Raw genomic sequence first — 57671 nt, forward strand, 5'->3', positions numbered from 1 at the left:
CGCCGTGCGGGTGGTGAGGGTGGCTCACGAACTTTTCCGCCGCGCCCGCACGGGCCCCGCGCCGAACCCCCCGTGACACGTCGCGCGCACATGCTTTGCTCCTGCAAAGGCGATCGAAAGCATCGCCCCCCCCCCCCCCCCCGGGAGAGACACGATGCCGATGTTCCGCAAGCTTGCCGCGCTCGGCCTGATCGCCGCGACGATGATCGGCGCCGCGCCGCCGGACGCAGCGCGACCGCCGATCACCGGCATCTCCCACCTCGCCGTCTATGCGACCGACATGGCGGCGACAGACCATTTCTACCGGGTGGTGCTAGGGGCGCGGAAGGGCGCGGACCCGGAAAACCCGGCAGGCGTGCGCTATTATTTCAGCCCGCGCCAGTTCGTCGAGGTCCTGCCTGCGCCCAAGGACCATGGGCCCAGCATGCTCGCCCATGTCGGCTACATCACCGCCGATGCGGGCAAGTTGCGCGCCTGGCTCGCCGCGCATGGTGTCGGCGATCTGACGACGGTGCAGCGCGGGCAGGGCGGCGACCAATGGTTCGGCGGGCGCGACCCCGAGGGCAACCAGATCCAGTTCGTCCAGCCGGGCAGCAGCGCCACCACGGCGGAGAAGGGCGCGATCAGCGGTCGGATCATCCATGTCGGCCATGCGGTGCACGACCGCGCGAAGCAGAACGATTTCTACCGCACGCTGCTGGGCTTCCGCCCCTATTGGTTCGGGGCCTTCCACCCCGACAAGGTCGACTGGGTTTCGCAGCAACTGCCGGACGGGCGCGACTGGCTGGAATATATGATGGTGGGCGAAGGCTCGGACGTGACGCTCGACAAGGTCGATGCGCGTCAGCTGGGCGTGCTCAACCACCTGTCGCTGGGCGTGGTCAACATGCAGGCGGCGGTGACCACGCTCTATCGCGAGAACCGGCTGAGCCCGCGGCACGACGGCCCGCAAATGGGCCTGGACGGCAAGTGGCAGGCCAATTTCTACGATCCCGACGGCACACGGGTGGAGCTGATGGAGTTCAAGCCCGCGACCAAGCCGTGCTGCTCGCCGTTCACGGCGGATAGTCCCGACCCCTGACCCTTCCTGTCCATCGCTGGGACGGCAACCCTGTTCAAATTGCAACGCTTGCGTTACAAAAACGGGGTAGATGGGGGTGGTGCAGCAACAGCGGAACTTGCGGGTCCGGGCGGAAGCGCCCGGCGTGCCCTATTTCACCCTCTCGAACGCGCCGCCCGAACTGCGCTTCGACGCCTATGCGGAGTCGGTCGATCCGATCTTCGATACGCGGCGCGAGGCGGTGGGGGGCGATTTCAGCGTGGGGCTCGACGGGTTCAACGCCGGCCCGGTGCTGATCGGCCGCTCGCGGATGTGGGGCGCCGGGTTCAACTATGACCGCGATATCCGCAAGGTCGCCCAGACCGGGGTCGAGGCGGTGCTGGTCCAGATCATCACCCGCGGCGGCGACGTGCGGCTGCACGACGGCGAGGCGACGGTGACCCGCCCCGGCGACATTTGCGTCGCCGACATGACGCGGCCTTTCGCCACCCGCACCGACGGCTGCGAGAATATCAGCATGGTGGTCCACCACGGGGCGCTGGGCCTCGACGAGCCTCGGCTCGATGGGCTGCACGGGCTGGTGCTGCGCCGCGAGACGTTGGCGGCGCAGCTGCTGGGCGAACATGCCCGGATGCTTGTCGAGCGGCTGCCCCAGGCAGGCGCGGACGATGCGATGGCGGTAGCGCGCGCGACGGGGCTGATGATGGGCGGGCTGATCGCCCCCGTCATCCAGGAGAGCGGTCCCCGCGCCTCGGTGGCGGTGGCGGCGCTGTTCCGGATCAAGCGGTTCATCCGCGCAAACCTTGCGCATCCGGAGCTGGGTCCGGACATGGTCGCCCGCGCGATGGGCATGTCGCGCGCCTCGCTCTACCGCGCTTTCGCGCCGCTGGGCAGTATCGGCGACTTCATCCGGCGCCAGCGGCTGGAGCGGGTGCTCAGCGACCTGGGCGACCCGGCGCAGCGCGGCAAGTCGATCGCCGAGATCGCCTATGGCTGGGGCTTCGCCGACTGGTCGACCTTCTCGCGCGCGTTCAAGGCGGCGTTTGGCATCACGCCGAGTGAGGCGCGAGCCGGTGTAGGTCTGGTGCTGCACCAGTCCGAGGGCGGCGCGGGCGACGTGCTGCTGCCGCACTGGATCCGCACCATGGAGACGCTGCGCCTCCCCGCCTGACACGCATCGGCTAGCCGTTGGTATAGGTTTTCGGGGCAGGCCTATGCGCTAGGGCGCTTCATCCCCTATGCGGCGCGGATTGCGAGTCCCCGAAGCTGGGATCGCTCTGCAACGCAACCAAATGGCCACTCGGCACTTTGGTGCGCCGCGACATAAAAGGATGAAAAATGAAGCGTGGGAGTTGGCGCGCGGGGCAGGGGGCTCTGCTCGCGATCATGGCGTTCGGAACGGCGATACCCGCCTTGGCGCAGCAGGTGGACGTGGGCGCGCCGCCGCCGCCCGCGGACGAGCTGAACAAGCCCAAGCCCGACGCGACGCAGGCGGATGCCGGCTCCGGGCCGCGCGCCGATACCCAGCGCCGCGCGCGCAGCCACATGCTCCACCCGCGCGATCCCTCGCCCTCGTCGCTGGCCGGTGACACGCAGAGCGCGCCGCCGCCCGGCCTGATCGGCGACTGGCAGGACATCCGCACCCGCATGGGCGAGCGCGGCATCGGCCTCTCCGCCCGCTATGCCTCGGAAACGGCGTACAATTTCAGCGGCGGCGATCGCAGCCTTGTGGCCGAGACCGGCCAGTTCGATTTCGGCGCGCTGCTCGATCTCGACAAGCTGGTCGGCTGGGGCGGGGCGGCGCTGCAGGGCACCGTCACCTGGCGCCGCGGCATCGATCTTACCACCACCGCGGGCCTCGGCGCGCTGCAGCAGGTGCAGGAAGTCTATGGCCGCGGCCAGACGGTGCGCGTGACGCAGCTGTGGCTCCAGCAGAAGCTGGGCGACAAGGTGGAAGTGAAGCTGGGCCGCACCAATCCGGGCGAGGATTTCGCGGTCTTTTCCTGCCATTTCCAGAATCTCAGCTTCTGCGGCGCGCAGCCGGGCAATCTCGTCGGTGACTATTGGTACAACTGGCCGGTCAGCCAATGGGGCGCCAACGTCCATGTCGACGTGGCGCCCGGCGTCTATGTCCAGGGCGGCGCCTATGAGGTGAACCCGCGCAACCTGGAGAGCACCTTCTTCATCGGCCATTTCAAGGGCGCGACCGGCGTGCTGCTCCCCGCCGAGATCGGCTGGACGCGGGGCGGCGACAAGGGCCATGTCGGCTCGTACAAGCTTGGCGGCTGGATCTCGACCGCCGATGGCGACGATCTGGTGCTCGACATCAACCGCCAGCCGCGCGCGGTGACAGGCCTCGCGCCGCTCCAGCATTCGAGCCGCTACGGCGTGTTCGCCAGCGTCCAGCAGCAGCTGACCGGCACCTCCAAGGACGGGCGGTCGCTGACCGGGTTCAGCATGTTCGCCAATGCGACCTTCGCCGATCGGGCGACGTCGCTAACCGACAACCAGGTCTCGGTCGGCCTGTTCTACAAGGGCCTCGCGCCGAGCCTGCCGGGCGACGTGATCGGCCTTGCGGTCGCGCGGACCAATGTGAACGGGCGGATCGACACCGCGGATCGGCTGGCGGGCAAGCCGGCGCGCGACGCTGAATATGCGGCCGAGCTCTACTACAGCGTGTCGCCGACGGAATGGCTGGTGGTGCAGCCCAACGTGCAGTGGATCCACCAGCCGGGCGGGGTGAAGAACGCCAAGGATGTCGGCGTGCTCGGGCTGAAGTTCGCGCTGACGTTGTGAGCTACCTTAGCCCCTCCCCTTCAGGGGAGGGGTTGGGGTGGGGGCTGAGCTGGAAGCGAATCCATTGCTCGCACATCATGCCCCACCCCCAACCCCTCCCCTAAAGGGGAGGGGCTTAGAGGAAAGATGTTACCCCTCAACAACGGCCGCGAGCTGATCGAACTGCTCGGCGATCCCGCCCTCCATGCCCTCGAAGGCCTCGTCGAGCGCTTCCTTCGAGCCATGCCGGTCGTGATAGGTCACCAGCGTCTTGCCGTCGCTTTCCTCGAAGGTGACGGTGGTCAGCGCGCCGTCGTCGCTTTCCTCGTTGGTCCAGACGATCTTGGCGTCGGGGATCACCTCGACATAGCGGCCGAAAAAGGCGTGCACCGGCCCTTCATCCTCGCCGAACTCGAGCCGGTAGCTGCCGCCGGTGCGTACGTCCATCTCGCAGGTCCGCAGGCGGACGGGTGCCGAGGCGGGCACCCACCAGCGGCGGAACAGCTCGGCGTCGCTCCACGCCTGGAAGACGAGCCGGGCCGGCGCATCAAAGGTCCGTCGGACGACCATGTCCACGTCGGAGGTACGCTCCACCCTGGTCCGCGACGATGCGGTGGCATGCATGCTCAGGCCCATCCGACTGCTCCTTGCGTTTGAGTGCCTCTACGATTCCGTCCAGTGCGTCGAACCGCGCGTCCCAAAGTTGCTGTACCCCGTCGATCCAGGCGGCCTCGGCGCGCAGGCCCTGGCCGCCCAGCCGGCAGGTCCGCACCCGCCCGACCTTCTCGGTGGTGACGAGGCCCGCCTGTTCCAGCACGCCGATATGCTTCTTCATGCCGGTGAGGGTCATGTCGAACGCATCGGCGAGCGCCGAGACCGAGCTTTCCTGCCGCCCGAGCCGCTCCAAGATGCCACGGCGGGTGGCATCGGAGAGCGCGGCGAACGACGCATCCAACGCGGCGCTGCTATACTGAACCATATGGTTCAGTATTATGCTGTGTCGTGGGGAAAGGCAAGGGGTCAAACAACACTTAAGCCCCTCCTCCTTGGAGGAGGGGTTGGGGTGGAGGGATGCCAGAACCTCTGTTGGTCTCGGTGAGACACAGCCCCACCCCAAACCCCTCCCCTGAAGGGGAGGGGCTGAAGTTGTGGTTACCCCAGCGTCCGCCGCAGGGCATCATGCCACCCCGCGAGCAGCGTGGTGCGGTGCCCGGCTTCCATCGCCGGCTCGAAACACGCCTGGCGCGACCAGATCGCCGAAAGCTCGTCCAGCCCCGACCACAGCCCCACCGCCAGTCCGGCATGGAAGGCCGCGCCACGCGCGGTGGTCTCCAAGTCATCCGGCCGCTCCACCGCGACGTCGAGAATGTCGGCAAGGAAGCGACACAGCCAGTCATTGGCCGCCATGCCGCCATCGACGCGCAGCATCGCCGGCCGCACCCCGCCGTCCTGCACCATCGCCGCGACGAGGTCGTAGGTCTGGTACGCCACCGCCTCCAGCGCGGCACGGGCGAGATGGGCCTGGGTGGCGCTGAGCGTCAGCCCGAAGATCGCCCCGCGCGCCTCGGGATCCCAGTGCGGCGCACCGAGGCCGACGAACGCCGGCACCATGTAGACGCCGTGGCTGTCGGAGACGCGCGTCGCCATGTCGTTGGTCTGGCGGGCATGGGTGATCACCCCGATGCCGTCGCGCAGCCATTTGACCGCCGCCCCCGCCACGAAGATCGAGCCTTCCAGCGCATAGGACGTCCGCCCGTCGATGCGATAGGCGGGGGTGGTGAGCATCCGGTGCTCGGAGGCGACGGCCTTGTCCCCGGTGTTGAGCAGCAGGAAGCAGCCAGTGCCATAGGTCGACTTGGCGGAGCCCGGCGCGAAGCAGCATTGCCCGAACAGCGCCGCCTGCTGGTCCCCCGCCATGCCCGCGATCGGGATCGGCAGGCCGAAGTATTCGGGGTCGGTCATCCCGTAGACATGGGCATTGTCGTGCACCGCCGGCAGCAGCGCCATCGGAATGCCGAACAGCCGGCACAGCTCGGCGTCCCACTCGCCGGTGTGGATATTGAACAGCGAGGTGCGCGACGCATTGGTCACGTCGGTCGCGTGCACCGCGCCCTTGGTGAGCCGCCAGAGCAGGAAGCTGTCGATCGTGCCGAAGGCGAGTTCGCCGCGCTCGGCCCGCGCGCGTGCGTCCGGCACATGGTCGAGGATCCAGCCGAGCTTGGTCGCCGAGAAATAGGGATCGACCAGCAGCCCGGTACGTGCCCGCACCTCGGCCTCGACGCCCTCGGCCTTGAGCTCGGCGCAGCGATCGGCGGTGCGGCGGTCCTGCCAAACGATCGCACGGTGGATCGGTTCGCCGGTGGCGCGGTCCCAGACGAGCGTCGTCTCGCGCTGGTTGGTGATGCCGATCGCGGCAATGCTCGCCACGCCGACGCCGCTCTTCAGCAGTGCCTCGCGCGCGGTGGTCAGCGCGTCGCGCCAGATCGTCTCGGGATCGTGCTCGACCCAGCCCTGGTCGGGATAATGCTGTTCGAACTCGGTCTGCGCGGTGGCGACGCGGCGGCCGGCCGAATCGAAGATCACGCTGCGCGTGGAGGTCGTGCCCTGATCGATCGCGAGAATGTGATTCCGGTCCACCAAAGCCCCTCCCATGTTCGTTCGGACGCTCGTAGATTTTCGTTCGTGCGTCAACGCTTTCGTTTATGTTCGCTTGGTGCTATAAACGAAAAATAGCGAACATGAGGCGAAGCATGGCGGCCGCACATTCCGACGAGCGTTTCGATCTGCTGGTGGTGGGCGGCGGCATCAACGGCGCCGGCATCGCCCGCGACGCGGCGGGGCGGGGCCTTTCGGTCCTGCTGGTCGAGAAGGAAGACCTTGCCAGCCACACCTCCTCGGCTTCGACCAAGCTGATCCATGGCGGCCTGCGCTATCTCGAATATGGCGAGTTCCGGCTGGTGCGCGAGGCGCTGATCGAGCGCGAGCGGCTCTGGGGCATGGCGCCGCACATCATCTGGCCGCTGCGCTTCGTGCTGCCGCAGACCCAGTCGCCGCGCCCGGCCTGGATGGTGCGGCTGGGGCTGTTCCTCTACGACCATCTCGGCGGCCGCAAGAAGCTGCCGGGCACCGACACGATCAGCCTTGCCCGCACGCCGTTCGGGCGGGGCCTGAAGACCGCCAAGGGCAAGGCCTTCGTCTATTCGGACTGCTGGGTGGAAGACAGCCGACTGGTGGTGCTCAACGCGATGGATGCGGCGGAAAAGGGGGCGGACATCCGCACCCGCACCGCGCTGCGCGGGGCGCGTCGCGAGGGGCGCGAATGGATCGCGACGATCGCCGAAGACGCGGGCGAGCGCACGGTCCGCGCCAAGGCACTGGTCAACGCCGCGGGCCCCTGGGTGGCGGACGTGCTGGGGCGCGTGCCCGACGTGGTCGCCGATCGCGGGCTGCGGCTGGTCAAGGGCAGCCATCTCGTCGTGCCCCGGCTCTATCCCGGCGACCACGCCTTCATGCTGCAGAACCCGGATCGGCGGATCGTGTTCACCGTGCCCTATGAGGGCAAGTACACGCTGATCGGCACCACCGATGAAGTCTGGGAAGGCGCGCCGGGCAAGGCGCAGATCAGCGCCGAGGAAACCCGCTACCTCCTCGATACCGCCGCGCGCTATTTCGCCGATCCCCCGTCCGAGAAGGACGTGGTGTGGAGCTATGCCGGCATCCGCCCGCTCTATGACGACAAGGCGGGCAATGCCTCGGCGGTGACGCGCGACTATGTGCTCGATCTCGACGGCGACGAGGATCGCGCGCCGATGCTGAGCATCTTCGGCGGCAAGATCACGACGTATCGCAAGCTCGCCGAGCACGCGATGGCGGAGCTGGCGCGCTTCTTCCTCGCGGCGGGGCAAGCCTGGACCGCAGGCGCGGTACTGCCCGGCGGCGACCTGCCCGAGGGCGACTTCGATCGCTTCGTCGCCAATCTCCAGCATGCGCGCCCGGGCCTGCCAGCCGATCTGCTGCGGCGGCTTGCCCGCGCCTATGGCACGCGGGTCAACGCGCTGCTCGGCGACGCGATGACGATGTTCGACCTGGGCACCGATCTCGGCGGCGGGCTGACGTTCCGCGAGGTCGACTATCTGCGGGCCCAGGAATGGGCGGTGACCGCGGAGGACATCCTCTATCGCCGCAGCAAGCTGGGGCTGCACGTGCCGCCGGGCACCGCGGCGCGGCTCGCCGAATATCTTGGCGGCGAGCCCCGGCGGATGGCGCGATCGGCCTGATGGCCGAGGACCTGCCCGATCTGGTCGCGGGGCGCCATGCGCGGATCCTCGAACTCGCCCGCCGCACCGGCAGCGTTAGCGTCGAGGCGCTGGCGACGGCGCTGGAGGTTACGCCGCAGACGATCCGCCGCGACCTCAACCAGCTCGCCAGGCAGGCGATGCTGTCGCGCGTCCATGGCGGCGCGGTGGTGACCTCGGGGGTCGACAATCTCGATCGCGAGGCGCGGCGCCAGGTGGCCGCCGAGGCCAAGGCCGCGATCGGCGCGGCGGCGGCGGCGCTGGTCCCGGACGGCGCCAGCCTGTTCATCAATATCGGCACGACGACCGAGGCGATCGCCCGCGCGCTGGTCCAGCACCGCCATCTGCTGGTTGTGACCAACAATCTCAACGTCGCCGACATTCTCGGTGGCGTGCCGACGATAGAGGTCGTGGTGGTCGGCGGCCGCGTGCGCGCGAGCGACCGTGCAGTGGTCGGTGCGCTGGCGATGGATTTCCTGCGCGGCTTCAAGCTCGATTACGCGCTGATCGGCGCTTCGGCGATCGACGAGGAGGGCACGCTGCTCGACTTCGACATGGACGAGGTGCGCGTCTCGCAGACGATCATCGAGCAGGCGCGCACCGTGATCCTCGCGACCGACCAGACCAAGTTCGGCAGGCCCGCGCCGGTGCGGATCGCAGAGATCGGAATCGTTGATCATTTGGTCACCGATCGCCTCCTACATCCGGGGATCGCTGCCGCGTGCGCCGCGGGGCAAGTGAAGGTTACGCAGACGGACGCTTGATTGGTCAGGCCAATCCATGCAGGATTGCCGAAACCGAAGAACAGAATGGCCGGGGAGCCGTTCAGAGAGGGCAGTGAAAGGTTTATGCGGCGTATTGCCCATCTTCGCTGGTGGATCGTCGGGCTGATCTGTGCCGGCACCATTGCCAATTATCTCGCGCGCAACTCGCTGGGGGTGCTCGCGCCCGAGCTGAAGACCGTGCTGCACATGACGACGCAGCAGTACAGCTATGTCGTCGGCGGCTTCCAGCTCGCCTATACGGTGATGCAGCCGATCGCGGGCATGATCGTCGACCGCATCGGTCTGCGCGCGGGCTTCGCGCTGTTCGGCGCGGCCTGGTCCGTCGCCAACATGCTCCACGCGCTGGCAGCGGGGTGGCTGGGGCTGGTGTTCTTCCGCGGGCTGCTCGGCATGTTCGAATCCGCCGCCATCCCCTCGGGCATCAAGGCGATCGCCGAGTGGTTTCCGGCGCGCGAGCGATCGGTGGCGGTCGGCTGGTTCAACGCCGGTACCTCGCTGGGGGCGCTGCTGGCACCGCCGGTGGTGGCGATCGTGATGATCTATACCGACTGGCGGATGGCTTTCGTCGTCACCGGCGCGGTGGGGCTGCTCTGGTCGCTCGCCTGGTGGGTGTTCTACCGCAGCCCCGGCGACCATCCGAAGATCACGCATCACGAACGCATGCTGATCGCCGAGGGGCGGCCCAAGCCGCTCGACCGCCGCGCCTCGGCACGCGAGATCCTGGGCACAGCGCGCTTCTGGATCATCGCGGTGCCGCGCTTCCTCGCCGAGCCGGCCTGGCAGACCTTCAGCTTCTGGATCCCGCTCTATCTCGCCACCGAGCGCGGCATGGACCTCAAGCAGATCGCGCTGTTCGCCTGGCTGCCCTTCCTCGCCGCCGATCTGGGCGGGGTGCTGGGCGGTTATCTCTCACCCTTTCTGGTGCAGCGCTTCCGCCTGCCGCTGATCGCCTCGCGCGTCGCCGGCGTCGCGCTGGCGGCGGTGCTGATGATCGCGCCCGGCTGCATCGGGCTGGTGTCGAGCCCCTATTCCGCGATCGCGCTGTTCTGCATCGGCGGCTTCGCGCACCAGATGATCTCGGTGCTGATCAACACGCTGTCCGCCGACGTATTCACTGCCGAAGAGGTCGGCGCCGCCAACGGCTTTATCGGCCAGGCCGGCTGGGTCGGCGGGCTGCTCTTCTCGCTGCTGATCGGGCAGCTGGCCGATACGGTCGGCTATGCGCCGCTGTTCGGCATGCTCTCCATCTTCGACATCATCGGCGCTGTCGTGCTGATCGCCGGCCTGCGCCATCTTCGCCTTCCGGAGCCTGTGAAATGAGACGCGCCACGCTTTCCAATCCCCCGCGCTTCACCGTCGCCGAGGCGGGGCAGGGGCGGATTACATTGGAATCCGATACCGGCGCGGTCGCGCACCTGTTCGTGCTCGAGCAGGACATGGTGCGGCTGCTGCTGCTCGCCGGGGGCACCGTCACCAGCCCACCGAGCTGGGCGATCGCGCCGGGGCAGGAGGATATCGCCGAGCCGGGCCGCGACCGGATGGACGTCTCCGGCTTCACCTGCCCGGACTATCGGCTGTCCCACGATGCCGGGCAACTGGTGCTGGAGACCGATCGCATCCGCCTGACCGCGCGGCTCCACGGGCTGCATTGCCGCTGGGAGCAGCGCGACGGCGAGGACTGGGTGCCGATGGCCGAGGATCGGCCGACCCATGCCTATGATTTCGGCTGGTGGGACGGCAAGGCGCACCATTATGTCGCCCGTCGCCCGGGAGAGCGCTTCTACGGCCTGGGCGATCGCACCGGCGATGCCAACCGCGCCGGCCGCAGCTTCCGCCTCACCAATCTCGATCCGATGGGCTATGACGCGGAGACGAGCGACCCGCAGTACAAGTCGATCCCGTACGTGCTGGTCGCCGACGAGGCCGGGCGCTGCCACGGCGCCTTCTACGACACGGTGGCCGACGTGGCGTTCGATTTCGGGCGCGAGCTCGACAATTACCACGGCTTCTACCGGCACATGGTCGCCGATCACGGCGATGTCGATCTGTGGATGATCGCCGGCCCCGATCCGCTGGCGGTGACCAAGCGCTTCACCTGGCTGACCGGCCGCCCGGCGCTGATGCCGCGCTGGTCGCTCGGCTATTCGGGCTCGACCATGACCTATACCGACGCGCCCGACGCCGCGGCGCAGATGGGCGGGTTTCTGGAGAAGCTGGCCGAACACGATATCGGCTGCACCTCGTTCCACCTTTCCTCGGGCTACACCTCGATCGGCGACAAGCGCTACGTGTTCCACTGGAACCGCGACAAGTTTCCCGATCCCAAGGCGTTCGTGTCGAGCTACACGCAAGCCGGCGTCGAGCTGGTGCCGAACATCAAGCCCGCGCTGCTGCGCAGCCACCCGCGCTACGACGAGGTCGCCGCCGCCGGCTATTTCGTGAGCGACGCGGAGGGTCAGCCGGTCGAGGCGCAGTTCTGGGACGAGGTCGGCAGCTATATCGACTTCACCAACCCCGACGCCGCGGCCTGGTGGCGTGCGCAGGTCAAGTCGGCGCTGCTCGACAACGGCATCCGCTCGACCTGGAACGACAACAACGAATATGAAGTGTGGGACGCACGCGCCCGCTTCGCCGGCTTCGGCACCTCGGTGCCCGCCGCGGCGATGCGACCGGTGCAGCCGCTGCTGATGATGCGCGCCTCGCGCCGCGCGCAGATCGAGGCGCGGCCGGACGAACTGCCCTATGTCGTCACCCGCGCCGGCATGGCCGGGCTGCAGCGCTATGCCCAGACCTGGACCGGCGACAACCGCACCGAGTGGAAGACGCTGCGCTACAATGCGCGGATGGCGATCGGCCTGGCGCTGTCGGGCGTGTCCAACAGTGGCCATGACGTGGGCGGCTTTGCCGGGCCGGCGCCGGACGCCGAGCTGCTGGTCCGCTGGGTGCAGGCGGGCGTGCTGATGCCGCGCTTCAGCATCCACAGCTGGAACGACGATCGCACGGTCAACGAACCCTGGATGTACCCGGAGGCGCTGCCGGCGATCCAGGCGCTGATGCGGCTCCGCCAGCGGCTGGTGCCGTTCTTCCACGACCTGCTCCACCGCTATCACTCCGACTATATGCCGATGGTCCTGCCGACCTGGGCGGTGTTCCCCCAGGATCCGCAATGTTGGGCGGAAAGCGACGAGCATCTGCTCGGCACGGATGTGCTCGCCGCCCCGGTGGTGGAGCAGGGCGCGACAGAGCGGCGGCTGTATCTGCCGGCCGGTACCGACTGGACGCACGTCTGGACCGGCGAAACCTTTGCCGGCGGCGCCTGGGTGACCGTCGCCGCGCCGCTCGACGGGCCGCCGCCGCTGTTCGCGCGCGCCGGATCGGCGATGCTGGTCGATCTGGCGGAGGGCGGCTGGCGCCCGGGCGCACCGCGTCGTGGCTGGTGGCTGTTCCCGCCGAGCGAAGGCCGCTTCACCTGCGAAGCGATGGAAGATTCGGGCGGCACCGGCGATGCGGTCGTGCGGTGGCAGGTGGAGGGAGAGGCGCGGGACGATCGGGTCGTGGTCCGTGTTACGCCGGAAGGTATGCAATTGGATCGATCCGATATAACCTTGTTGCTACCAAGTAACGATCGGCGGACGCTAGTTGTTGAGGGTGGCAGCGCTGTCAGTGTGGCGTCGATGCAACAAAATGAGCAAGACGGGAACTAAAAAACGATTGCATACCGTGTTTCCCCGATATTTCTCGGAGTGTCGGGGAACCTATTGTCCGGCTGTCTAAAAAAGAACTGCGGGTATAACCCTGCCGGACAAGGGGAGTATTAATGAGAGGTTACCAGGTATCGGTCGCGCACGTCGCTATAGTTGCGGCTTGCATGGCGGGCAGCGCGCACGCGCAGACCCAGACCCAGACCCAGACCGTCGACACGTCGGCCGCGACCATCGTGGTTGCAGGTGCCGCTGCTGCGCAGACCGCCGGCAAGATGGCGCAGGACGACGGCGAGATCGTCGTCACGACCACCGCCCAGAAGCGCTTCGAGAACATCCAGAACGTGCCGCTCGCGGTGCAGGTGGTGACGCCCGCACAGCTCGAAGCCCAGGGCGTTCGCAACTTCCAGGATCTCGGCAAGGTCGCCCCGTCGCTGACCATCCGCCCGGCCGAACACCCGGTCAACGCCAACGTGTCGCTGCGCGGCGTCGGTACCTTCGCCTTCGGCATCGGCGTGGAATCGAGCGTTGCCGTGACCGTCGACGGCGCGGCGCTGGCTTTCCAGGCGCGCGCCTTCACCGACCTGCCCGATGTGGCGCAGATCGAAGTGCTGCGCGGGCCGCAGAGCACGCTGTACGGCAAGGCCGCCTCGGCCGGCCTGATCAAGATCATGACCACGCAGCCGACCAACGACTTCCACATCAAGGCGAATGCGACGGTTACCGACGACAATGAATATGGCGCCAATCTGAGCGTCAGCGGCCCGCTGAACGACAAGCTGGGCTATGTGTTCTCGGCGAGCTATTCGAACTGGGACGGCAACGTCCTCAACGTGTTCAACGGCAAGAAGGTCAACGGCCGCGAGACGCTGAACACCCGCGCCAAGCTGAAGTGGAAGGCCTCGCCGGACGTCGTGTTCACGCTGTCGGGCAATTATCTGAACGGCAACACCACGGTCGGCCGTCCCTTCATCCGCGTGGCGCCGAATGCACTGCTGCGCGGCACGCCGGGCCAGACCACCGCCGTCACCCTGCCCGGGGTCACGATCGGCGAAGGCAACCAGACTGTCAGCAACGATTACGACTCTCGCACCAAATATTGGGGCGCCGGCGGCCTGCTGCGTACCGACATCAACATCGGCAAGCTGCAGCTGCTGGGCCTGACCAACTATGATCGCTTCCGTCTGGACGATTATCTCGACCATGACGATACGTCTTCGAAGACGATCAAGAACCTTCAGATCGGTGCGTTCAAGTCGAAGATGTTCACCCAGGAAATTCGGCTGCTGTCGCCGGGTACCGATGCGTTCCGCTATGCGCTGGGCGTCTATTATGCCAACACCCAGTTCCAGCGCCCGTTCTTGCGCGGCCCCGCCTATTCGGCGGCCGACTGGTACGCGACGGCAGGCTCGCGGCAGATCGCCGGGTTCGGCCAGATCGACTGGGAGTTCATCAAGAACCTGACCGCGACGGTGGGCGGACGGGCGCAGAACGAGCGCGTGGAATATACTTTCCGCGACAACATCCCCAAGACCAGCTTCGCCGGTCATGCCAGCGACAACGCCACTACCTATCGCCTGGGCCTCAACTGGCAGGCGACGCCGGACGTCATGCTGTTTGGCAGCTACGCGACCGGCTACAAGGGGCAGACCTACGATCTGACCACCGGCTTCAACAAGACCCGCGCCGATGCCGGCCCGATCAAGCCGGAAACGTCGAAGGACAAGGAATTCGGTGTCCGTACCCAGTTCTTCGATCGGCACGTGACCTTCAACGTCACCTATTTCGATACGAACTACACCAACCTGCAGGCACAGACGATCGAGCCCCTGCCGGATGGCACCTCGAACTTCCGTCTCACCAATGTCGGCGGGATGAACACCAAGGGCCTGGAGTTCGAAGTAGCGGCGCGGCCGACGCGAGATCTCACCTTCACCGGTTCCGCAACCTATCTCGACGCCACCTACACCTCGTTCCCGGCCGCGCAATGCTACCCGACGCAGACGCTGGCACAAGGCTGCTTGCAGAACACGCCGACCGGGCCGAAATTCCAGAACCTGAACGGCACGCGCGCCGTGCAGTCGCCGGAATGGAAGACTTCCGCCGCGATCGATTTCGCGCCAGCGCTGACCGAAACGCTGAACGGCGTCGCCCAGCTCAGCTGGCAGTATCAGTCGAGCGTCTATTACGCAGCGCGCGATCCGCAGCAGTTCCAGCCGGCTTTCAGCCTCTTCAACCTGGGCGTGGGCGTGCGCGACCACAAGCGTCGTTGGGAAGCCACGATTTTCGTAAGCAACCTCTTCGACAAGCAATATTATCCGTCGCTGGTGAACTCGGCGGGCAACTGGGGAAGCCAACTCGCCACCCAGGTCATCCTGCCGCGTGACTTCCGACGCTACGCCGGTATCCGCCTTGGCGTGAACTACTGAGCAACTAAGTCCAAGAAAATACAGGGAAGGGCGGGGGTTATGCCTCCGTCCTTTTTTGTATTACAAAATGCAAACGTTTGCTGATGTGTGACTTCTACGTCACACCATGCTCGCGTTCTTGGCAAAGGTTGCCGATAATTCTCAAGCAAATTTGGGAATTCTCCCGCTGGTCCTACAATTGTCAGGACAGAGCGACCGGTGGCCAGAGAGTATACCGGCGTGGGGGAGAGGAGGGATGAGGTTCACCTTCCAAAGGGGCATGATTGATGAGGGGTTACCAGTTTCCGCTGTGCACGCTTGCGCTCGCCGCATCGTTTATCGGCAGCGCAGCACACGCGAAGTCGGCGGAAGAACGTCGTGATCCGGCCGCGGCGCCGGCGCCGCAACAGGCGAAGGCGCCGGCAAAGGACGACGGCGAGATCATCGTCACCACGACCGCGCAGAAGCGCTTCGAGAACATCCAGAACGTGCCGCTCGCGGTGCAGGTCGTCACGCCCGCCCAGCTCGAGGCGCAGGGCGTCCGCCACTTCCAGGATCTCGGCAAGGTCGCACCGTCACTGGTGATCCGCACCGCCGAAAACCCGGTCAATTCGAACGTGTCGCTGCGCGGCGTCGGCACCTATGCCTTCGGCATCGGCGTAGAGTCCTCGGTCGCGGTGACGGTGGACGGCGTGCCGCTCGCCTTCCAGGCGCGTGCCTTCACCGATCTGCCCGACGTGGCCCAGATCGAGGTGCTGCGCGGTCCGCAGAGCACGTTGTACGGCAAGGCCGCCTCGGCTGGTCTGATCAAGATCATGACCACCCAGCCGACCAACGACTTCCACGTCAAGGCCAATGCGACGGTCACCGACGATAACGAATATGGCGGCAATTTCAGCGTCACCGGCCCGATCAGCGACACGCTCGGCTATGTCTTCTCGGCCAGCTATTCCAACTGGGCCGGCAATGTGCGCAACGTGGTCGACGGCAAGGACGTCAACGGCCGCGAGACGCTGAGCACCCGCGGCAAGCTGAAGTGGAAGGCGAGCCCGGATGTCGTCTTCACCGCTTCCGCCAACTACCTCAACGGCAACACCACCGTCGGTCGCCCGTTCATCCGCATGGCGCCGGGTGCGGTACTGCGCGGTCAGGCCGGCCTCACCGCCGATGTCGTACTGCCGGGGATCACCATCAGCCCGCTGAACCAGAAGGTCGCGAACAACGATCGCGCCGGCACCAAATATTGGGGCTGGGGCAGCATGCTGCGCACCGACGTGAACGTCGGCAAGATGCAGGTGCTGGGCCTGACCTCCTACGACAAGTTCCGCATGGACGACTATATCGACCATGACGACACGGCTGCGCCGGGTGCCTTCGGCCGCAACATCCAGGTGGGTGCCTTCAAGTCGCGGCTGTTCACGCAGGAAATCCGCCTGCTATCGCCGGGCACCGATGCGTTCCGCTACGCGCTGGGCCTCTACTATGCCAATACCGGCTTCCAGCGCCCGTTCATGCGCGGTCCGGTGTTCTCGCAGCAGAACTGGTACGCGACCTCCGGCTCGCGCCAGGTTGCTGCGTTCGGCCAGATCGACTGGGAGTTCGTGAAGAACCTCACCGCGACCGTCGGCGGCCGCGCGCAGAACGAGCGGGTGAAATATACCTTCCGCGACAACAACGCGAAGGGCAGCTGGGCGGGCCACGCCAGCGACAACGCCACCACCTATCGTCTCGGCCTGCAATATCAGGCGACCCGCGACGTGATGCTCTTCGGCAGCTACGCCACCGGCTACAAGGGACAGACCTACGATCTGACCAGCAACTTCAACCAGGCGCGTGCCGATGCCGGCCCGATCCGGCCGGAGACGTCGAAGGACAAGGAATTCGGTGTCCGCACCCAGTTCTTCGGGCGCCGGATGACCTTCAACGTCACCTATTTCGACACCAACTACAAGGACCTGCAGGCGCAGTCGATCGAGACGGTCAACGGTAACAGCAACTATCGCCTGACCAATGTCGGCGGGATGAACACCAAGGGCCTGGAATTCGAGAGCGCGGCGCGCATCACCCATGATCTGACGATCAGCGGTGCGGCGACCTATCTCGACGCGACCTATACATCGTTCCCGGCCGCGCAATGCTATCCGCTGCAGACCCAGGCGCAGGGCTGCAATCCGGGCAAGCCGGCGTTCCAGAACCTCACCGGCACCCGTGCGATCCAGGCGCCGGAGTGGAAGAGCAACGCCAGCATCGAATATGCGCCTGCGCTTACCGAAAAGCTGACCGGCGTGTTCCAGGGCAGCTGGCAGTACCAGTCGAGCGTCTACTACGTCGCGCATGATCCGGAGACCTTCCAGCCGGCCTACAGCATCTTCAACGTTAGCGTCGGCGTACGCGACCACAAGCGCCGCTGGGAGGCGACGCTGTTCGTCAACAACCTGTTCGACAAGCAGTATTTCCAGTCGCTGGTGAACACCTCGTCGAACTTCAACGCGAGCGCCGCGCCGAACGCCCCGACCGTCATCGCCACACAGGCGCTGCTGGCCCGCGATTTCCGCCGCTATGCGGGCATTCGCTTCGGCCTGAACTACTGATCCCTCCGCTCAGCGGAGGATAGCCGGGGGAGGGGCGGAGGCGATGCTTCCGCCCCTTTTTCGTTGGTGAGGCGCAAATGCGCAACATTCGGAAACAGGACAGACCAAAAACATTTTCGGGTCATTTTGCGGCCTGACCAAAATACTTATCCTATAATTCTCACAAAATCAGCGTCGGCGCGCGCACCCGCGCAGCCGGCCGTTCCAGCTTGGGAGAGGCAAACGATAGCATCACGCAAGGGGTTCAAGTTTCATGAGGGGTTTCCCATTCTCGGCACGCGCCGCCGCGCTCGCCGCCACGTTCCTCGCCGGCAGCGCCTATGCCGCGACGCCCGAGGAAGCTGACAAGGGTGCGGGGGCACCCGCCCAGGCCGCGCCGGCCGCCGGGCAGGACGATGGCGAGATCATCGTCACCACCACCGCGCAGAAGCGGTTCGAGAACATCCAGAACGTCCCCCTCGCGGTGCAGGTGGTGACGCCCGCCGATCTCGAGGCGCAGGGCGTCCGCCACTTCCAGGATCTCGGCAAGGTCTCACCCTCGCTGGTGATCCGCCCTTCGGAAAACCCGGTCAACGCCAACGTCTCGCTGCGCGGCATCGGCACCTTTGCGTACGCGATCGGCGTCGAATCCTCGGTGGCGGTGACGGTCGACGGCGTGCCGCTCGCCTTCCAGGCGCGCGCCTTTTCGGACCTTCCCGACGTCGCCATGATCGAAGTGCTGCGCGGGCCGCAGAGCACGCTGTACGGCAAGGCCGCCTCGGCCGGCCTGATCAAGATCATGACCACCCAGCCGACCAAGGACTTCCACGTGAAGGCCAATGTGCTGGCGACCGACGACCGCGAATATAGCGGCAATTTCAGCGTCACCGGCCCGATCAACGACAATCTCGGCTATGTCGTCTCGGCCAGCTATTCGAACTGGGACGGCAACGTCCTCAACGTGTTCGACAACAAGCGCGTCAACGGCCGCGAGACGCTGAACACCCGCGCCAAGCTGAAGTGGAAGGCGACGCCGGACGCGACCTTCACGCTCTCCGGCAATTACGTGGACGGCAAGACCGACTTCGGTCGTCCGTTCATCCGCATGACCCCAGGCGTGACGCTGCTCAACCGGCCGGGCCTGACCACCGACGTGGTGCTGCCGGGGATCACGATCGATCCGCAGAACCAGAAGATCGCCAACAATGATCGCGCCGGCACCAAGTTCGCCGGCGGTGGCGGCATCCTGCGCAGCGACATCAACATCGGCAAGATGCAGGTGCTGGGGCTGACGTCGTACGACAAGTTCCACATGAACGACTATATCGACCAGGACGATACGGTCGCGCCGGGTGCGGTCGGTCGCAACATCCAGGACGGCCGCTTTCAGTCGCGCCTGTTCACCCAGGAAATCCGCCTGCTCTCGCCGGGCGAGGACGCGTTCCGCTATGCGCTGGGCGTCTACTTCGCCGACGCCGCGTTCGAGCGCCGCTTCTATCGCGGCCCGGCCACGTCGGTGCGCGACTGGTTCGCCACCTCGGGCTCGCGCCAGATCGCCGCGTTCGGCCAGATCGACTGGGAGTTCATCAAGCACCTGACCGCCACCGTCGGCGGTCGCGCGCAGAACGAGCGGGTGGAATATACCTTCAGCGACAAGCTGCTCGCCACCAACTATGGCGGCCATGCCAGCGACAACGCCACCACCTACCGACTGGGGCTGAACTGGCAGGCGACCCGCGATATCCTCGCGTTCGGCAGCTATGCCACGGGCTATAAGGGCCAGACCTACGACATCAGCAGCGGGTTCGACCGGAACCGCGCCGCTGCCGGCCCGATCCGTCCGGAAACCTCGAAGGACTGGGAGTTCGGCCTCCGCACCCAGTTCTTCGACCGGCACCTGACCTTCAACGTCACCTATTTCAACACCGTGTACACCGATCTGCAGGCGCAGACGATCGAGCCGCTGGCCGACGGCACGTCCAACTTCCGCCTCACCAATGTCGGCAAGATGAAGACCCAGGGCCTGGAGTTCGAGGCGGCGGCCCGCGTGATGCGCGACCTGACGATCAATGGCGGCCTGACCTATCTCGACGCCACCTACACCTCGTGGCCGGCGGCGCCCTGCTATACCCAGCAGACCGCGGCGACGGGCTGCCTGCTCCAGGGCACGGTGAAGTATCAGGTGCTCAGCGGCACCCGTGCGGTGCAGGCGCCGGAGTGGAAGGGCTCGATGTCCTTCGACTATACCCCGGCGATCACCGACAATCTGAACGGTGTGCTGGTCGGCAGCTGGCAGTATCAGACGAGCGTCTATTACGCGGCGCGTGATCCGGAGACCTTCCAGCCCGCGTTCAGCATCTTCAACCTGAGCGTCGGCGTGCGCGAGCATAGCCGCCGTTGGGAAGCGACGCTGTTCGTCAACAACCTGTTCGACAAGCAGTATTTCCCGGCGCTGGTCAACTCGGGCGGCAATTTCGGGCCTGCGGGTACGATCGCCACCCAGTCCGTCCTGCCGCGCGATTTCCGTCGCTATGCAGGCCTGCGCTTCGGTGTAAATTACTGATGCAGACACGGGAGGGCGGGGGCGATGCCTCCGCCCTCGCCATCAGGAGAGGAGACCGGATGATCGGCAGAATCGGGATCGCGGCCGCAGCATGCGCAGCCGCGATTTTTGCGTTCGAGGGGCAGGCGCAGCAGGCGCCGGCGCGACCCAGCGTCGACGCGCCGGAACTGGCGGCGCTCGGCAGCTACGGCATCGGCGTCGCTGATCTCGAGTTCGTGGAAGCGGGCCGGGCCGATCCGCTGCAGGGCACCGACAAGCCCGCGATCGTCGACCGGCACATCCCCATCAAGGTCTGGTATCCGGCTGCGGCGAAGGGCGCGGGCACCCGCTATCGCACCGCGCTGCCGGGGGAGAAGGGCAGCGACGTGCCCTTCGAGGTGCCGGGGCTCGCCACGCCCGGCGCGGCGGCGGCGAAGGGGCGCTTCCCGCTGGTGATCCTCGCGCATGGCTACAGCAACACCCCCGAGGTGCTGTCCTGGCTCGGCGAGAATTTGGCGAGCAAGGGCTATGTCGTGGTCGCGTCTGCGTTCCGCGATCCGCCGATCACCATCCGCACCCCGGCCGCCCGCGCAGGTCCGCTGACCAGCCGCCCGCTCGACATCGCCTTCGTCACCGCCGAGGCGCAGCGGCGGGCGCAGGCCGGGCAGGGGGCGTTCGCGGCCGCCGATGCCGCCCGCACCGCGCTGATCGGCTATTCGATGGGCGGCTATGGCGTGCTCACCGCCGCCGGGGCCCCGCTCGACCCAGCGGTAGCGTCGGCGACGCGCGGCGTGCTCGCGCCCTATGTGGCCGGGGCGGAGAAGGCGGGGAGCCTCAAGGTCGCCGACCTCAAGGCGGTGGTGGCGATTTCGCCTGCCAGCAACCTCTACGGCACCCCGCTCTGGGCGGCGCCCGGCGTCGCCGCGATTCGCGCGCCGACATTGTTCATCGTCGGCAGCCAGGACCATGTCGTCGGCTATGATCCGGGCGTGCGCACGCTGTTCGACCAGGAAGTCCATGCCCCGCGCTACCTGCTCACCTTCCGCGAAGCGGCGCACAGCATCGCGCTGATCGGCGCGCCGCCGGCGATGCGCGAGAGCTTTTGGGACCTGGACTGGTTCGAGGATGCGGTGTGGCGCAAGGACCGGCTGATGGCGGTGCAGGCGCACTTCATCACGGCGTTCCTTGATCGCTATGTGAACGGCGAGGAGGCCAAGGCCGCGTACATCGACGGCCTGGTGCCGAACTCGAACGACGGCAAATGGCAGGGCGCCCCCGGCGGCCGCTATGCCGGGTTCAGCCCCGGCGCGCCGGCCTCGACGATCTGGAAGGGCTTCCAGCCCAGCCGCGTCTCGGGGATGAACTTCGAGTTCAAGCCCGCCCAGCCCTGAGCCGGGTCAGCACTCGACGACGTTGACCGCCAGGCCGCCGAGGCTCGTCTCCTTGTACTTGGAGCGCATGTCGAGGCCGGTCTGGCGCATCGTCTCGATCACCGCATCGAGCGACACCTTGTGCGTGCCGTCGCCGTGGAGCGCGAGCATCGCGGCGTTGATCGCCTTCACCGCGCCCATGGTGTTGCGCTCGATGCAAGGGATCTGCACCAGCCCGCCGATCGGATCGCAGGTGAGGCCGAGATTATGCTCCATGCCGATCTCGGCGGCATTCTCGATCTGGGCGTTGCTGCCGCCCAGCGCCGCGGCGAGACCCGCCGCAGCCATCGAGCAGGCCACGCCGACTTCGCCCTGGCAGCCCATCTCGGCGGCCGAGATCGACGCCTGGCGCTTGTAGAGGATGCCGATCGCCGCTGCGGTGAGCAGCAGACGGCGGCTGCCCGCCTGTGTCGCGTTGCCGACGAAGTATTCGTAATAGCGCAGCACCGCGGGGATCACGCCTGCCGCGCCGTTGGTGGGTGCGGTGACGACACGGCCGCCCGCGGCATTCTCCTCGTTGACCGCCAGCGCCCAGAGGCTCACCCATTCGAGCACCGAGGCGGGCTCGACCCGGGGGCCGCGGGCCATCAGCTTCTGGTGCAGCTTGCGCGCGCGGCGGGGGACTTCCAGCCCGCCCGGCAGGATGCCGTCCTGCACCATCCCGCGATCCATGCACGCGTTCATCGCCGCGTGGATGCCGTCGACGAAGGCAAGCGTCGCAGCATCGTCGCGCCATCCGCGCTCGTTGGCGAGCATCAGCCCGGCGATGTCGAGCCCTAGCTCGTCGCAGCGCTCCAGCATCTCGCGGGCGCTGGCGAAGGGGTGGTTGGTGCCGGCGGACAGGCCTGCCGCCGCTTCCTCGCCCTCACGCCGGATCGCGCCGCCGCCGACCGAATAATAGGTGCGCTCCAGCACCGCACCGTCGATCAGCGTCGCGCGCAGCTTCATGCCGTTGGGGTGGCCGGGGAGGAACTGGCGCTTGCGGAACTTGAGGTCGGCCTCGGGATCGAAGCCGACCGAGGCGGTGCCGTTCAGCAGGAGGCGGCGCTCGGCGGCGATCTGCGCCAGCATCGGCTCTACCGCGTCCGGGTCGACGCCGTCGGGCCGCTCACCGGCCAGGCCCAACACCACCGCGCGATCGGTGGCATGGCCCCGCCCGGTCAGCGCCAGCGATCCGAACAGCTCGCAGCACAACCTGGTGACGGCGCGGCCATCGGCGACCGCCCACAGCGCGAAATCGCGCGCGGCGCGCATCGGCCCCACCGTGTGCGAACTCGACGGCCCGATGCCGATCGTGAAAACGTCCTGGATACTGATCGGCCCTGCATTCGGCCCGACGCCCTTGTTGGCACTCGCCACGGAACCCTGCTCCTAACTACGCGGTTGCGGGCCCCTTCTGTCCTTTGTGCCTGAGATCGCTATCCCGTCGGCGGGCGCTTTACCGGCGCCACTCTCCAGAATCTGGTCGTGCGGAAGGTCCTTTTGCCTGAGAGTTTCCGGGGCGGTTGCTCCTTCGGCGATCCGGTTGCCCGGATTCTCTCCCTTTCCGACAGCTTGTGTTTCGCCGTGCGCCTTCGCGCTGTCAAACGCTGATTGGGCGGAGAGACGCCAGCGCGGGGAGCAGTTCGGCGAAGGAATCGATCACGGCCTCGGCGCCCAATGTCCCCACGGCCACCTGCGAGAAGCCGAAGCTGCACGCGACGACCGGGATGCCGGCGCCGTGCGCGGCCTGCACGTCGAACATCGTGTCGCCGACGAACGCCGCCGGCCCGCCGCAGCGCCGGAGCATCTCCAGCACCGGCGCGGGGGAAGGCTTGGTCGTGTTCGGGCCCATGGTGTCGCCGCCGATCACGCAGGCGAAGCGCGGCAGCAGGCCGGTCGCCTCCAGCAGCGGTCGGGCGAGGCTTTCCAGCTTGTTGGTGACCACCGCAAGCGTGACGCCGCGGTCGGCCAGCGCGTCCAGCGCCTCGACAAGGCCGGGATAGGGGTGGGTGTCCTCGGCGATATGTGCCGCATAATGCGCGACGAACGGCGCATACATGCGCTCCACCGCCGCCTCGCCGCCGCCGCCGGTCGCCTCCACCGCCTCACGGATGAGGGTGCGTACCCCGCGCCCGACCATCCGCAACACCTGCTCCATCGGCAGCGACGGTCGCCCATCCGCGACCAGGACATGGTTCAGCGTGGCGGCGAGGTCGCCGCTGCTGTCGAGCAGCGTGCCGTCGAGATCGAAGCCGATTGTGGCGAAGGGGAAGGCGGACATGGCCGCGCGCATGGCACCATCGCTATGGAAAAGCCATCTGCACCGTGGCAGGGGTTGCACCCCATTTGACCGGAGACTGGCCACGTGACTGCACCCATCGCCGCGATCATCCTCGCCGCCGGCAAGGGCACGCGGATGAAATCCGATACCCACAAGGTGCTCCACCCGATCGCCGGGCGGCCGATGCTGCTCCACCTGATCGACAGCGTGAAGGCGCTGGGCGCCGCGCGCGAAGTGGTGGTGGTGGGGGCAGGCCGCGAGCAGGTCGAGGCCGCGGTCACGCCGCTGGGCGCGGAGACCGCGCACCAGGCCGAGCAGCTCGGCACCGGGCATGCGGTGCTCCAGGCGAAGGACGCGCTGGCGGGCTTCGCGGGCGACGTGCTGATCCTCTATGGCGACGTGCCGCTCGTCACCACCGCGACGATGCAGCGGATGGTCGCGCGGCTGCACGGCGCGGACGATCCGGCGGTGGTGGTGCTCGGCTTCCGTCCGAGCGATCCGGGTGCCTATGGCCGGCTGATCGTCGAGGGCGGCGATCGCCTGTCCAAGATCGTCGAGTACAAGGACGCGAGCCCGGAGGAACGGGCCGTTACCCTGTGCAATTCGGGGCTGATGGCGGTGCGCGGCGCCGATCTGTTCGCGCTGCTGGAGCGCGTGACCAACGAGAATGCCGCCGGCGAATATTACCTCACCGACATTGTCGGCCTCGCGAACGGCGACGGCCGGGTGGCGGCGGTGATCGAAACCGGCGCGACCGAAGTCGCCGGGGTCAACAGCCGCGGCGAACTCGCCGCGCTCGAGGCCGAATGGCAGCAGGCGCGGCGCACCCGCGCGATGGTCGAGGGCGTGACGCTGATCGCCCCGGAAACGGTGTGGTTCGCCCATGACACGCAGATCGGCCGTGATGTCACGATCGAGCCCAACGTGGTCTTCGGTCCGGGCGTTACCGTGGCGGACGGGGTGGTGCTGCGCGCGTTCAGCCATATCGAGGGCGCGACGATCGCCAGCGGCGCGAGCGTCGGCCCCTATGCCCGGCTGCGGCCCGGCGCGGTGCTGGAAGCGGACTCCCATGTCGGCAATTTCGTCGAGCTGAAGAACGCGGTGCTCGGCAAGGGCGCCAAGGCCAACCACCTGACCTATCTGGGCGATGCCAGCGTCGGCGCCGGGGCGAACATCGGCGCGGGCACGATCACCTGCAATTACAACGGTTTCCTCAAACAGAAGACGGTGATCGGCGAAGGCGCCTTCATCGGATCGAACAGCGCGCTGGTGGCGCCGGTGGCGATTGGCGACGGGGCGATCATCGGCGCGGGATCGGTCATCACCCGCAATGTCGAAGCCGACGCACTGGCCGTCACCCGGCCGGAAACATTGACGAAGCAGGGCTGGGCCACGACCTTCCGTGCGATAATGAAGGCACGAAAGGCCGCGAAATGACCGACCGCTACACCGACAAGCCGTTCCTCAAGCTGCTCGATGCCTATGTGCTCGATGCGATCGGCCATCTCGACGAGAAGAGCGATGCCCAGCTGACGGCCGCCGAGCCGGCACTGCGCGAGGCATTCGGCGGGGACAGCGACTGGCGGACGATTGTGGTCGAGCGGATGCAGTTCCCCGAGGGGATCGCCGGGGCGATCCGCGAGGTCTGGGAAAAGGGCGCGGTGCGCTTCCGCGAGGAACAGGGGCACGAGCCCGATCCGGCCGAGTTCACCCGGATCTTCAACGACACCAACTTCCCGCACTGACGCCGGGCGCCGCCCCTAATTGGAGGGGGCGGGGCGCAGCGTCGCAGAATCGAGATGCCAGCGCAGCTGCGACGCGGAGGCGCCGTCGACGCCGTTGACGCGGCGCACGACATAGCTGCCCGCGAAGCGTTGCGCGCCGCCATCGTCCAGCGTCGCTTCCACGGTCACCGGCACGGTCTGATAGACGGAGCCCGCCGCGCCCTCGCTGGGGCCGAGCGTGCCGATCGTCACCCTGGTCGCGCGGGTGTGCGCGAAGCCCTTCTCGAACGCCGCGAAGGTCTGGCCCGGCCGCCCGTCATCACCCCATTGCGTCCAGGCGGTGCCATAGTCGCGGGCGTCGATCGCCGCGTAGTAGCGGCGGACCACATCGGCGGCTGCCTGGCTGCTCCTCGGGTCGACGGTGCAGCCTTGTACCGGCTCGCCGTCGCCGTCGAACAGCGCGCAGCTGCGGGCGATCTCGTCCTCGATCATCGCGCAGCTATTGGCGGCATTGCAGGGCGGATGCGTCGCCGGGGACACCTTTATGCAGAGGTTCACCCGCTGCGCCGCCGCGGCCTTGCCGATCTCGTCCGCGCAACTGCGCCGGGTCAGCGCGGCCAGCGTGGCGGCGGCGCTGGGCGTGGCTGTGAGAGGGGCGACCTTGTCCGCGCGCGTCGACTGGTTGCCCGGCATCGCTGCGTTCGACACCGGGTCCGTGCGATCGGCACCACCGCAGGCGCCGAGGGTAAGCATCAGCGCCAGGAGTGGAAGCTTCGCACGGAACATGGATGACCCTCTTCTCGATGATGCACCCCTAAACGTCGCGCGCCGGATTTGGGCGCAGGCATCGTTCAGCTTGTCGCAACGATAGCGCGTCTAGGCGCGGCCGCCCACCCGCGCTAGGGCTGGGGCAGGAGGACGGATGCCATGTGCGGAATCGTTGGAATCGTGGGCAAGGAAGACGTCGCAGAGCGTCTGTTCGAAGGGCTCAAGCGCCTGGAATATCGCGGCTATGATTCGGCCGGCATCGCGACGGACGTAGACGGCACGATCGAGCGTCGCCGCGCTTCGGGCAAGCTGGTCAATCTCGGCAAGGAACTCGCCGCCAACCCGCTGCCCGGCACCACCGGCATCGCCCACACCCGCTGGGCGACGCATGGCGGCCCGACCACCAACAACGCGCATCCGCACGCCACCGGCGAAGTGGCGCTCGTCCACAACGGCATCATCGAGAATTTCAAGGCGCTGCGCGAGGAGCTGACCGCCCGCGGCCGCACCTTCACCAGCGAGACCGACACCGAGGTCGTCGCCCATCTGGTGAGCGAGAAGGTCGAGGCTGGCATGGCGCCTGCCGATGCGGTGCGCGACGTGCTGCCTCGCCTGCACGGCGCCTTCGCGCTTGCCATCCTGTTCCGCCAGCATCCCGATCTGCTGATCGGCGCGCGGCTCGGTTCGCCCTTGGTCGTCGGCTATGGAGAGGGCGAGACCTATCTGGGCTCGGACGCGCTGGCGCTGGCGCCGCTCACCCAGCGCATCGCCTATCTGGAGGAGGGCGACTGGGTCGTCATCACCAAGGACGGCGCGGATATCTTCGACAAGGACAACAATCCCGTTGAGCGGCCGATCACCATTTCCGGCGTCACCGGCGAGCTGATCTCCAAGGGCAACCATCGGCATTACATGCTCAAGGAGATCTACGAGCAGCCGATCGTCGTGGCGCAGACGCTGCGTTCCTACCTCCAGCGCATGGAGGAGAAGATCACGCTGCCGATCCCGGACTTCGATCTCTCGGCGATCAAGCGCGTCACCATCGTCGCCTGCGGTACCAGCTATTATGCGGGCATGGTCGCGAAATACTGGTTCGAGCAGTTCGCTCGCGTGCCGGTGGACATCGATGTCGCCTCCGAATTCCGCTACCGCGCGCCGGTGATGGAAGAAGGCGGGCTGATGATCGTGATCAGCCAGTCGGGCGAGACGGCGGACACGCTCGCCGCGCTCCGCCACGCGCGCAGCGAAGGGCAGACGATCGCCGCCGTGGTCAACGTGCCGACCAGCTCGATGGCGCGCGAGGCGGACCTGCTGCTGCCGACCCATGCCGGCCCGGAGATCGGCGTCGCCTCCACCAAGGCGTTCACCTGCCAGCTGGCGGTACTCGCGGCGCTGGCCGCCAATCTCGCCCGCGCCAAGGGCAAGCTCGACGAGGCGGAGGAACGCCGCATCGTCCGCCACCTGGCCGAGGCGCCGGCCTCGCTCAACGCCGCGCTCGCCTATGACGAGTCGATCCAGGCGATGGCGGGGGTGATCGCGGCGGCGCGCGACGTGCTGTATCTCGGCCGCGGCACCGATTATCCGCTGGCGCTGGAGGGCGCGCTGAAGCTGAAGGAAATCAGCTATATCCACGCCGAGGGCTATGCCGCGGGCGAGATGAAGCACGGGCCGATCGCGCTGATCGACGATGCCGTGCCGGTGATCGTGATCGCCCCCTCGGGTCCGCTGTTCGACAAGACCGTCAGCAACATGCAGGAAGTGCAGGCGCGCGGTGGCAAGGTGGTGCTGATCTCGGACTATGACGGGATCCAGGCGGCGGGCGACGGCTGCATCGCCACCATCACCATGCCCAAGGTCCACCCGCTGATCGCGCCGCTGGTCTATGCGGTGCCGGTGCAGCTGCTCGCCTATCACGTCGCCGTCGCCAAGGGCACCGATGTCGACCAGCCGCGCAACCTGGCAAAGTCCGTCACCGTTGAGTGACGTGCTGGCGTGGCCGGGGTTCACGTGTGGCGTTCAAAAAGATTAGCGTCGGAAGTTAATATTTCTGGGCTGTGACACCGGACGGCGGAGGGATCTGCAGCGACGGGCGCTTGGCTTGGGGAACGGGTTCAGCTGGCCGAGGTCAAGCCCAGACCTCGCCCGTGTCTTCTGGACCGCTATGATGGCGGACGCTGCTGCCGGCCTGGCGGCCTTCCGCGACGCCTTGATCGCGCTAGTGGCGGAGCATCGTGACAGGCGTTTCGTCCAGCTGGTGACAGACACGCTGACCTGGCGGCGGGACAATCGCGACCGACCTTGCGCCGCGAGTTGCGCGCTCGGTTATGGCAAGCTCTCGGCGCGGCCGAAACACCATGCCCAAGACCCGGAGGCGATCAAGGCTTTCAAAAAAAGGGGGCTTTGCCGCCGAGCTGGACCAAGTCAGGGGCTCCCTCCTGCGCGGCACACCGATAGAGATCTGGTTCCAGAGCCTGCCCCGGACTTGATCCGGCGACTAGGCCCGGATCGGGCAAAAGAACATCGGCGCCGCACGACCAGCGCACCAAATCCGCCTACCTCTTCGATGCGATCTGCCCGCAGGAGGGCAAGGCCGCCGCCTCGTTCTGCCGTTCTGCAATATCGACACCAACAACCTGCACCTGGCCGAAATCACCAGGCACATGGCCCAGGCGCCCACGCCGTGCTGCTCATGGATCAGGCTGGCTGGCACATGACCGCCCAACTCGCCGTGCCTGGCAACATCAGCATTGTCCCGCTCCCGGCCAAATGCCCTGAACTCAATCCGCAGGAGAATGTCTGGCAATTCCTGCGCGACAACTGGCTGGCGAGCCGCGTCTTCGCCGCCTGCGAGGAAATCGTCGGCCACTGCTGCGATGCCTGGAAAAAGCTCGTCGACCAGAGCGCGATCGCCATGGCAAACTCCTATCCGGTTGCCTTGTTGAATCAGGGCCAGCCGCTGCCCGCAAGCCCCCGTGAGTCTCGCTCTTCGAGCCTTGGTACAAGTATGTGCGATAAAGTGGCCGAATCTTGCTGCTTTGCATTTGGAGGTTATTGATTTACTATTCGGGCGAGGGGGAGGCGGGCGCATGCTCGAACACGCAGACGACCTCACGCGATCGTTGATTGCCCGCCTTGCCGATGGCACCGGCCTGCCGGTCGTTGCCCTTTCCGCGGGGCAGGGCGGCGACATCGACCGGATCGAGGTGCGTCTGGTTGCCGTGCGTCCTCGGGGCGCACCCCGCAGCTGGGATCGGGCAGATCACCTTCAGCTCGATTATCTGGTGACGGTGCGGCGCGGCGATGCGCTGGCCGAGCATCGCGCCGTTGCCGACCTTGCCTTCGCGCTGCTCGGCGATCCTGGCTTTGCCATTGTCGACGATGCCGATGTCCCCGGCTGCTGTGCCCGGCTGGGCATGGCGCTCGCGCCCGGCATGGTGGTGCGGGCGTCGCTGGTCCGCGTGCAGCCGGCGGAGGAAGCGCCGCTGGTCCGCTTCCCGCTGCGCGCGCGAATGGGCGCGATCGGCAGCGTACAGGGGCGCGTGCTGGGGCCGGCCGAAACGCCGATCGCCGGGGCGCTCGTCAATCTCGTAGGGTTCGATCCCGTCACCCGCACGGGTGCCGATGGCGGCTTCCGGCTGTCCGCGCCCGCCGATCCGGAGTCCGCGTTGCGGGTGCGCGTGCGGGCGCGCGGCATGGAAGCGGAGATGCCGGTCGCCCCCGGCGAACCGACGATCGTCACGTTGAGGATGGAGAACTGACATGGCGGCCTATCTCAGTCCCGGTGTCTATGTGGAGGAAGTCAGTTCGGGTCCACGCCCGATCGAGGCGGTGGGAACCTCGACGGCCGGGTTCGTCGGCCTGGCGCCCAGCGCCGGGGCGCGGCCGGGCGAAGCAGTGGCGATCAACAACTGGAGCGCGTTCGTCCGCGACTTCGTCGAACCCGGCAGCGCCGCGACGGACCTCGCCAACGCCGTATACGGCTTCTTCCTCAACGGCGGCACGCGCTGCTATGTAGTCAATATCGGGACGTCGGACGGCGCGATCGCGGGCGGCGGGCGCGGGCTCGACCTGCTGGAGGCGATCGACGAGATCGCGATCATCGCCGCGCCCGGCCGCACCGATCCGGCCGCCTACGCCGCGCTGCTCGACTCCGCGGAGCGGATGCGGGACCGGGTCGCGATCCTCGACGGGCCGGCCGCGGTCGACGATGTCGAAGCGCTGACCCGCGCCGCCAGCGTGAGCCCCGCCGAAGGCGAGGAGGGCGATGGCCGCAAGGCGAAGCAGAAGCCCGGCCTTCGCCCGCGTGATTCCGACGGCGGCTATGGCGCCTTCTATTACCCCTGGATCATCGTCCGCGACGCGCTGGACCCGGACAAGCAGGTGCAGATCGCGCCCTCCGGCCATCTCGCTGGAATCTATGCGCGCACCGATGCCGAGCGCGGCGTCCACAAGGCGCCGGCCAACCTGCCGATACGGGGTGCGCTGGGCGTCAGTCGCATCGTGTCGCGCGCGGAGCAGGACGTGCTCAACCCCGTGGGCGTGAACTGCATCCGCCAGTTCAGCCGCGAGGGTGTGCGCGTGTGGGGTGCCCGCACCCTCGCCCCCGCCGGCAGCGAATGGCGCTACCTGAACGTGCGGCGCCTGTTCAACATGATCGAGGAATCAATCGCGATCGCGACGCGATGGGTGGTGTTCGAACCGAACGACCGGCCCTTGTGGAAGTCCGTCAAGCGCGACGTCGATGCGTTCCTCACCCTTTTGTGGCGGCAGGGCGCGCTGGCCGGAGCGACTCCGCAGGAAGCCTTTTTCGTGCGCTGCGACGCAGAGACCAATCCGCCGGAGGTGGTGGATGCCGGGCAGGTGGTCGCGCTGATCGGGATCGCGCCGGTCAAGCCTGCCGAGTTCGTCATTTTCCGCATCGGCCAGAGCGCCACGGGGGCGAGCGTCGAACGCGCCTGACCCCGGCCTTGTTGAGGAGATGTTGCGATGCCCGATGCACCCACGGACAATGGCACCAAGCAATCGCGGGTGGGCGCCCCCACCGACCCATACCGCAACTATCATTTCCTGCTGACGATCCAGGACGTGTCCGAGGCGCGGTTCACCGAATGCCTCGGGCTGGGGATGCGCATCCAGCCGATCCGCTACCGCGAATCGGGCGCCGGGCAGATCGTCCGCGCGCTGCCGGGGCCGGTCGATTATGCGGAGGTCACGCTGCGCTATGGCCTCACCAACTCGACCGACCTGTGGAACTGGATGAACGCGGCGGCGACCGGGCGGCCGCTGCGGCGGCACGTCTCGATCGTGTTGCTCGAAAGCGATGGCGCGCGCGAGGCGATGCGCTGGAACCTCATCAACGCTTGGCCGTGCCAGTGGCGCGGCGCCGCGCTCGACGCGATGGGCCGCGACGTCGCGATCGAGGAATTGTCGCTGGCCTTCGATTCGCTGGATCGGGGCTGATCCGATGGATCGGCTGGGGCACGTGCTGGGCAGCGTGCTGGCGGCACTGGCCGCGCTGATGCGGTTCCTGGCCGACAGGCTGGATCGCGCCGGCGCGCGGCGTGCGCCGTCCGAGCGGACGATGCTGGCGCTGCGCCGCCGTTATCCTGATGCCCCGGATCACTGGCTGCAGACCCTTGCCGAGCGGGCGCCGCACCTCGCCGCGCCGGAAACGGCGTTCGAGGCGGACGCGGCCTATGGGCTGGAGGAGGGGCCGGTTGACGAGGCAGCACGGCGGCCCGCGCGCGGGCCTGTTGGGGAGCGCGCGGGCCGGTCGCGGTCGTCTCGGCCGGCGCCGCTGCGCTGGCTCTTCCCGCGCCGTAATCTGCCGTCGCGCACTTCGGCGCCCGAGCCGGGGCGGAAGCCGCGGTCCTCGCCCCGCTTCCCGGCGACGCATCGCCGCCCGCCGGCACCCGCAACCGCCTGGGGCGACGCGGCGCTTCAACCTTCGCGCGTACCGGAGCCGCGTCGCGAGGACGGCGCCCGGACGGTGCGTTCGCGACCGGCTGATCGCTGGCCCCTGCCGCCGGCGGCGCGCGTGGACGCCGCGCCGGACGGGCCTGATCCCTTCTCGCCTCCGCCCGTCGCACTGCCGGTCTGGCCGGAACTGCCGCACCGCCCGCGAGCGGACCCGCAGTTCCCGCGCGACGGGCACGCAAACGGCCATGCTGCGATGGCCTTCGACGTGCCGGGTCGCTCCAGCGTCGCGCCGCCGCGTCGCGCACGATCGATGGACGCGCGCTGGCCGTCGCTCCCCGATGCCGATCCCGAAGCTACGGCGCTGCCCTGGCGCCCGGCGAGCGATCTCGCCGCCGAACAGGGAAGCAACCGATGGAGCGCGTGACGTTCGTCATCGAGGCGAGCGGGGAGCGCTTCTCCGCGCTGCTCAACCCGGAGAGCCTGGAGATGCGGCGCACCGCAGGCTTGCGGCGGCGTGCCGGCGCGGGTGGGGTCGTGCTGGGTGGGGCCCGCACCGACGATCCGCTGATCGCCACTGGCGGCGGCGCCACCGAATATGACCTATACCTGCTGTTCGACGTCGACCTGGCGGAGGAGGCGCGCAGCGTGCGCACGGCCGACCAGGCGCCGTCACTGGGCAGCCGCGACGTGCGTGAACTCACCCGGCCGCTCTGGAACCTTAGCGAGAATGCCGGCGGCGACGACGGCACCAGTGCCCCGCCGACGGTGCGCTTCATCTGGGGCAAGGCGTGGAACGTGCCCGGCGTCGTCACCGCGGTGGCGGAGCGGCTGGAGCAGTTCGATGCGAATGGGGCGCCGCGGCGATCCTGGCTGAGCCTGCGCCTGCGCCGCGTCGAGGAGCGGGTGCCATCGCCGGCCGTGCCCCTGCCGACGAGCCCGCAGTTCGAGGTGGCGACGCCGCCGCGCGACGACCGCGCCATCGTGAACTATGATTCCATCGCGGTGGCGGCGGGCGAGGGCGGCATGCTGCTCAACCGGCTCTATCTGATCGCGGCCGAACGCTATGGAGACACCGCCTATGCCCGCGCGATCGCGCGGTTCAACGGTCTCGACGATCTGCTGCGCATCCCCGAAGGGGGCGCGCTCACCCTGCCGCCGGCGGCGGTACTGATGCAGTTTCTATGAGCGGGCCGGTGTTGCGCCGTCTTCCCGAACTCCGCCTGTCCGGCGCGCTGGTAACGGGGCCAATGGCGGCATCGGTCACGTCGCTTGTCGTGCGGCACGCGCTGGGCGCGCCCGCGGCGGCCGAAATCCTGTGGGCGGATCTGGCGCCGGCCCACCGCGCTGAGATCGCGATCGGCGCCCCCGTCGAAATTGGCGTGCGCGGCGAGGGCTGGCTGTTCGACGGGGAGATCACGGCCATCGAGCATCAGGTCGATGGCGCGGGCGGGCGTATCCTGCGCGTGCGCGCCTTCGACCGGTTGCACCGGCTGCGCAAGCGACAACGGCCCCGCGCGCTAAGCGAGGTGACGCTCGCGACCCTGCTGGCCGAGGCGATGGCGGAGGTCGGCGCCGCGTCCTTCGTTGCGCCCGACACGCCGCCGCGGTCGACGCTCATCCAGCACGACCAGAGCGATTTCGACCTGATCGCCGAATGCGCCGCCGCCCATGGCTATTACATCCGGCTGCAGGACGGTGTGCTCGATGCATGTAGCCTGGCCGGTGACGCGCGGCCGGCCCTGCCGCTGGGGGTTGGGGCGGAACTGCTCGCCGCCCGGGCCGCCACGAGCGTGGAAACGCTGCGCCGATCGAGCGAGGCGCAAGGCTGGAGCCCCGCCGATCTCGCGCCGATCGCGGCGACGGCCGGGCTCGCCCGGCAGGACGCGGTGGAATTGCGGGATATCGATGGCGGCGCCTTTTCCGACCTGGGTGCCCGTTTCCTCCTCAATCGCGTCGGCGCGGATCGGGACGAGGCGCTCGGCCTCGCCCAGGCGGACATGGACCGTGCGGTCGCGGCGCAGCTCGTGCTCGAGGCGACGGTGGCGGGTACGGCGGCGCTGCTGCCCGGCCGGGTGCTGGCGGTGCGCGGCATCGCGGACGAGGTCGACGGAGCATTCGTCGCGACCGTGACCGAGCATCGCTTCGATGCGGCGATGGGCTATGTCGTCGAATTGTCGACCGCGCCGCCCCCGGCGCCTGCCCGCGCCCGGATTCCGGCGGTGACGCTGGGGACGATCGCCGATGTCGACGACCCGCAGCGGCTGGGCCGCGCGCGCGCGCTGCTGCCGGCCTTTGGTGGGGTCCAGAGCGGCTGGATGCCGGTGCTGTCGCTCGGCGCCGGCGCCGGCAAGGGCGCGGTGCTGCTGCCGGAACCGGAGGACGACGCGCTCGTCCTTCTGCCCGATGGCGATCCCGCACGCGGTATCATTCTGGGCGGTCTCTATGCCACGGGGGACGCCGATCCTCGGCTCGCCTGGGACGGTGTGCCCCGCGCCTATGTGCTCCAGGCGCCGGGCGGCCAGAAGCTTCGCTTGTCCGGGCATGATGCCTCCTGCCGGCTCGAAACGGGGGCCGGCGACGTCTTCGAATTCGGGCCGCATGGCGCGAAGCTCCATGCCACCGGCGATCTGGTGATCGAGGCGCCGGGGCGGCGGCTGCGGCTGCGCGCCGCGGCGATCGATTTCGAGCAGGCCTGAGCGATGCGCTGGCTCACCCGCGATGCCACGATGATCTGCGACCATGTCGGCCATGTCGACATCGGCTTCACCCAGACGCTGGTGCGCATCCAGGGCCGCGAGGTGCTGGTGGCGACCGATCCCGAGGGGCGGCGCATCGCCGGCTGCCCGAACGTCAATCCGGTGATCGGCCTGCGCCCTTGCCTGACCACGCTCAAGGTGGCCGAAGGCTATTCGGCGCTGGTGCGGATCGAGGGGCGTCCGGTGTGCCTCGATACGGTGCATGGGCTTACCGACGGCTCGCCGCCGGGCACCGTCGCCTACAAGGTGACCAATCCCGGCCAGGCGCTGGTGGAGGCGGCGGCATGAGCCTGCGGCCGATCCGGGGGTTCCGCTTCGAGGGCGGCCTGCTCGGCACAGGCGCCGGGCCGTTCGACGGGCTGACGCTGACGCCCACGGGTACGTTGGCGATGGTGGATGATCATGCTGCGGTCCGCCAGGCGGTTCTGATCCTGCTGACGACCGTGCCGGGGGAGCGGGTGATGCGCCCCGACTATGGGTGCCCGCTCGATCGGCTGATGTTCGCGCCCAATGATGCGACGACGGCCGGGCTCGCGATCCATTATGTGCGCGAGGCAATCCGCCGCTGGGAACCGAGAGTCGAGATCGTCCGCATCGATGCGGGCGCCGAGGATGCCGACGGGGGACGGTTGCGCATCGAACTCGACTATCGCGTGCGCCGCACCGATCGGCTGGACAGCATTGTCCTGCCGATCGACTTGCAGGGAGCGAACTGATGCCGCTGCCTTCGCCACGGCTGGACGATCGCACCTACCAGCAACTGGTCGACCAGGCGCTTGCGCAGGCGAGCGCGACCTGCCCCGAATGGACCGACCACAACCCCGCCGATCCTGGCCGCACGCTGCTCGAGCTGTTCGCCTTTCTTACCGAGGCGATGCTCTACCGGGTCAACCGGGTGCCGGAAAAGCTCCACATCGCGCTTCTCAACCTGGCGGGGGTGGAACTGCGGCCGCCCAGCGCGGCGGCGGCGACGCTCACTTTCGCGCGTGCCGGGGGCGGGGATGCCGCCATCGCGGTGCCGCGCGGCACCCAGGTGACGACGGCGGACGGCAGCGTGCAGTTCGTCACCACCCAGGCGGCCACGCTCGACACCGGCCAGGCGAGCGTCGACGTGCCAGCGCTCGACTGCACGCTGGTCGAGGGCGAATTGCTCGGCGTGGCGAGCGGCCAGCCGGGCCAGACGCTATCGGTGTCGCGCGCGCCCGTCATTGCGCCCAGCCATCTGGGCGCCGACTTCCTGCTGGGCATCGAAGCCGCGCCGGAGGAAGATCTGGAAGGGGACGCGACGATGCCCTGCGGCACCAAGGCCTATCGGCTGTGGCGCGAGGTCGACAGTTTCGCGGATACAGGGGCCGGCGACCGGGTGTATCGGCTCGACCGTGCGCAGGGGCGCGTGCAGTTCGCGCCAGCCATCGATACGAGCGGGGAGGGCGCGCGTGCCGTGGCCGCCCTGCCGCCGCCAGGGCGCGAACTGCGCGCCTGGTATCGCACCGGCGGCGGGCGCAGCGGCAATGTCGCGGTGGGCGCGCTGAAGCTGCTCAAGAACGGCCCCGCCGGCGTGGCGGTGACCAATGCCGCCCGTGCCACGGGCGGCACCGATGCGGAGACGCTGGCGGAGGCGCTGGCCCGCGCGCCGCTGGCACTTTCGTCGCTGCGCTGCGCGGTGACCGAACGCGATTATGAGCAGGTCGCTCTGTCCACCGGCGGTGTCGCCCGCGCCCGCGCCTATGCGCAGGCGCAGGCCTGGGCCCATGCCGATCCAGGCGTGGTCGAGGTGCAACTGATCCCCGCGATCGACCCCGCGGCACTGCCCGATCGGGCGATCACCGCCGAGGTCGTAAGCGATCATCGCGGCGAGGAACTGCGTCAGCGCGTCGCCTCGGCGCTCGATCTCCGCCGTCCGCTCGGCGTGCGTACGGCCGTCGTCTGGGCCCGGGTGCGGCCTGTTGCGGTCTCGGTCCGGGTGGTGGTGGGCAAGGAGGCCGATCATGCCCGGATCGGCCAGGCGGTGCGCGAGCGCGTCAACGATCTGCTGTCGCCGCTGCGCGGGCTGCCGTTCGGTGCGGCGCTGCGCGCCGCCGACGTTTACGAGGCAATCATGGGCCAGGCCGGTGTCCGTTCTGCCGACCAACTGTGCTTCGAGATCGGCGAGACGCCCGATCGTGACGTGGCGGCACTGGTCCGCGATCCGCACCAGCCGGGCTGCTGGTTCGCGGGCGGCGCGACGGGGCTGTACCGCAGCCTCGACGATGCCGACAGCTGGGCCCGCTTGCTGGCGAACGAGGGCGAGACCGTCCGCTTCGTCGTGCCCCATGCCGGCCTCGCCGGGGTGCTGGCCGTGGGGGTGATCCGCGCCAAGGGCGGTGCCATTCATGTCTCCTATGATCTTGGCGAGACCTGGCGGCAGAATGCGGCGGTGTTCGATGCGGAGGTGTTCGACGCCGAATGGATCGATCGCGACGGCGCGCCGATGCTGCTGATCGCAACCGCGCAGGGGCTTCGCCAGTTCGCCCCGCGCGGGACAGCGGGGCCGGTGCCCGTTTCGGTCGACAAGGCGATCGAAACCAGGGGCTTCTATGCGGTCGCCAGCGCCACGTCGCCCTCGGGGGTGGCCTCCGTCGCGGTCGCTGCGTGCGGGGAAGGCGGCGTCTATCTCTCGGCCGCCGGCGGCGTTTCGGAGACGTTCCGGCCGGTGGGCCTGAAGGGCAAGGATGTCCGCGTGCTTGCCGTCCAACACACCCAGGCGCGGGCGTTTCTCTGGGCGGGCGTCGCCGCCGAAGCGGGCGAGCAGGGCGAGGGCGCCTATCGCAGCGAATTGCGCGCCGACGGCGCCAATGATCCGGACGGGTTCCAGCCGTTCAACATCGGCTGGCAGGGCGGCAGCTGCCAGGCGCTCGCCTTTGCCGATGCGATGGTGTTCGCCGGCTCGAATCGCGCGGGCGTCCTGTGGATGGACGCGATGGCGGGCAAGCCGGCCTGGACCGGGGTACGGCTCGATGCCGGGCTGCCGATCCGTGACACCGAAAGGCTGCTCCATGTCGTCACCTCGCTGGCCGCGACGCCGCAACCGGGCGGAGCGCCGATGGTGCTCAGCGGCGGGCCGCTCGGCGTGCATGCCAGCATCGACGGCGGCAACCGCTTCCTGCTCGCCTCGGCGACGCGCTTCACCGAACGTATCCCGCTGCCGCCGGGCTGGCTCTATTGTGCCGGGGCGCACCGCATCGACGTGGCGAGCGACGACGGGGCGTGGCGCTGATGCGGCGCGAGCTGATCGCCGGCTTCCTGCCGGAAATCTACCAGGTCGCGCTGCGCCCGGGGACGCCGCTCGCCGCCCTTCTCGCGGTGATGGAGGGCCTCCACATGCCGACCGAATCCCGCCTCGACAGCCTGGACGCGGTGCTCGACCCGCTGCGCGGCGAAGAGCGGTTCGTGTTCATGCTCGCCGACTGGCTCGGCTTGGCTGCGTATCTCGACTGGACTGGCGGGCGCCCGGGGGCAGGCGTGGCGAGCTTCGCCACGGGAACCGAGCGCCTGCGCCTGCTCGTCGCCGAGGCCGCCCGCCTGTGGCGAGATCGCGGCCTGCGCCAGACGCTGGAGCGTTTCCTGACAATCGCGACCGGGATCGAGGGCATCCAGGTGGAGGACGGGGTGGCAGGCGCGGACGGGCGCATCCGCCCGTTCCATCTCCAGGTGCTGCTGCCGGCGGAAGCGCGCCGCTATGCCCCGCTCGTCGCGCGGATCGTCGCCGCCGAGCGGCCCGCCCACGCGACCTATTCCATCCGCTATGCCGACCCAAGCGAGGACCAGGAGCAGCATGCCGAGCTTTGAGATTCCTGACGGCCCCGCCGAGCTGAAGCTTGCCGCAGGGGGAAATGGCACCGCCGTCTATGCGGTGACGAACAAGGCGGCGCTGTCGCTCAGGGGCCGGGTAAGCGTGCAAGTCAGCGACGGCGCCCGGCCCGAATGGTTCACGATCAAGGGCGAGAGCGAGCGCCAGTTCGGGGTCGGCGAGAGCCAGACCGTCGAGGTTCAGGTCGCCGTGCCGCAGGGCACCGCGCCCGGACGCTACAAGTTCCGGCTGCGCGTGGTGGCGGTGAACGATCCGGACAATGACCATGCCGAAAGCCCGGCCGGCGCGATCGTGCTAGCCGGCGGCAAGCCCGGCCCCTTTCCCTGGCTGGCGCTGCTGCTGGGCCTGGTCGCGCTGGCGATCGTGGTCGGGCTGGGCGTCTGGCTGCTGACGATGAAGGGCGCCGCCCCCAAGCCCGCGCCTTCCGACACGCCCAAACCCGCCCCGCCGACAGCGACGCCGGTGGCATCGGCAGCGCCGCTGGTGCAGCCCAGCGCGGACTGCCACTGGGCCTTTTCACCGGGCGGGCGGGGGGGCGGCCTTGATCTGATCGACGGCCCGCCGATCCGGCGGCTGCGGTTCGGCGATTTCGACGGCGATGGAAAGACCGACGTCTTCACCAGCGTCGCTCAGCCGGACGGCAGCTTCCGCTGGTTTTATTCGCCCGGCGGTGCCAAGCCGTTCCGTCCGCTGGGCAGCGGCCCCGATCTTGCCGATCTCGGCTTTGGCGATTTCGACGGCGACGGCAAAACAGACGTCTTCTACACGACGCCGCTTCCGGATGGGACGACGCAGTGGCGTTTCATGCCCGCCGGAACCGGAACGCCGCAGGACCTGCGGATCGGTCCGGATATCAAGCATCTCGGTTTCGCCGATTTCGATGGCGACGGCACCACCGACGTGCTGACCACGGTGCCCGATGGTGCCGGGCAGTTCCGCTGGCAGATGTTTTCGGGCGGGCGTCGCGCCCCGCGCGCGCTGGGCCTCGGGCCCGATCTGCCGGCGCTGCGCTTCGGCGATTTCGACGGGGACGGGGAAAGCGACATCTTCTTCTCGCTCCCCTCGACGCTGTATCCCGGCGCCTTCGCCTGGTGGATCCAGTTCAAGACCGGACTGCGCAAGACGGCCGATGGCGACGAAACCTCAACCCTGCGGTTCGGCGATTTCGACGGCGACGGCAAGACCGACGCACTTGCCACCTCGCTCATCAAGCCCGGTGTCTATCAGTGGAAATATTCGTCGGCGGCGAATTCCAATTATCAGCCGGTCGCATTGGGGCCGAGCTATGAACAGCTCGGTGTCGGTGACTTCAATGGCGACAGCGTCTCCGACATCTTCTATGTGTTGTGCAATTGAGGACTTCGGGAGACGGCCTGCTTTAGGGGAGTGGCGCGATGTCGAGCTTCGAGATACCGGATGGTCCGGCCCAGGTGATTCTGAAGCCGGGGGCGTCGCCCGCCGATCCGGCACGCGGCAGCGCCGTCTATGCGGTGACCAACAAGGCCGTCGCGCCGGTCACCGCCCGCATCGCCGTGCAGGTCACCGGCGATGCGAAGAGCGACTGGTTCGCTGTCGAGGGTGAACGCGAGCGGCCCTTCGCGCCCGGCGAGACCCAGACCGTCACCGTCTCGATCGCGGTTCCGCCCGGGGCGCCGCCGGGCGAACACAAGTTCCGGCTTAGAGTGGTGGCGGTCAACGATCCCGACAATGATCATGTCGAGAGCCCCATCGGCACGATCGCCGTCGCGGCTGCCCCCCGTGCAGGGGAGCGCGCGTTTCCCTGGTGGGCCGTCGCCATCGGGATCGGCACGCTGGTGCTGCTCGTCTTTCTGTTCACCGCCTTCGTCAGCCCCGGCTTTCTGCGAGGAACGCCGGCCGTGGCGCCGACGCCGACGCCCACATCCACACCCACGCCTACGCCTACGCCTACGCCGTCACTGCCGCCGATCGACGAGGCGCGCTTCCGCGACAAGCCCTATAGCTATGCCGAAGGGTATCTGGGGGCCATCGGCTACAAGCCTCGCTCGCGGGCGAATGCCACCGCAACCGGGCTGGCTCCCAAGGCCTTTCTTTCCGCCACCGTGTCGACGGCGGCCGGCGATCCGCCAGGCACGGTCGACATCCTCTACGATCCCGGCGTCGCCGTTCCGCACTTCCTGGGGCTTACGCCCGCCCAGGCAAAAGACCGTGCCGGCGACCGTTTCAACCTGTCGCTCTGCAAGTCGAACACGCTGACGGCTGAGACCAGCGGGAAGGTGGTGCGCCAGAGCGTCGACGATGGAACCGTGGTGGCGAAGGGAAGCCCGGTGCAACTCACCGTTGCCACCGTCGAGGCTCTTCCCTTCTGCCTGCTCCGGCCGTTCCCGATCCACACCTTCTCGCCGATCCTCGACTATCGGAAGTTCGGTATCGATGCCGCTCGGCGGCGCCATCCGATCGATCGCTAGGCGCCCGATGCGCATCCTCGGCCTGCTGCTGTTGCTGATCGGCGCCAGCTTCGCAATCATCGAAGGCTATGCGATGGCCGTGCCCGAACAGGCGCCCGCACAGGAACCGAGCGGCAGCTGCGGCTCGCCCCCGCCGATGAAGGACGGCACGCTCGACCAGGACTGGTGCGCGGATCCGCCCGACCTGGTCGCCTTCCTTGCCCGGCGGTTCGCGCCGCGCACCCATCTCCTCGATCATCCGGTGCGCGCTTCGGCGGCGCTTGGCGACGCGACGGTGGCGGTGCCGCCCCTGCCCGAGGCGCAGCGGGAGGACGCGCGCCGATCGACGCGGCAGGCGCCGTTCGAATGGCGTGCGGGGGCGGCAATGCTGCTGGTTCATGGCGATCAGAGGCTCTGCCTGTGCCGGCCGGGCCAGCCGCTCGATGCCTCTGCCATGGCCGCGTGCGGGGCAGGCTGGATCGCGCACCGCGCCGGGCCGGACGGTGCGCTGCTGTGCGGGCGCAAGGACGGTACCGGCATGTTGTTGCTGGCACCGCAAGGCGGGACGATCCGCTTTCACGCGCTGGGCGGAGAATCCAGCGTCGCGCAGCCGGAGGGCTAGCCGCCGGGTGTTCCACGCTACCCGATCGGGACGAGGCTGCGGATGGCCTTGATCGTGGCGATGAGCGATCCGATCAGCAGCAGGATCAGCCAGATCAGGCCGACAATGGCGATGATCAGCGCAATCAATGCATCGGCGATGCTGGCGAGGAACGACGGGACGAACGCCTGCACGAAGCCGACCAGCCAGGTCAGGCCGATCGAGGCGGCGGTGATGAAGATCAGCCCCTTGTTCTGCAGGAAGCGTTGGTGCGCCAGTGGCAGCAAGAGCGCGAACCCCAGCTTGAACAGCATCAGCAGCAACAGGGTGCCGGCGGCCGCATGCACCGCGAAATGGCCCCATGCCGCAAGATAGGCGATCGTCCCGAACGGCACCGCCAGCAACAGGCTGACCATCAGCATAAGCAGGGCGAACGCGCCCGCCACGGGCACCGCGAGGACGAAGGCGAACCCGGCGAGCGCGAGAAGCAGCGTCACCGGTCCCTGCAGGCGACCGACCAGATTGCGCGGCGCGACCAGTTGCAGCGCCATCAGCGCGATGCTGTGGAACAGCAGCACGTCAAGGATCGCCAGCGCCGGAATTGCGATGCCGGGGGTGGCGTGCTCGCCCGCCATGCGCGCGATCGCCCAGCTCGAGCCGAGTTCGATCAGCAGTGCAAGCAGCAGCAGCCAGCAGGCGAGCAGGAAGAAGGGGATGCGAAGCCGCTCCATCAGCGATCGACCGGGGCCGTCATGTCCACCGCTCGGCGGCAGGCGCGGCCGGAGCGGGGGCGGGCGGCTGGTCCCGGTTTTCCCGTCGCCAGTAGAAGTATAGCATCAGCGCCATCACCCCCGAAAAGCTGTGCCAGAGCAGCCCGTGCGGCTGGAACGCGCTGTGCGGGCTGCACCAGATGTCGCCCGGCTTGGCGGAAAGCGCGCGGGCGGTCATCGCGAACAGGAAGCTTCCGCCGGCAATGCCCCAGAAGGTCATCGCCCAGCCGTCCCGAAAGCCGAGGAAATTCATCGGCCAGTAGCGCCAGTTCGATTGCCAGAAGCGGAGATTGCGCGGCAACAGCTCGAGCAGCCCGTACAGGCCTACCAGCAGCCCGACTAGGATCTCCGAATTCACGCCCCGCGCGCCGATCTGCGTGAAGAACATGACGACCAGCGGATAGCCGAGCAGCACTATCGTTCCGCGCACGCCGTGCGACGCGCCATGCGCCACGAAGATGCGATCGAGCGTGTAGAACAGCAGGAACCCGGCAAAGGCATACATCGACATGCCGTCCATCCAGGCGACATGCTTGGCGGCCGATGCGTGCAGCCACATGCTGCCCAGGCCGAGGAACAGCGCGACCACGACATAAAGGTCGGCCCAGAACCCGTTCGACTGCATGCAGTTGGCGGCATCGCCGCGATGGCGATCGCGCGAGAGGGTGAAGGCGATGATCGGCACGGTGACGAACACATAGAGGTTCGACCAGGTGTTGACCGGTTGCCGAATGCCGGGGGCGCCAGCGGTAACGTCCCGCACATCGAAATATTCGCAATAGCAATAGGTGTCGACACAGTCCTCGGGCACCGGCGGCCAGCCGAGCACCACGGCGAACAGGGTGAACAGGCCCATCAGGAACAGGGCGGCGCTGATCCACAGGAGCCAGGGCCGCAGCACCGGCCAGGCGAACACGATGTCAGCCCTTCAGGACGAAGCTGGCGATCAGCGCGAGGACGACTAGGATCATGTCGGTGATGGTCAGCCAGTCCGGCAGTCCGGTGAACTTGCCGCCCAGCTTGGGCGGATCGATGCTGCCCGCAGGCTCGCCGCCGGTACCGAAGATGAAGCCGGTGATGCCGCCGAAAAGCGCCACTCCCGCCCAAGGAAGCGCAGCAGGGCTATGCTGGGCGAGGCCCAAATAGAGCAGCAATATGCCGGCACCCACCGCACCGGCGCATGCCAAAATCCGAAGAATATTTGCCACAACGACGTCCTCCCTCATCCGCAGACCGGCGTTCCGGCGCGGGTTGATCCGTTCGTCTGCGACCTTGCTTTCGTTTGGCGCTACTGGTTCGGCGACCGACTCCGGCGGCTAGGCCAAGATAGCATAGGGTGCTACACGCCTCCAATAAGCTGCTCGTTGCGAGGAGCAGCAATAGCGCGAGGCGATCTAACGGACGGGGATTGGGCGGTGCTGGAAGGTCTGCTGCCGTTCGAGTGTGGCCGAAAGGCGCGCCCTGCCCATGACCATCGGCGATTTCTGAACGGCATACTGCATGTGCTGCGGGTCGGTTGCCCCGGCGCGAGATGCACGAGCGCTACGGCAAGTGGAACGCGGTCGATGTGCGATTTCGGCGTTGGGCGGGACAAGGCGTCTGGGATGCGATGCTGGCCACGCTGGTCGAGTTCAGGCTGACCGATGACTGGCAGCATATGATTGAAAGCACCACGGTTCGCGGCGATGTTCCGGCAGCGGGCGCTGAAGTCGGACGAGGAGAGGGCGACCGAGCGCACGGGGCCGGCCTATGTGGGCAAGTGCTCGGCCTCGATCCGCGAGAACCTGGAGTGGCGAGGGTGCGCCCGCGCCCGCGAATCTCATCCGCTATTGCCTGATGCTCGAGCGCGTCGTCGCCAAGGTGGAGGCGGAGCCGGTCAGGAAGGGCAGGGCGGCCAAGCCCACCCGGGAGGAGGTCGAGGCGACGTTCGCGCCCGACGATGAGCGCCGCGAGGATGGCGACGGCCTGTCGGCCGCCGCTTGAGATCGCATGTCGCGGCTCGTGCCCCGGCTGCGCGAGGAAGAGCTCCTCTGCAGCGCGATCGCGCGGGGCCGCCGCTACCTGGTGGTGCCCGCGGCGGGTCCGTTCATGCGCGAGCTCGTCGCCAGCGCTTCGCCGTTGCGTCGTCGACCACCCCGGTCAGCTCGTCGAGCTTGTCCGAGACATCCTGAAAGCCGACCGACTGTCGGCCGTCCGGTGGTCACTGCTCGCGCGCGGCCTCGCGGCGGATCTGTTCGATCGGCTGGACCAGATAGGCCAGGATCGAGCGACGCCCGATCGAGATGTCGTTGGTGGTGGCAAGCCCCGCGCCGAGCGGCACCTTGCCCTTTTCGGTGTCGATGCTCGCTTTCTCCAGCGCGATGCGGGCGAGGAAATAGGGGCCGATATCCTTGTCCGGCACCGCGTCGCGGCTGATCGTCAGGATGCGGCCGGGGATGGTGCCATAGGTGGTGAAGGGGAAGGCCTGGAGCTTCACCGCCACCGGCTGGCCGGGGCGGACGAAGCCGGCGTCGCGGTTGAGCACCTTGGCCTCCACGGTCAGCCCGCCATTGGGCACCACGATCATCAGCGGCTTGGCCGGCTCGACCACGCCGCCGATCGTGTGGACTGCCAGCTGCTGCACCGTGCCTGCCACCGGCGCATAGAGCCGCTGCAGCCGCGACTTTTCGCGCGCCTTGCGCAGTTCCTCGGCGCGCAGCACGGCGTCGCCCTGCGCCTTGGCGAGTTCGGCGAGCGCGCGCTGCTGTGCCTCGGCACGAGTCTGGACGCCTTGGTCGCCGAACTTGCGCGCCTCGGAAAGCGCACGCGCCTGCTGCGCCTCGGCCACCTTGCGCTCGCCGCCTTCGGAATGCCGCTGGCGCTCCAGCTCCATCAGCCGCAGTCCGGGGGCATAGCCCTTGGCGGCGAGGCCGTTCATCGCGTCGATTTCGGCATCGAGGACGGGTGCGGTGGCGTGATATTTGCGGACCTGCTCGGCCGCCGCCCGGGCATCGGCCATGGCGGAGGCGCGCGCGGCGCCATAGCCGTGCACCGCCGCCTCGATCTGCGCGAGTTGCGCGGCGATCAGGCGGCGCTGGGTCTCGACCACCTCGGGCGGGGTGCCCTCGGGTGCGGTGAAGCGCAAGGAACCGCCGCGGAGCGCATCGGCAATGGCCTGCGCGCGGGCGACGTCGAGCCTGGCGGTCGCCAGCGCCTGCTCGGCCTGGCGTTCCTCGGCGCCCGAGACGGTGGGGTCGAGGTCGAGCAGCGGCTGGCCCTTCTGCACCACATCGCCCTCATGGACGAAGATGTGGCGGACCACGCCGGTCTCCGAGGCTTGAACCAGCTTGACGCTGTCCGCGGGCACGATGCTGCCCTCGGCCGAGGCGACCACGTCGACCTTGCCGAAGGTCATCCAGGCAAGCGTCAGCGCGAAGCAGAGCAGCAGCAGCCAGGCGGTAACGCGGCCGGTGGGGGAGACCGGCTTCTCGATCACCTCCAGCGCGGCGGGCAGGAAGTCGGGCTCGTGGCTGACGAGGCGGCCCTGGGTGCGGGCCTTTTCGGCGCGGACGGCTTCGGTCCACAGATTGGCGTAGTGGCGAAGCGCGCTCATGCCGCGAACCCCTGGGTCACGCCCGCCTGGCGGCGATGCAGATCGGCATAGCGGCCGTCGAGCGCGAGCAGCTCGTGGTGGCTGCCGCGTTCGACGATATGGCCGCGCTCGAGCGTGATGATGCTGTCGCACTGGCGGATTGCGGACAGGCGATGGGCGATGATCAGCACCGTCCGCCCCTCCGCCATCGCCTTGAGGTTGGTCTGGATGATTTCCTCGCTTTCGGCGTCGAGCGCCGAGGTCGCTTCGTCGAAGATCAGGATGCGCGGATCGGTAACCAGCGCGCGCGCGATGGCGAGCCGCTGGCGCTGGCCGCCGGAGAGGTTGGTGCCGCGCTCCTCGATCATCGTGTCATAGCCCTGGGGCAGCCGGGTGATGAACTCGTGCGCGCCGGCCAGTTCGGCCGCGGCGATCACCTTTTCCAGCGGCAGCGCCGGGTTGGCGAGCGCGATGTTCTCGCGCACGCTGCGGCTGAACAGCAGGTTTTCCTGCAGCACCACGCCGATCTGGCGGCGGAGCCAGGCCGGATCGATCTGGGCGATGTCGACCCCGTCGATCAACACCCGCCCACCGGCAGGCACATAGAGCCGCTGGAGCAGCTTGGTGAGCGTCGACTTGCCCGAGCCGGACGAGCCGACGATGCCGAGCGACTGGCCGGAGAGCACGGTGAGGTCGATGTCCTCCAGCGTCCAAGGCCCTTCCAGGCCGTAGCGGAACTTCACATTCTCGAACCGCACTTCGCCGCGCAGCGCGGGCAGCGCGACCTGGCTGCCCGAACCGGGCTCGGTCGGCTGGTTGAGCACGTCGCCAAGTCGGGCGACCGAGATGCGCACCTGCTGGAAATCCTGCCACAGCTGCGCCATCCGGATCACCGGCCCGGACAGGCGCTGCGCGAACATGTTGAACGCCACCAGCCCGCCGACGGTGAGTTCGTGCGCGATCACCTGCTTGGCGCCGAAATAGAGGATGCCGGCCATGCTCAGCTTGGAGATCAGCTGGATCGCCTGGCTGCCGGTGTTGCCCAGATCGATCACCCGCTGGCTGGCGTGCGAATAGCCGGCAAGCTGGCGCTCCCAGCGGTCCTGCCATTGCGGCTCGACCGCTGCGGCCTTGATCGTCTGGATGCCGCCGATGCTTTCGATCAGCAGCGCATTGTTCGCCGATCCGCGCTCGAACTTGTCGTTGACCCGCGCGCGCAGGGGGCCGGTGACGAGGATCGCGACGGCGAAATAGGCGGGGATGGTCAGCACCGCGACGATCGACAGCGACGGCGAATAGACGAACATCGCCACCAGGAACACGATGGTGAACAGCGGATCGACCAGCACCGAGAGCGACGCGTTGGTGAGGAACTCGCGCACCGATTCCAGCTGGCGGACGCGCATCGCGGTGTCGCCCACCCGCCGCGCCTCGAAATAGCCGAGCGGCAGCCGCAGCAGGTGCCAGAACAGCTTGGCGCCGAGCTCGACGTCGATCTTCTGGCTGGTCTCCGAATAGAGCCGGGTGCGCAGCCAGCCGAACAGCGTCTCCCAAACCGACACCGCGACGAAGCCGATCGCCAGCACCGTCAGGGTGGAGAGCGTGTTGTGGACCAGCACCTTGTCGACGATGTTCTGGAAGAACAAAGGCGCGGCTAGGCCCAGCAGATTCAGCACCAGCGTGATCAGCAGCACCTCGCCGATCAGCTTTCGGTACTTGGCGGCCTGGGGGACGAACCAGCTGAAGTCGAAGGCGCGCGCGGTGGCGCCCACCGCCTCGCGGGTGGTGACCAGCACCAGCTCGCCCGACCAGAACTGCGCCATCGCCTCGCGATGGACCTTCACGATCCCTTCGCCGGGGCGCTGGATCAGCGCCTCGTCGCCGGCAACGCGGCCGAGCAGGAACCAGCCGTCGGGGCCGTTGGCGAGCACCGGCAGAGGTAGCCGCGCGAGCTGGTCCCAGCTCGCGGTGCGGCTGCGCGCCTTGGTGCCTTCCTGGCGGCGGATCAGGCGGAGCATGTCGGTGGCGTCGAGCGGCGCCTGATGGCCGATCGCATGCCGCAGCTGGGCGGGATCGGCGGCGATGCGGTGCATGCCCAGCAGCTGGGCGAGCATGATGGGGCCGCTCTCGGTGCGGTTCGAGGCATCGCTCACGGGTTGGGCTTTCGAAGGCTGGGGGTGATGGGCTGCGGGGCGATCGCCGCCACATCCGGCTTGAGCACGGGCGCGACGGCCGGCGCGGGGGCTGTGGGTGCGTGGACCCGCGCGGCGGGCACCAGGATCGCGTCGAGTGCGCCGACCGTGTCGTCGAGCGGCAGCCGGTTGGCTTCGCGGGCGGCGGCGCGGGCCGGCTTGGGATCGTGGAGCGGCACGCCGCTGGTAAGATCGTCGGCCTCCAGCGTGCCGATCCGGCGGAGCAACGTCGCGCGGCTCACATAGCGGTCGCGCTCGGCGTCGAGCACGGCGACCTCGGCGTCGCGCAGCGTCTGCTGGGCGTAGAGCAGGTCGAAGGTCGAGCGCAGGCCCAGCCGGTATTCGGCCAGCATGCCCTCCAGCTGGGTGCCCGCGGCCTCGCGGCGCTGGGCGCTGATCGTGCCGATCCGGTCGGCGGTGGCGATGTCGTTCCAGGCATCGGTCACCACGCGCGCCAGCTCGCGCTCGGCGGCTTCGATGCGCAGCCGGTCGGCCTGGGCGCGCGCGGTCGCCTCGCGCACCTGCGAGGCGCGCAGCCCGCCGCCGAGCAGCGGCACTGAGAGGACGACGCTGCCCGAATAGGCCTGCTCCTGGTCGGGCAGCCGATAGGGCAGCTTGGCCCGGCCGCTGAGCCCGGCCGAACCGCGCACGGCAAGCGTGGGGCGGCCGGTGGCGCGCGCCGCCTCGACGTCGTGGAGCGAGGCCTGGGCGGTGTTACGCGCATAGGCGAGCTCGGGACTGCGCTGCGCGGCGAGGAAGAAGGCGCGATCGGCATCGGCGGGCAGCCCGGGCAGGGCGGGGGGTGCCGGTGCCGTCTCCAGCTCCGCGCCGACCACCGACAGGAATTCGGCCTGGGCGGTGCGCAGCGACTGCTCCGCCTGGAGCAGCTGCGCCTCGGCCTGCGCGACCTGGCCACGCGCCTGGGCGATGTCGCTGCGGGTCAGCTCGCCGGCGACCTGGCGCGCCTCGATCTCGTCGAGCAGCTTGTGCAGTTCCTGCACGCTGGCGGCGCGCACCTCGCGCTCCGCACCGAAGCGGTAGATGTCCATATAGGTGGAGACCACCGAGAGCAGCAGGTCGCCTTCGGTGGCGCGCAGCCGCTGCTCGCCGGCGCTGACCGTCGCCTCGGCCGATCGCCGGGCGGCGGTGGCGTGCCCGCCGGTGTAGAGCGGCTGCTGGACGCTGAGGCCGAGCTGGCTCTGCGACTGGGCGCTGTAGGGCGTGCCGAACAGGTTCTCGCGGCGGGAGACCCGGCCCTCGATGTTCCACTGATAGCCGGCGGTGGCCTGCGCATCGGCGCGAAGCCGCAGTTCGGCCTTGGCCTGGGCGATCCGTTCGTCGACGCCGCGCAGATCGTAGCGGGTCGCCTGGAGCGTGGGATTGTTGCGATAGGCGAGGGCGATCGCCGCGGCGAGCGTCCGCACCGTCTGCGGGCGATCCGCATCTATGGGGGCAACCGTCTGGGCAATCGCGTGGGACGGGAGCAGCGCGCCGGCACAGGCGAGCGCGATCGTGCATCCCCTGCGCAGCGAGATTGCGCGAGCCCGATGAGATGGGCGCAAGAAATGCGTTCCTTACCAATGGAAAAGGGGCGCCGCGTGGGGACGAACCGCCACGCGACGCCGGTAGTTGGGGTCTAGGGATTAACGGAACATCGATGCGGCCGAGAAAGACGATGCGCCGCTAGCGCCCCCGGCGGCCGTCTTCGCGGCGCTGCCGATCACCCCGTCGCCGTTGAGATCGACCGAGAACAGCTTTTCGGCGGCGCCGACGCTGTTCTTGTCGAAGCTCTCCTCGCCGTACCAATGGCCGTTGGCATCGAGGATCCAGGCGTAGCGCATGTCCGAGAACGGGCTGGTGTCGAGCACGCGGGTGCGGCCCTGGTCGTCGATCGCGATCGCCGCCAGGCCCCAGTCCTCGCGCTGCTGCAGCACGTCGCCCCAGTCGGCGCCGTCCCGCGTGATCTGCAGCGTAGTGCCCCCGTTGATCGAGAAGGACGCCTTGCCGGTCGCTTGGTCGACGAACAGCGTCGCGCCGCCATGCTGGTCGACCGGACGCAGCGCCGAGGTGCCGACGACGCCGTCGCCGTTCAGGTCGGAGCCGAAGATCGTCTCCGCCTTGGGCAGATCGGTGCCGGCGAACACGTCCTCGCCCACCCAGTGGCCGGTCTTGTCGAGGATCCAGGCCCAGTGCTGCGAGTTCGGCCCCATGTCGTTGGCGTTGCCGTCGAGCACGCGGAGCCGGCCCTGGTCGTCGCGACCGATCGCGAACAGCTTGGAGCCGTGATCGAGCTTCACCGCCTCGTCCGGTCCGCCGCGGGTGATGGTGAGGCGGGTGCCGTCCTCCAGCTGGATCAGCGCATTGCCGGTTGCCGGATCGACGAGCAGGCGCAGCTCGCCATTCTTGGCCACCAGCTGGGCCTGCGGTGCCGGGATCACCCCGTCGCCGTTCAGGTCCTTCTGGAACAGCGCCTCGCCCTCCTGGAAGTTGCGGGGCGTGTAGACCGTCTCGCCGATCCAGTTGCCCTTCGCGTCCAGCTTCCAGCCATAGCTTGCGCCCGCGCCCGCCATCGAGTCCAGCACGCGGATGTTGCCGTCCTGGTCGCGGCCGATCGCCGAGAGGCTCCAGCCGTTGCGGGCCAGCGCGGTCGGCTTGCCGTCGGCATCGCGGAAGATCGCCGACATGCGGCCGTCCCCGTCCTGCACATAGGCGAAGCCGCTGCCCTTATCGAGGATCAGCTTCAGGCTGCCGTTCTGCGCCACCGTCTGCAGCTCGCCGCGCACGACGATGCCGTCGCCGTTCATGTCGGTGCCGAACAGCGGCTCCAGCTTCTGCCAGTCGCTCTTGTACAGCGCCGCACCGCCGCCGCCGATGTGCAGCGTCGCGTCCAGCTTGTACGGGTAATAGGGCTCGCCGCCGTTCGATGCGCCCAGCAGGGTGATCGAACCGTCCGGATCGCGGCCGATGCCCACCAGCGTCGTGTGGTCGTCGAGCGCGAGCGCCTGACGTGCATCGCCATGAAGCAGCGCGCGCGGCTGCGCGTTGCCGATGGTGATCCAGGCAGTGCCGGTAGTGGCCTCCACCGACAGCGTCAGGTCGCCGTTGACCGCGATCGTGGTGAGCGCGAATTCGGGCGGATCGGTCGGCAGGTCGAGCGGCACGCCGTCCGGACGCTGCGGGATGTCCTGGCTCTGGAAGTCGGTGGTGTGGAGCTGGCCGTCCGCCGTCTTGGTCACCATGTCGCCCGCGCCGACGGTCAGCGTGGTGCCGTCGGAGAAGGTGATCGTGGTCGCCTTGTCGCCCGGGTTGAACGCCGTGTAGCTTTTCACGCCCTTCTTGTTGAACGCCACCGCGAAGCTGCTGTTCGAGGTGATCGACAGGTCCGGCGTGCCCAGCTGCACCAGCGTCTCGATCCATTGCAGCGTGTAGACGCGCGATTCCTCGCCCTGGCCGCTCTGGTATTGCGGGTTGGCGAGATAGTCGGCGAGGGCGGCTTCGGGATCGGCGAGGGCCAGCGCCATCTGCGATCCGTTCATCCACTCGCTGGCGCGCCCGTCCTTCTGGAGCGCGTGCATCTCGGCGATTTCTTCGAGCAGCTCCTTCGGATAGCCCGCCATGAACAGCGAGCCGGCGTTGATCGGCGTGTACTGGATGCCGATGATGTGCGCCGGATCACCGTCGAAGAAGTTGGTGAAGCCCGCGCCATCGGCGCCGACGATGCCCATGATCGAGCGATCGACCCCGTCCGGGAACACGGCGTTGTCGACGTCCTGCCAATATTGCTGGAAGGCGGTCGCTTCGGTGGTGTGGAGATAGGTGCCCAGATCGGCGAGGTTCTTCTGGCCGGTCACCGCACCCCAGCGGGCGACGGCGCTTGCGAATTCCAGGGCTTCCGACGCGGATTCCTGGTTCTGCCCGTTGCCGGTACCCGATGCCCAACTGTGGCCGGCATAGGGATCGAAGTTGCGCAGGAAGCCATAAGTCAGGTCGTTGCGATCGTCGTTCGCCGCGTCCTTGATCAGCTCGTTGACCATCGCGCCCCACTTGCTCTGCTGTGCCCATTGCGGGTCGAGCTGGGCGATCGTGGCGGCGGCGTTGATGATGTAGCCGTAATGGAAATGGTGGTCGTTGAGCTTGTCGTCGGAGTCGTACGAGGCCGGGTAGCCGATCAGCGTCGCCCATTCCTTGTCGTAGACGAACTCGAACTTGTCGCCGTCATCGGCGGTGAACCAGCGCTCCAGCTGCTTCTCAATCGCGCCGACGAACACGTCCTTGGCCTGGCCATAGCCGACCATTTGGGCGAGCATCGCGAGGTCGCCGTACTTGGCGTTCTGGCGCGAGCCCCAATAGGTGTCGCCTTCCAGCTTGTTGCCCTGGGCGGTGAGGAACCCCTTGAGCTCGCTATGCAGCATGTCGATGATCTGCTGCCGCTGTTCGGCGGTGCCGACGAAGGGGAGGATGGGCAGGATCGGCTGGACGTTCATCGTCGTCGTGAACGTGTTGCCGTCCTTCAGCACCTTGATCTCGCCGCGCGGCGAGGCGTAGCTGATGTTGCTGAGCTGCGCGTCCGAGTTGATATACTGGTGCCGGTACAGCGCCATCATCGGGTTTTCGGACAGGCCCGGGCCGTTCTCCATCATCTGCGTGGTGGCAGTGAAGGTGGTGGTGAGCTTGCCGGTGTTCTGGTCGACGGTGAACGACGACTTGGTGTCGGTCACGAAGGCATAGGCGTGCGCGCGGAAATCCATCAGCGTGCTGACCGATGCATCCGGCAGCACCGCCACCGAATAATAGTCCTTGCCGTCCAGGTTCGAGGTCAGGCCCTTGTCGGTGAAACTCCAGGTCGCGCCGCTCGGGCCGAAGATCCCGTAGTTCTTGCCGTTGATCGTCACGCCGACGACCCCGTCCTGCGCGTACCAGACGCGGCCCGGACCTTCATAGCCCGGCACGCTCAGGCCCGGCTGGATGTGGGTGGTGTCGTAGGTCGGCGCACCCGCCGGCGCCGCGGTGAGGCCCGAGGGATCGCTGCCGGCCTTGGCGCCGCCCTGCAGGTACAGCACGCCGCCGTTGATCGCCGTGCCGGTCGCGTCCGTCAGGTTGCCGAAGGGCAGCTTGACGTAGCTAGACGCGTCGTTGGTGCGGACCGAGACGTCGCCGTCGCCATTGGCGCGCCACAGCTCGACCTTCACCGAGCCATTGTGCATGTCCTTCATCGCGCCGGTGGCGGTGAGCAGCTTGGCGCCGGTATAATCCTGGTCGCCCTGGGCGGCGTCGGTGCCGTACCAGTCATAGGTTTCGACGCGGTCGACCTTGCCGTCTCCGTCGAAGTCGTAGGAGAGGCGGAACTGGATGCCGTCGGCGACGTGCGAACCGGCGTCTACGGGGAAGTTGAACGCCAGCGCGCCGCCGTTGAAGCTGCCGTTGAGCCCGGTGGCCATGTAGCTCAGCGGGTTGTTGGGAACGTCGCGGGTCGGCCCGGTCTGCTGGCTGAAGTCGATCTCGACATCGGCGCTGCTCGAACGGGTGACATAGACGAAGGGCAGGCCTTCGCCCATCGTCGCGCGCATCTGGCCGTCCCAGTCGGCGGTCGCGGTCCAGTCGGATGCGGCGGCGAGCTTGGTGCCGCTGGCGTTCATGCCGACCAGGCCGAGCGTGAGGTCGGCGTGGAAGTCGTAATTATAGCCGGTCTCGGTGACGCGTGGCGTGTCCGAATAGCCGATGTTCAGGCCATGGGCCTGGGTCTGGAAGCCGAACGGATCGGCCTGCATCACGCTGGAGAAATTGCCGTACTGGGCATAGGCCAGGGTGGTGAAGATGGAATTGCTGGGCGGTGCGCCGACGAAATCGTCGGTGAGACGCGGCTTTACCGGAACGCCGGCGTCGTTGGTCGGCCCCTTGGAACCGTCCGGAAACTCGGTCGCAATACTGCCGGCCCCCACCGAAATAACGGAACCCATATGCGCGTTACTCCCTTTACTAGATTGTACCGAGACCTCTCGGTTCAGCATGCGCAGTTGAGGACTCCCTGGTTTCCCGTGCGTCGCACGGTACAATCCCCCCGAGCATGGTGGCGACTATTCAACATCGGCGATGTCGGCCTTGTGACATTCGCAACCTTGAATGGTTACGGTTGAAACCCGGGCCGGCGGTCGCGGCGTCGGCCCGGTGCCTCCCGGTTCCGCAGGCGCGGATCAGGCGAGGAAGAGATCCAGATGCGCGACGAACTGCTCCGGATACTGGAAGTGCGGCGCATGGCCGGAATCCGGGAACAGGATCAATTGCGCGTTCGGCAGATGCTGCTGGAGATAGAAAGAATTGATCGTCGGCAGCATCACGTCGGTATGGCCGTTCGCGACCAGCGTGGGCAAGGTGATGCGCGCCAGATCGGCGAAGCGTTCGCCATGCGGCGCCAGCCAGTCGCGGCCGGCGGCAACCTGCGCCAGGATGGTCGGCATTTCGCTGGGCGGATCGCGATCCTCGGTGCGGGCATGGCGGCGCTGCCAATAGCGAGCCGCAGCCGCGCGGCCGGCATCCGAATGGCCGAAGAACAGCCAGGCCATTTCCTCCTCGCCGGCATTGCCGCGGGCACGCTGCGCCACCTCGGCGCCGAACGGCGTGGGATCGCCGCCGCGCGGCGAGGTGCCCACCAGCACCAGCCGGCGGATGCGGTCGGCATGCTGCTTGGCATAGGCCTGGGCGACCATGCCGCCCATCGAGAAGCCGAGCAGGTCGAAGCTGGGAAGCGCCAGGGCATCGACGAAGTCGCGGATGCAATCGGCCATGCCTTCGATCGTCTGCGGCGTCTCGCCGGTCGAGGCGCCGACGCCGGCATTGTCGACCAGGATCACCTCGCGGCTGGCGGCGACGCCGTCGGTGAACGCCGGGTCCCAATGGTCGAGGCCGCCGGTGAAATGCTGGAGCAGCACGACCGGGACGGCCGAGGGGGTGCCGAAGCGGCGATAGGCGTAGTGGACGCCGCCGGCGTCGATGAACTGGGTAGGGGCGGTGGCATGGGTGTGCATGGCAAATCTCCTTGCCGCACAGCTTGCGCACGCGCGTCGTCGCCGACGATATGAACGCTGGTATGGGCTTGCAGTCAGTCCGCGGCCTGCACCGCCGGCAGCACCAGCGTGAAGACGGCGCCGGTGCCTTCGGTGCGATCGCGCACCTCCATCCGGCCGCCATGTGCTTCGGCGATCGAGCGGCAGATGGTGAGGCCGATGCCCAGCCCGTCGGGCTTGGTGGTGCGGAAGGACTGGAAGGGATCGGCCTGGAAGTCGGCGGCCAGGCCAGGGCCGGTATCCGCCACCTCGGCGGACACCATGCCGTCGCGGGCCCGCAGCGCAAGGTCGATGCGACGGTCGCCGGAGGGTGCGGCGCCCATCGCCTGGATGGCGTTGACCATCAGGTTGGCGAGCAGCTGCTGCAGCTGGATGCGGTCGCCGCACACCTCGGGCAGGTCCGCATCGCGGATCAGGGTGACCTGGACGCCCTGTTCGCTGAGTTCCTGGCGGAGCAGCAGCCGCGTCTCGGCGACGATGTCGGCGAGCGACAGCGGCACCATCGCGATCTCGCGATTGGCGGCGAGCGCGCGGATGCGCTGGATGATCTCGCCGACGCGCAGCGCGTTCTGGCCGATCTGCCCGGTGATCTTGCGAAGCTTTTCCAGCGGCGCCTCGGGTGCCCTGGCCAGCCGCTCGGCGGCGGCGGCGTGCATCGCGATGGCGGTGACCGGCTGGCTGATCTCGTGCACGATCGAGGCGGAGAGCTGGCCGAGCAGCGCGATGCGCGATGCGTGCGATGCCTGCTGGCGCATCCGCTCGATCTCGTCGCGCGCCCGGACCTGGTCGGTGATGTCGATCTGCGCGACCAGCACTTCGGCGCTGGCCGGGTCGGGGTTGGAGACGCGGCAGAACAGCGTGTCGAACGGCGTGCCGTCGAGCCGGAACATCCGCACCTCGGCTTGGAACACCGGCTCGCGATCGTAGGAGCCTTCGATCGAACGGCGCAGCACCTCGCATCCCGGCTGCATCAGCCCGGTGAGCGAACGGCCGATCAACTCGTCTGCCGAGCGTGCGCCGTACATGCGCACCGCGGCTTCGTTCACAGAGGTGAAGCGCAGGTTCGCGGCGAGCTGGTCGACCAGCTCCGGATGCTGGTCGATATAGGCGCGCATGTCGGTCACGCCCTCGGCACGCAGCCGGGTGAACAGCGCCCGCGTATCGGGCGCGGCGAACTCCGACACCGCGATGGTCGGCACGTCGAGCAGCATCTTGCGCCGCGTGCTCGCCTCGTCGCGCTGGCGGGTGGCCTTCACGCGATCGGTGATATCGGTGAAGCCCACCAGCAGCGTGCCGTTGCCGACCGTGCCGGGAAGGAAGGAAACGGTGAACAGCGCGTCGAACTCGCGACCGTCTAGCGCGCGCATCCGCGTCTCGGCGACATGGCGCGGCTTGCCGCCGATCGCGGAGAATACGCTCTCGAGGAAGTCGCCGGTGCTCGCCTCGGGCCAGTAGCGGTCCAGCGGGGTGGTGATCAGGTCACGCTTGGTGCCGGGGCCGAACATCTCGATCGAGCGATCGTTGGTATCGACGATCCGCGTCGCCTGCATCATCTTGCGGACCAGCGCCGGGTTTGCGCGAAGATGGCCGGGGATGTCCGTCACGCCCTGTTCGCGCAGGCTGCGCAGCAACGCGCCCACCCCGCTGAAATCCATCTCCCAGAAGGAGGCGGCGACCGCGCCGAACAGGTTGCGATAGCGATATTCGCTCGCCGCCAGCGCGACTTCGGCGGGGTGGGCGGGATCGACGGCGGTGGAAACCTCCATCCACGCATCCTCGGCATCGGTGCAGCTGGCGAGCCGGACGTGAACGGTGGCGGTGGTGCCGTCACGGCGGCGGCGCTCGACACGGCCCTGCCACAGGCCGCGCCCGCGCAGCTCCGCGATCGCACTGTCGGGATAGGGGCCGAGCAGGTCCGGCAGCGCCTGGCCCAGCGCCTCTTGCGGGTGCCAGCCATACAGGGTGGTCGCGGCGAGATTCCAGCTGGTGATCGCCGCGCCCGCGGTGGTGGAGATCATGCTCTCGCTTGATAGATCCAGCAATTGCGCTGGCACTCGCTGCACGTATGTTCCCCGGCCTTGCGCTACCGGACGCAGCGCGACTGCCGCCCTGCTAACATCATGGCGAGGCGAGGTACATGGGCTTGCTCAGCCCGCGAGGTGCCGGTGCACTGCCGAGACCACCGCCGCGCCTTCGCCCACGCC

Annotated in this window: 44 protein-coding genes, 2 pseudogenes and 1 riboswitch (1 of these 47 running past the window's edge); of the genes and pseudogenes, 30 read left to right on the forward strand and 16 right to left on the reverse strand. The window is 68.1% G+C overall.

The features are described 5' to 3' along the window. The first annotated feature begins 154 nt into the window (after positions 1-154). The 3 genes from ABIC65_RS15790 (at position 155) to ABIC65_RS15800 (ending at position 3856) form a co-directional block, all read left to right on the forward strand. Positions 155-1081 carry a VOC family protein gene (locus tag ABIC65_RS15790; RefSeq protein ID WP_354310037.1) on the forward strand — a complete coding sequence of 309 codons (927 nt, stop codon included), beginning with the start codon at positions 155-157 and terminating at the stop codon, positions 1079-1081. A gap of 79 nt (positions 1082-1160) precedes the next feature. Next, on the forward strand, positions 1161-2231 hold the full coding sequence (locus ABIC65_RS15795) for a helix-turn-helix domain-containing protein (protein ID WP_354310038.1): 1071 nt from the start codon (positions 1161-1163) through the stop codon (positions 2229-2231). A gap of 167 nt (positions 2232-2398) precedes the next feature. After that, the gene (locus ABIC65_RS15800; RefSeq protein WP_354310039.1) at positions 2399-3856 is read left to right on the forward strand and encodes a carbohydrate porin; all 1458 of its coding nucleotides are present in this window, start codon (positions 2399-2401) and stop codon (positions 3854-3856) included. Positions 3857-3985: 129 nt separating this feature from the next. Here the strand turns inward: ABIC65_RS15800 and ABIC65_RS15805 are convergent, their stop codons facing one another. The 3 genes from ABIC65_RS15805 to glpK form a co-directional block, all read right to left on the reverse strand. Next, positions 3986-4405, reverse strand: a complete 420-nt coding sequence (locus tag ABIC65_RS15805) for an SRPBCC domain-containing protein (RefSeq protein ID WP_354310041.1) — start codon at positions 4403-4405, stop codon at positions 3986-3988. After that, a complete protein-coding gene (locus tag ABIC65_RS15810; protein ID WP_354310043.1) occupies positions 4383-4814 on the reverse strand; it encodes an ArsR/SmtB family transcription factor in 432 nt (143 codons plus the stop codon). Before ABIC65_RS15810 ends, ABIC65_RS15805 begins: the two co-directional genes overlap by 23 nt. A gap of 173 nt (positions 4815-4987) precedes the next feature. Beyond that, positions 4988-6472 carry a glycerol kinase GlpK gene (gene glpK, locus ABIC65_RS15815; protein ID WP_436286738.1) on the reverse strand — a complete coding sequence of 495 codons (1485 nt, stop codon included), beginning with the start codon at positions 6470-6472 and terminating at the stop codon, positions 4988-4990. A 113-nt stretch (positions 6473-6585) separates the two neighbouring features. On the opposite strand from glpK, the gene ABIC65_RS15820 reads away from it, so the two are divergent. The 8 genes from ABIC65_RS15820 (at position 6586) to ABIC65_RS15855 (ending at position 21527) form a co-directional block, all read left to right on the forward strand. Beyond that, the gene (locus ABIC65_RS15820; protein ID WP_354310045.1) at positions 6586-8112 is read left to right on the forward strand and encodes a glycerol-3-phosphate dehydrogenase; all 1527 of its coding nucleotides are present in this window, start codon (positions 6586-6588) and stop codon (positions 8110-8112) included. Further along, on the forward strand, positions 8112-8894 hold the full coding sequence (locus ABIC65_RS15825; RefSeq protein WP_354310047.1) for a DeoR/GlpR family DNA-binding transcription regulator: 783 nt from the start codon (positions 8112-8114) through the stop codon (positions 8892-8894). The genes ABIC65_RS15820 and ABIC65_RS15825 overlap by 1 nt, the downstream gene beginning before the upstream one ends. Positions 8895-8978: 84 nt before the next feature. Continuing rightward, entirely contained in the window at positions 8979-10235 is a 1257-nt protein-coding gene (locus ABIC65_RS15830; RefSeq protein ID WP_354310048.1) for an MFS transporter, read from the forward strand. Beyond that, a complete protein-coding gene (locus ABIC65_RS15835; RefSeq protein WP_354310050.1) occupies positions 10232-12619 on the forward strand; it encodes a glycoside hydrolase family 31 protein in 2388 nt (795 codons plus the stop codon). Before ABIC65_RS15830 ends, ABIC65_RS15835 begins: the two co-directional genes overlap by 4 nt. 164 nt (positions 12620-12783) lie before the next feature. Continuing rightward, positions 12784-15045 (forward strand): TonB-dependent receptor, encoded by a 2262-nt coding sequence (locus ABIC65_RS15840; protein WP_354310052.1) that lies wholly within the window; start codon positions 12784-12786, stop codon positions 15043-15045. Between the two features lie 266 nt (positions 15046-15311). Further along, positions 15312-17615: a TonB-dependent receptor gene (locus tag ABIC65_RS15845; protein ID WP_354310054.1), complete on the forward strand. Its 2304-nt coding sequence runs from the start codon at positions 15312-15314 to the stop codon at positions 17613-17615. Positions 17616-17868: 253 nt separating this feature from the next. After that, positions 17869-20157: a TonB-dependent receptor gene (locus tag ABIC65_RS15850; RefSeq protein ID WP_354310055.1), complete on the forward strand. Its 2289-nt coding sequence runs from the start codon at positions 17869-17871 to the stop codon at positions 20155-20157. A gap of 59 nt (positions 20158-20216) precedes the next feature. Continuing rightward, complete coding sequence (locus ABIC65_RS15855; protein WP_354310057.1) at positions 20217-21527, forward strand: alpha/beta hydrolase family protein; 1311 nt, start codon at positions 20217-20219, stop codon at positions 21525-21527. 6 nt (positions 21528-21533) lie between these two features. Here ABIC65_RS15855 and ABIC65_RS15860 read toward each other — a convergent pair whose 3' ends face one another. Beyond that, positions 21534-22925 (reverse strand): L-serine ammonia-lyase, encoded by a 1392-nt coding sequence (locus ABIC65_RS15860; RefSeq protein WP_354310058.1) that lies wholly within the window; start codon positions 22923-22925, stop codon positions 21534-21536. Between the two features lie 106 nt (positions 22926-23031). Then, a riboswitch (glycine riboswitch) is annotated at positions 23032-23120 on the reverse strand. Positions 23121-23148: 28 nt separating this feature from the next. Further along, entirely contained in the window at positions 23149-23829 is a 681-nt protein-coding gene (locus ABIC65_RS15865; protein WP_354310060.1) for an HAD hydrolase-like protein, read from the reverse strand. 84 nt (positions 23830-23913) lie between these two features. Between ABIC65_RS15865 and glmU the strand changes: the two genes are divergently transcribed. Together glmU and ABIC65_RS15875 are read left to right on the forward strand one after the other, a co-directional pair. Further along, entirely contained in the window at positions 23914-25266 is a 1353-nt protein-coding gene (glmU, locus tag ABIC65_RS15870; RefSeq protein ID WP_354310062.1) for a bifunctional UDP-N-acetylglucosamine diphosphorylase/glucosamine-1-phosphate N-acetyltransferase GlmU, read from the forward strand. Further along, positions 25263-25574 (forward strand): hypothetical protein, encoded by a 312-nt coding sequence (locus ABIC65_RS15875; RefSeq protein WP_354310064.1) that lies wholly within the window; start codon positions 25263-25265, stop codon positions 25572-25574. The genes glmU and ABIC65_RS15875 overlap by 4 nt, the downstream gene beginning before the upstream one ends. Positions 25575-25589: 15 nt before the next feature. Here the strand turns inward: ABIC65_RS15875 and ABIC65_RS15880 are convergent, their stop codons facing one another. Continuing rightward, a complete protein-coding gene (locus ABIC65_RS15880; protein WP_354310065.1) occupies positions 25590-26339 on the reverse strand; it encodes a hypothetical protein in 750 nt (249 codons plus the stop codon). Positions 26340-26480: 141 nt separating this feature from the next. Here ABIC65_RS15880 and glmS point away from each other — a divergent pair, with 141 nt between their 5' ends. The 15 genes and pseudogenes from glmS (at position 26481) to ABIC65_RS15955 (ending at position 41894) form a co-directional block, all read left to right on the forward strand. Further along, entirely contained in the window at positions 26481-28304 is a 1824-nt protein-coding gene (gene glmS / locus ABIC65_RS15885) for a glutamine--fructose-6-phosphate transaminase (isomerizing) (RefSeq protein WP_354310067.1), read from the forward strand. 688 nt (positions 28305-28992) lie between these two features. Continuing rightward, positions 28993-29220: pseudogene (locus ABIC65_RS22335) on the forward strand (transposase); the annotation flags it as partial. Between the two features lie 187 nt (positions 29221-29407). Beyond that, positions 29408-30079 (forward strand): carboxypeptidase-like regulatory domain-containing protein, encoded by a 672-nt coding sequence (locus ABIC65_RS15895; RefSeq protein ID WP_354310069.1) that lies wholly within the window; start codon positions 29408-29410, stop codon positions 30077-30079. Position 30080: 1 nt separating this feature from the next. Then, a complete protein-coding gene (locus tag ABIC65_RS15900; protein ID WP_354310071.1) occupies positions 30081-31280 on the forward strand; it encodes a phage tail sheath family protein in 1200 nt (399 codons plus the stop codon). Positions 31281-31307: 27 nt separating this feature from the next. After that, entirely contained in the window at positions 31308-31781 is a 474-nt protein-coding gene (locus ABIC65_RS15905) for a phage tail protein (RefSeq protein ID WP_354310073.1), read from the forward strand. A 4-nt stretch (positions 31782-31785) separates the two neighbouring features. Beyond that, complete coding sequence (locus ABIC65_RS15910; protein ID WP_354310075.1) at positions 31786-32664, forward strand: hypothetical protein; 879 nt, start codon at positions 31786-31788, stop codon at positions 32662-32664. Beyond that, positions 32652-33425, forward strand: a complete 774-nt coding sequence (locus ABIC65_RS15915; protein WP_354310077.1) for a CIS tube protein — start codon at positions 32652-32654, stop codon at positions 33423-33425. The genes ABIC65_RS15910 and ABIC65_RS15915 overlap by 13 nt, the downstream gene beginning before the upstream one ends. 8 nt (positions 33426-33433) lie before the next feature. Beyond that, positions 33434-34936: a phage baseplate assembly protein V gene (locus tag ABIC65_RS15920; RefSeq protein WP_354310078.1), complete on the forward strand. Its 1503-nt coding sequence runs from the start codon at positions 33434-33436 to the stop codon at positions 34934-34936. 3 nt (positions 34937-34939) lie between these two features. Beyond that, positions 34940-35284, forward strand: coding sequence for a hypothetical protein (locus ABIC65_RS15925; RefSeq protein ID WP_354310079.1), 345 nt, complete (start codon positions 34940-34942; stop codon positions 35282-35284). After that, positions 35281-35712 carry a GPW/gp25 family protein gene (locus ABIC65_RS15930; RefSeq protein ID WP_354310080.1) on the forward strand — a complete coding sequence of 144 codons (432 nt, stop codon included), beginning with the start codon at positions 35281-35283 and terminating at the stop codon, positions 35710-35712. The genes ABIC65_RS15925 and ABIC65_RS15930 overlap by 4 nt, the downstream gene beginning before the upstream one ends. Then, the gene (locus ABIC65_RS15935; protein WP_354310081.1) at positions 35712-38252 is read left to right on the forward strand and encodes a baseplate J/gp47 family protein; all 2541 of its coding nucleotides are present in this window, start codon (positions 35712-35714) and stop codon (positions 38250-38252) included. Before ABIC65_RS15930 ends, ABIC65_RS15935 begins: the two co-directional genes overlap by 1 nt. Continuing rightward, positions 38252-38824 (forward strand): hypothetical protein, encoded by a 573-nt coding sequence (locus tag ABIC65_RS15940; protein WP_354310082.1) that lies wholly within the window; start codon positions 38252-38254, stop codon positions 38822-38824. Before ABIC65_RS15935 ends, ABIC65_RS15940 begins: the two co-directional genes overlap by 1 nt. Further along, the gene (locus tag ABIC65_RS15945) at positions 38811-40202 is read left to right on the forward strand and encodes a VCBS repeat-containing protein (RefSeq protein WP_354310083.1); all 1392 of its coding nucleotides are present in this window, start codon (positions 38811-38813) and stop codon (positions 40200-40202) included. Before ABIC65_RS15940 ends, ABIC65_RS15945 begins: the two co-directional genes overlap by 14 nt. A 38-nt stretch (positions 40203-40240) precedes the next feature. After that, the gene (locus ABIC65_RS15950; protein ID WP_354310084.1) at positions 40241-41293 is read left to right on the forward strand and encodes a PASTA domain-containing protein; all 1053 of its coding nucleotides are present in this window, start codon (positions 40241-40243) and stop codon (positions 41291-41293) included. A 7-nt stretch (positions 41294-41300) separates the two neighbouring features. Further along, positions 41301-41894 carry a hypothetical protein gene (locus tag ABIC65_RS15955; RefSeq protein WP_354310085.1) on the forward strand — a complete coding sequence of 198 codons (594 nt, stop codon included), beginning with the start codon at positions 41301-41303 and terminating at the stop codon, positions 41892-41894. 17 nt (positions 41895-41911) lie between these two features. Here the strand turns inward: ABIC65_RS15955 and ABIC65_RS15960 are convergent, their stop codons facing one another. From ABIC65_RS15960 to ABIC65_RS15970, 3 genes are read right to left on the reverse strand one after another with little or no spacing between them, the layout of a single operon-like run. Beyond that, positions 41912-42604, reverse strand: a complete 693-nt coding sequence (locus tag ABIC65_RS15960; protein WP_354310086.1) for a hypothetical protein — start codon at positions 42602-42604, stop codon at positions 41912-41914. Positions 42605-42623: 19 nt separating this feature from the next. Beyond that, positions 42624-43559, reverse strand: a complete 936-nt coding sequence (locus ABIC65_RS15965) for a hypothetical protein (protein ID WP_354310087.1) — start codon at positions 43557-43559, stop codon at positions 42624-42626. A 4-nt stretch (positions 43560-43563) separates the two neighbouring features. After that, positions 43564-43851, reverse strand: coding sequence for a hypothetical protein (locus tag ABIC65_RS15970; RefSeq protein WP_354310421.1), 288 nt, complete (start codon positions 43849-43851; stop codon positions 43564-43566). A 171-nt stretch (positions 43852-44022) separates the two neighbouring features. Between ABIC65_RS15970 and ABIC65_RS22340 the strand changes: the two are divergent. Continuing rightward, positions 44023-44364: pseudogene (locus tag ABIC65_RS22340) on the forward strand (transposase); the annotation flags it as partial. 115 nt (positions 44365-44479) lie between these two features. Then, on the forward strand, positions 44480-44626 hold the full coding sequence (locus ABIC65_RS15980; protein ID WP_354310089.1) for a hypothetical protein: 147 nt from the start codon (positions 44480-44482) through the stop codon (positions 44624-44626). Positions 44627-44843: 217 nt separating this feature from the next. On the opposite strand, the gene ABIC65_RS15985 is transcribed toward ABIC65_RS15980, so the two are convergent. The 7 genes from ABIC65_RS15985 to ABIC65_RS16015 form a co-directional block, all read right to left on the reverse strand. Next, the gene (locus ABIC65_RS15985) at positions 44844-46235 is read right to left on the reverse strand and encodes an HlyD family type I secretion periplasmic adaptor subunit (protein ID WP_354310090.1); all 1392 of its coding nucleotides are present in this window, start codon (positions 46233-46235) and stop codon (positions 44844-44846) included. After that, positions 46232-48367, reverse strand: a complete 2136-nt coding sequence (locus ABIC65_RS15990) for a type I secretion system permease/ATPase (protein WP_354310091.1) — start codon at positions 48365-48367, stop codon at positions 46232-46234. Before ABIC65_RS15990 ends, ABIC65_RS15985 begins: the two co-directional genes overlap by 4 nt. Continuing rightward, positions 48364-49830, reverse strand: a complete 1467-nt coding sequence (locus tag ABIC65_RS15995) for a TolC family protein (protein ID WP_354310092.1) — start codon at positions 49828-49830, stop codon at positions 48364-48366. The genes ABIC65_RS15990 and ABIC65_RS15995 overlap by 4 nt, the downstream gene beginning before the upstream one ends. Before the next feature lie 219 nt (positions 49831-50049). Continuing rightward, on the reverse strand, positions 50050-54363 hold the full coding sequence (locus ABIC65_RS16000; protein ID WP_354310093.1) for a glycosyl hydrolase: 4314 nt from the start codon (positions 54361-54363) through the stop codon (positions 50050-50052). A 234-nt stretch (positions 54364-54597) separates the two neighbouring features. Beyond that, positions 54598-55428, reverse strand: coding sequence for an alpha/beta fold hydrolase (locus ABIC65_RS16005; RefSeq protein WP_354310094.1), 831 nt, complete (start codon positions 55426-55428; stop codon positions 54598-54600). A 74-nt stretch (positions 55429-55502) separates the two neighbouring features. Continuing rightward, entirely contained in the window at positions 55503-57530 is a 2028-nt protein-coding gene (locus ABIC65_RS16010) for a PAS domain-containing sensor histidine kinase (RefSeq protein WP_354310095.1), read from the reverse strand. 84 nt (positions 57531-57614) lie between these two features. Next, positions 57615-57671 carry the final stretch of an FAD-dependent oxidoreductase gene (locus tag ABIC65_RS16015; protein ID WP_354310096.1) on the reverse strand. 1572 nt of this gene lie beyond the right edge of the window, so the window shows 57 of its 1629 coding nt (coding positions 1573-1629); the start codon falls outside the window, past its right edge; its stop codon occupies positions 57615-57617.

Origin of the sequence: Sphingomonas trueperi, assembly GCF_040545665.1 — a bacterium.
GTDB lineage: Bacteria > Pseudomonadota > Alphaproteobacteria > Sphingomonadales > Sphingomonadaceae > Sphingomonas > Sphingomonas trueperi_B.

Bases quoted from the DNA above. Each gene is read 5' to 3' on its own strand.
- ABIC65_RS15950 (WP_354310084.1), top strand. From the start codon at position 40,241: ATGTCGAGCTTCGAGATACCGGATGGTCCGGCCCAGGTGATTCTGAAG.
- ABIC65_RS15925 (WP_354310079.1), top strand. From the start codon at position 34,940: ATGCGCTGGCTCACCCGCGATGCCACGATGATCTGCGACCATGTCGGC.
- ABIC65_RS15845 (WP_354310054.1), top strand. From the start codon at position 15,312: ATGAGGGGTTACCAGTTTCCGCTGTGCACGCTTGCGCTCGCCGCATCG.
- ABIC65_RS15940 (WP_354310082.1), top strand. From the start codon at position 38,252: ATGCGGCGCGAGCTGATCGCCGGCTTCCTGCCGGAAATCTACCAGGTC.
- ABIC65_RS15900 (WP_354310071.1), top strand. From the start codon at position 30,081: ATGGCGGCCTATCTCAGTCCCGGTGTCTATGTGGAGGAAGTCAGTTCG.
- ABIC65_RS15945 (WP_354310083.1), top strand. From the start codon at position 38,811: ATGCCGAGCTTTGAGATTCCTGACGGCCCCGCCGAGCTGAAGCTTGCC.
- ABIC65_RS15905 (WP_354310073.1), top strand. From the start codon at position 31,308: ATGCCCGATGCACCCACGGACAATGGCACCAAGCAATCGCGGGTGGGC.
- ABIC65_RS15840 (WP_354310052.1), top strand. From the start codon at position 12,784: ATGGCGGGCAGCGCGCACGCGCAGACCCAGACCCAGACCCAGACCGTC.
- ABIC65_RS15805 (WP_354310041.1), bottom strand. From the start codon at position 4,405: ATGGTCGTCCGACGGACCTTTGATGCGCCGGCCCGGCTCGTCTTCCAG.
- ABIC65_RS15955 (WP_354310085.1), top strand. From the start codon at position 41,301: ATGCGCATCCTCGGCCTGCTGCTGTTGCTGATCGGCGCCAGCTTCGCA.
- ABIC65_RS15895 (WP_354310069.1), top strand. From the start codon at position 29,408: ATGCTCGAACACGCAGACGACCTCACGCGATCGTTGATTGCCCGCCTT.
- ABIC65_RS15985 (WP_354310090.1), bottom strand. From the start codon at position 46,235: ATGAGCGCGCTTCGCCACTACGCCAATCTGTGGACCGAAGCCGTCCGC.
- ABIC65_RS15790 (WP_354310037.1), top strand. From the start codon at position 155: ATGCCGATGTTCCGCAAGCTTGCCGCGCTCGGCCTGATCGCCGCGACG.
- ABIC65_RS15865 (WP_354310060.1), bottom strand. From the start codon at position 23,829: ATGTCCGCCTTCCCCTTCGCCACAATCGGCTTCGATCTCGACGGCACG.
- ABIC65_RS15855 (WP_354310057.1), top strand. From the start codon at position 20,217: ATGATCGGCAGAATCGGGATCGCGGCCGCAGCATGCGCAGCCGCGATT.
- ABIC65_RS15935 (WP_354310081.1), top strand. From the start codon at position 35,712: ATGCCGCTGCCTTCGCCACGGCTGGACGATCGCACCTACCAGCAACTG.
- ABIC65_RS15930 (WP_354310080.1), top strand. From the start codon at position 35,281: ATGAGCCTGCGGCCGATCCGGGGGTTCCGCTTCGAGGGCGGCCTGCTC.
- ABIC65_RS15850 (WP_354310055.1), top strand. From the start codon at position 17,869: ATGAGGGGTTTCCCATTCTCGGCACGCGCCGCCGCGCTCGCCGCCACG.
- ABIC65_RS15960 (WP_354310086.1), bottom strand. From the start codon at position 42,604: ATGGAGCGGCTTCGCATCCCCTTCTTCCTGCTCGCCTGCTGGCTGCTG.
- ABIC65_RS15875 (WP_354310064.1), top strand. From the start codon at position 25,263: ATGACCGACCGCTACACCGACAAGCCGTTCCTCAAGCTGCTCGATGCC.
- ABIC65_RS15980 (WP_354310089.1), top strand. From the start codon at position 44,480: ATGCTCGAGCGCGTCGTCGCCAAGGTGGAGGCGGAGCCGGTCAGGAAG.
- ABIC65_RS15915 (WP_354310077.1), top strand. From the start codon at position 32,652: ATGGAGCGCGTGACGTTCGTCATCGAGGCGAGCGGGGAGCGCTTCTCC.
- ABIC65_RS15825 (WP_354310047.1), top strand. From the start codon at position 8,112: ATGGCCGAGGACCTGCCCGATCTGGTCGCGGGGCGCCATGCGCGGATC.
- ABIC65_RS15880 (WP_354310065.1), bottom strand. From the start codon at position 26,339: ATGTTCCGTGCGAAGCTTCCACTCCTGGCGCTGATGCTTACCCTCGGC.
- ABIC65_RS15910 (WP_354310075.1), top strand. From the start codon at position 31,786: ATGGATCGGCTGGGGCACGTGCTGGGCAGCGTGCTGGCGGCACTGGCC.
- ABIC65_RS16005 (WP_354310094.1), bottom strand. From the start codon at position 55,428: ATGCACACCCATGCCACCGCCCCTACCCAGTTCATCGACGCCGGCGGC.
- ABIC65_RS15800 (WP_354310039.1), top strand. From the start codon at position 2,399: ATGAAGCGTGGGAGTTGGCGCGCGGGGCAGGGGGCTCTGCTCGCGATC.
- ABIC65_RS15830 (WP_354310048.1), top strand. From the start codon at position 8,979: ATGCGGCGTATTGCCCATCTTCGCTGGTGGATCGTCGGGCTGATCTGT.
- ABIC65_RS15835 (WP_354310050.1), top strand. From the start codon at position 10,232: ATGAGACGCGCCACGCTTTCCAATCCCCCGCGCTTCACCGTCGCCGAG.
- ABIC65_RS16000 (WP_354310093.1), bottom strand. From the start codon at position 54,363: ATGGGTTCCGTTATTTCGGTGGGGGCCGGCAGTATTGCGACCGAGTTT.
- ABIC65_RS15810 (WP_354310043.1), bottom strand. From the start codon at position 4,814: ATGGTTCAGTATAGCAGCGCCGCGTTGGATGCGTCGTTCGCCGCGCTC.
- glmS (WP_354310067.1), top strand. From the start codon at position 26,481: ATGTGCGGAATCGTTGGAATCGTGGGCAAGGAAGACGTCGCAGAGCGT.
- ABIC65_RS15820 (WP_354310045.1), top strand. From the start codon at position 6,586: ATGGCGGCCGCACATTCCGACGAGCGTTTCGATCTGCTGGTGGTGGGC.